Raw genomic sequence first — 57,288 nt, 5'->3', positions numbered from 1 at the left:
CGACGCGCCATAGAAAACCTCTTACTGAGTGAAACGTTAACGGGGTGAGATAACCAGTTCTTCATAACCGGAAACAGCGCAGGGCTGGCGGCTAAACGCCAGCGCGTTAAGCTCTCCGATGACTAGCTCAAGCGTGGTGCGAACGGTACAGCCTGCCATCATATGGCCGCCCAGCATTGCGCCTTTTGGGTCGGAAACAGAGAGATGAAGGTGTTCGCCAGTGAGTTCCAGCGTGCCGTTCAGGGAGATGACCTCATACGTTCCGGTGAGCAGGGTGGTTTCCTCTTGCCCGGCGAATCGCAGCGCGACGTCAGTCAGGCTGCCGGTACACCCGGCTATCCACGCGGCGCGCAGTTGGTGCTGTTGGACGAACGCGTGTAGTTGTGAAAAAACTTCCTGGCCGGGAAGCAGGCGCAGCGCATAAAAGCGTGCGGCAGATGAGGGAACTGGCGGCATTGTCATGGTTTGGGGACTCCGAGACTCGGACGTAGCGCTGATAATATAGACGCTGGCTCACGTACTTCCTGATATAAATCAGGATTTGTGATGCGGCAACGAAAAGATATTGCTACGCTTATTCGCCATTCTGGAATATGGAATAAATCGGGCGCTGAAGGGGGCGAAAGTGTGATGCAGGTCAGATAACTGGCTTCTTTGACTGGACAATCATTCCTTTTATTCCTCGTTTCGCTTATTCTAGCTGAAGCGTTTCAGTCGATTAAATGTTCGACAAATAATCAATCAGTCGCAGTTTGCGACAGGTAAGGTTTTCCTCGACGATTTGCTGGATTACTCTGTCAGCCTCATCTGAATCGGGATAGCCTTGCAGGAGACCTATGACCGTACGCGTAGCGATTAATGGCTTTGGTCGCATCGGGCGTAACGTGGTTCGTGCTTTGTATGAATCAGGACGCCGGGCGGAAATCAGCGTGGTGGCAATCAACGAACTTGCGGATGCCGCGGGCATGGCGCATTTGTTGAAATATGACACCAGCCATGGACGTTTTGCATGGGATGTTCGCCAGGAGCGCGAGCAGCTCATCGTCGGCGACGACACGATTCGCATTTTGCACGAGCGAACGCTGGATGCGCTGCCCTGGCGCGAACTGAGTATTGATGTCGTGCTGGATTGCACGGGCGTGTACGGTAATCGTGAACACGGCGAGGCGCATCTTGCCGCTGGCGCGAAAAAAGTGCTCTTTTCACATCCCGGCAGCCACGATCTTGACGCCACCGTCGTGTTTGGCGTGAACCAGGAGCAATTGCGTGCGGAACACCGCATCGTATCGAATGCGTCCTGTACCACGAATTGCATCATCCCCGTCATTAAATTGTTAGATGATGCATACGGCATTGAGTCGGGAACCGTCACGACGATCCACTCCGCCATGCACGATCAGCAGGTGATCGACGCGTACCATTCCGATCTGCGACGCACCCGCGCCGCCAGCCAGTCGATTATTCCGGTTGATACCAAACTGGCGGCGGGCATTACGCGAATTTTCCCGCAGTTCAACGACCGTTTTGAGGCGATTGCGGTACGCGTACCGACCATAAATGTGACGGCGATCGACTTAAGCGTGACGGTGAAAAAGCCGGTAAAAGCCAATGAAGTCAACCAGTTGCTGCAAAAAGCAGCACATGGGGCATTTCATGGTATAGTTGACTATACGGAATTGCCGTTGGTCTCGATAGATTTCAACCACGACCCGCATAGCGCCATCGTTGATGGCACCCAGACACGGGTCAGTGGCGCCCACCTGATCAAGACATTGGTCTGGTGCGATAATGAATGGGGCTTTGCTAACCGAATGCTCGACACGACGTTAGCGATGGCCGCAGTTGGTTTCAAGTAGGACATTCCATGCGCAAAATCATTCAAAAGGATGAAGCGCATGACGTCTGCAAAACTTTATGAATCAATGAGAGGATTCACCATGTCTGTAATTAAGATGACCGATCTGGATCTTGCTGGTAAACGTGTTTTTATCCGTGCGGATCTGAACGTTCCAGTTAAAGAAGGGAAAGTAACCAGCGACGCGCGTATTCGCGCTTCTCTGCCGACCATCGAACTGGCCCTGAAACAGGGTGCGAAAGTGATGGTTACTTCCCACCTGGGTCGTCCTACCGAAGGCGAGTACAACGAAGAATTCTCTCTGCTGCCGGTTGTTAACTACCTGAAAGACAAACTGTCCAATCCGGTTCGCCTGGTAAAAGATTACCTGGACGGCGTTGAAGTGGCTGCCGGTGAACTGGTGGTTCTGGAAAACGTTCGCTTTAACAAAGGCGAGAAGAAAGACGACGAAGCCCTGTCTAAGAAATACGCTGCGCTGTGCGACGTATTCGTGATGGACGCTTTCGGTACCGCGCACCGCGCTCAGGCTTCTACCCACGGTATCGGTAAATTTGCCGACGTCGCTTGCGCAGGTCCGCTGCTGGCGGCAGAACTGGATGCGCTGGGTAAAGCGCTGAAAGAACCGGCTCGCCCGATGGTGGCTATCGTTGGCGGTTCTAAAGTGTCTACCAAACTGACCGTTCTGGACTCCCTGTCCAAAATCGCTGACCAGCTGATCGTTGGCGGCGGCATCGCAAACACCTTCGTTGCCGCTCAGGGCCACAATGTGGGCAAATCCCTGTACGAAGCTGACCTGGTTGACGAAGCGAAACGTCTGCTGACCACCTGTGATATCCCGGTTCCAACTGACGTACGCGTAGCAACCGAGTTCTCCGAAACCGCTACCGCGACCCTGAAATCTGTTAACGATATCAAAGACGACGAGCAGATTCTGGACCTGGGCGATACCTCCGCTGAGAAACTGGCTGACATCCTGAAGAATGCGAAAACTATTCTGTGGAACGGCCCGGTTGGCGTGTTCGAATTCCCGAACTTCCGTAAAGGCACCGAAATTGTTGCCAACGCGATCGCAGACAGCGAAGCGTTCTCTATCGCAGGCGGCGGCGACACTCTGGCGGCAATCGACCTGTTCGGCATTGCTGACAAAATCTCCTACATCTCCACTGGCGGTGGCGCATTCCTCGAATTCGTGGAAGGCAAAGTGCTGCCAGCAGTAGCAATGCTCGAAGAGCGCGCTAAGAAGTAATCGTTACGGGCAGGGATTCCTGCCCGTTGATTTATTGCCGTGCTGACATTCAGGGCGGCTCGTGTTTTTTCTAAGGCCCGACGATACAGGACAACGAAACATGTCTAAAATTTTTGATTTCGTAAAACCAGGCGTAATTACTGGTGATGACGTACAGAAAGTGTTCCAGGTAGCAAAAGAAAACAACTTTGCTCTGCCAGCAGTTAACTGCGTGGGCACCGATTCCATCAACGCCGTTCTGGAAACCGCTGCGAAAGTTAAAGCGCCGGTCATCGTCCAGTTCTCCAACGGTGGCGCTTCCTTTATCGCGGGTAAAGGCGTGAAAACCGACGTTCCTCAGGGCTCGGCAATCCTGGGCGCTATCTCTGGCGCGCATCACGTTCACCAGATGGCTGAACACTACGGTGTTCCGGTAATTCTGCACACCGACCACTGCGCGAAGAAACTGCTGCCGTGGATCGACGGTCTGCTGGACGCGGGTGAAAAACATTTCGCTGCGACCGGTAAGCCGCTGTTCTCTTCTCACATGATCGACCTGTCTGAAGAGTCTCTGGAAGAGAACATCGAAATCTGCTCCAAATACCTGGCGCGCATGGCCAAAATGGGCATGACTCTGGAAATCGAACTGGGTTGCACCGGTGGTGAAGAAGACGGCGTGGACAACAGCCACATGGACGCTTCTGCACTGTACACCCAGCCGGAAGACGTTGATTACGCGTACACTGAGCTGAGCAAAATCAGCCCGCGTTTCACCATCGCGGCTTCCTTCGGTAACGTACACGGTGTTTACAAACCGGGTAACGTGGTTCTGACCCCGACCATCCTGCGCGACTCTCAGGAATATGTTTCTAAGAAACACAACCTGCCGCACAACAGCCTGAACTTCGTATTCCACGGTGGTTCCGGTTCTACTGCTCAGGAAATCAAAGACTCCGTAAGCTACGGCGTAATCAAAATGAACATCGATACCGATACCCAATGGGCGACCTGGGAAGGTGTTCTGAAGTATTACAAAGATAACGAAGCGTATCTTCAGGGTCAGCTGGGCAACCCGAAAGGCGAAGATCAGCCGAACAAGAAATACTACGATCCGCGCGTATGGCTGCGTGCTGGCCAGACTTCCATGATCGCGCGTCTGGAACAGGCTTTCAAAGAACTGAACGCGATTGACGTTCTGTAATTCAGCCTGCTGATTGTAAAAATGGCTTCCTTCGGGAAGCCATTTTTTTTGCCGGATGGCGACTACGATTGGCAACCGTGCTTCCCGTAGGCCGGATAAGACGCTTTCGCGTCGCCATCCGGCAAAAAGAGGTTTACCGCGTCACACAGGTGCCTTTTTCCCCCGCCAGAATCTGTGGCGCATCTTTTAGCGCGCCGATAAACGCAGTGTTCCCGGTCTGTTTAACAAACTGCATCACCGCTGCGGCTTTGGGGCCCATCGCACCATCGGGGGCGGCGAACGGCGCCAGTTCTTCCTCCGTTGCATGGCGCAGCGCGCGCGCCTGTGGCGTTCCCCAGTTCTCATACACAGCGTCCGCATCCGTCAGGATCAACAGATGATCGGCGTGGAGAGACTGCGCCAGCACCGAGGCCGTTAAATCTTTATCAATGACCGCTTCGACTCCCTGGTATCCCTCGTCTTGTGCGATAACCGGAATGCCGCCGCCACCGCAGCAAATTACCGTATGTCCGGCATCTATCAACGTTTGTATTGCGTCACTGTCGAGAATTTTTAATGGCGTTGGAGAGGGAACAACCCGACGAATATAGTTGCCATCGGCTTTCATCTGCCAGCCGTAGCGCGCTTCCAGCTCCGCCTGCTGCGCCGGTTGATATACCGGGCCGATATACTTGCCGGGCGTTGCAAAGGCGTCATCCCGCGGATCGACCGCCACGCGGGTCATCAGCGTTGTGACGGGCGCGCCGCCGGTACATGACGCCAGTTCCTGAGCGATAGCAAAACCGATCATTCCCTGGCTTTCGGCGACCAGAATATCCAGCGGCCAGGCGGGGGAGTCTGTACAGGCCGCATTCTGTAACGCCAGCAGACCCACCTGCGGGCCGTTGCCGTGAACAATCACCAGTTGATAATCCCGGGCCAGTACGGATGCCATTCTGGCGAATATCTGAATGCTACGCTGCTGATTTTCCGCGCTAAGAATTTCTCCGCGCTGTAATAACGCATTGCCGCCAAGGGCAATGACGATTTTCTTTTTCATGATGACCTCATTGTGCGAAATATCTCGCGGTAAAAATATCGTCTTGTTATTTTCATAATGTGATGTAACCGACAGCTCATTTACCCACAAAAATATCTCGCTAATCCTTAGCGTTTTTATCTCTTTTATTTAAATTGTTTTAAAAATGATTATTAGACTTTTTTTAATAATGCAGCGGTCAGTTCCCAGGAATTTATAACAATGGATTTTGTGTGATTTTGTTCAAATGAAATGGATTTTTCCCCCGATAAGGTAGCCTCAGTTAAAACATCAAACCTCACGTATCATGTCAGATAGCATGAGGTGTTCAGCGGTAAATATTACCGGGAGATTGCTTATGTCTGGATCATATGAAGTGACTGAGGTCACGAATAAAAGAGGAATACCGGCCTGGTGGGTCACCGTTTTCCTGTTCTGGTTAGGGTGGATTTTTATGTACGCTGACCGCACGATACTCAATCCGGTAATGGGAGAACTGGAAAAAGAATTTGGCTTAAGTGGTACGCAATTAGGTATTCTTAATTCAGTTTTCTATTTTTCTTATGCTTTGCTTCAGGTTCCGGCAGGAATTCTGGGCGATAAGATTGGCAAAAAGAAAGTGCTGGTGCCGGGGTTTATTCTTTTTGGCGTATTCACCGCCGTCACCGGTTGGGCGAAAAGCTGGTATACGCTGCTGTTTGCCCGCGTGGTAACGGGAGCGGGAGAAGGGACTTACTATGGCCCGCAGTATGGCTTGTCTTCCGAGCAAATCCCCAAAAAATACCGCTCGCTGGGCAGCGCAATCATCAATAGCGGGATGGCCTTCGGTATTGCGCTGGGCCTGATGACCTCCAGTTGGCTGGTGTACGACCAGGGGTATTCGTGGCGTATGCCATTTTACGCGATGGCGATCCCCTCCGTGCTGGTTGGGATTGCGATCTGGTTGTTTGTGAAAGAGAAGAAGCGCACGGCTGAAGCCGATGGCAAACCGGTAAAAAAAGGGAATTTCAGCGACCTTCTGAAAAACCGTAATTTAATTATCACCTATATTATGGTGTTCTGTAGCCTGTTTGGTTTCTTCGTTATTCTGACCTGGCTTCCCTATTATCTGCAAAGTGAACGTGGCATCGCGGGCAGTGAAACCGGATTTATTTCTTCGCTGGTGGCGTGGATTTCAATTCCTGGCGCACTGTTATTCTCCAGCCTGTCTGACAAACTGGGTAAGCGTAAACCATTAATTATGTTCCTGGTGCCCGTTGCCATTCTCAGCATGCTGTCAATTATCTGGATGCCAAATATGACCGGCGTCATTATCGCTCTGTGCGTTTATGGCCTTGTCGGAAAACTGGCGCTGGACCCGGTGCTGGTCGCTCTGGTGGCGGATAGCGTCGATGAAAATAATTACAGCACGGCATTTGGCTTATTTAATTTCATCGGCATGAGTTCATCCATTCTGGCACCCATTATTGCAGGCGCGGCGCGTGATATCACCGGAAGTCTGGCTTCCAGTTTCTATGTTTCAGCCGCGCTGCTGGCTGTCGGTTTATTCGCCATGTTGTTTTTAAAAGAAAAACGCACATAAAGAGGTAGCGGTAATGATTTACGCCTTTATTAAAAAGGGAAGTTTTCAGGACTCCGTCAGCCTGATGATTATTTCCCGAAAACTCAGTGAACGCCCGGAAGTTGATCAGGTCTCGGTGATGATGGGCACGCCCGCGAATAAGTCAATGCTGGATTCAACCGGGTTCTGGCATGACGATTTTGCCGATGCCACGCCAAACGATATTTGCGTGGCGGTGCGAACCGAAGGCGAACAGCCCGGCATCCTGGATTTGATTCGTGAGCAACTGGAGAAAGAACTGAATGCGATGACGAATGCCTCGGGCAGCTCGCACCAGTTGATTAAAGCGCGCCGCTGGGAGAGCACATGTCAAAAATTACCCCAGGCCAATCTGCTGTTAGTTTCCGTTGCCGGGGAATATGCCGCATCGGTTGCCAGAGAGGGGCTGTTGGCGAATAAAAACGTGATGCTGTTTTCCGATAACGTGCCGCTGGAACAGGAAGTCGAGCTGAAAACAATGGCGCGCGAGCGGGGGCTGATTGTGATGGGGCCTGACTGCGGCACGGCGATGATTGCCGGAAGTCCGCTGGCGTTTGCCAACGTACTGCCTGAAGGCGGGATTGGCGTAATTGGCGCATCGGGGACGGGGATTCAGGAAGTGACGTCGCAGATTGCGCTGCATCAGCAGGGAATCAGCCATGCGATAGGTCTGGGCGGGCGCGACCTGAGCGCGGAAGTGGGCGGCATCAGCGCACTAACCGCGCTCGACATGCTGGCTGCGGATGACGCCACGCGGGTGATTGCTTTTGTCTCCAAACCGCCGTCGCCGCAGGTGCGAACCCGCATCATTGCGGCCATGCAAAACGTGGGGAAACCGGTGGTTGCGTTGTTCCTCGGGCGTCAACCGGAACAGCGCCGTGAAGGTAACGTCTGGCTGGCGAACTCCTTGTCAGATGCCGCCCAGTTGGCGGTGCTGCTGATGTGCGTGGCGCAACAGCGACGGATTCAGCCGGAAGTGGCAGGGAAAGGTATTTATGGCCTGTACGCCGGGGGCACGCTGGCAGCCGAAGCCGCCATGCTGCTCTCCGCCGGGCTGGGCGTCCCCGTCAGCGAAAGCCACGACCAGGGCGTGATGCTGGAGGCTGGCGGCCATCGCATTGTCGACCTTGGTGATGACAGTTACACCCTGGGCAGACCTCATCCGATGATTGATCCAACTACCCGCAGTATTGAAATTGAAAAACTGACCGCAATGCCGGCAGTGGGCGTGCTGCTGCTGGATGTGGTGCTGGGCTATGGCGCTTGTGCCGACCCGGCGGGAGCGGTCGTCGAGGCGATAGAGCAAGTGCGCGCCAAACGCGCCGCGCCGCTGGTGGTGATTGCCACCCTGACCGGTACTGATGCCGACCCGCAGGGGCGCAGCGGGCAGGCGGAAAAACTTCGCGAGGCCGGGATTGCGGTGGTGGAAACGCTGGAAGAAGCCGTCCTGCTCGCCATCAGTCTTACATGCCATCAGGAGTGCGGCATACCGCAAGCACATAGCGCGCTTCTTGATGGCGTGCAGGTCATCAACGCCGGGTTGCGCAGCTTCGCGCTGGATCTGCAAAGCAGCGGTACGCCGGTTGTGCATTATCAGTGGGCGCCCGTTGCCGGTGGCAACGCCCGTCTCGCCAGTCTACTCAAACAGTTACATTAAGTTCAGAGGTACGGATATGTATTCATCTATTGCACAGGCCAACGAAGCCATTATTGAACGAATCAAAACCGCGCGCCCATATTGGGTTGCGGTACGCCCGGCGAAAGACGCGGTGGACGAATTAGCGTCTGGACGTAAATTACTGCACGCCGGCCCGCCGATCGCCTGGGAAGAGATGACCGGCCCGATGCGCGGCGCCTGTATCGGCGCGTCGCTGTTTGAAGGCTGGGCGGCCAGCGAGGAAGAGGCCGTACGCATGCTGGAACAAGGTGAGGTGGCGTTTATTCCTTGTCATCATGTGGGCGCGGTGGGGCCGATGGGCGGTATCACCTCCGCCAGTATGCCGGTGCTGGTGGTGCGTGACGTGGTGCATGGCAACTTGTCCTGCTGCAACCTTAATGAAGGGATCGGCAAAGTGATGCGTTTCGGCGCTTACGGCGATGACGTCCAGAAACGCCTGCGCTGGATGCGTGATGTGCTGGCACCGGTGTTGCAGGAAGCGCTCTCGCGGATGGAAAACGGCGTCGATCTGACGGCGCTGATGGCGCAGGCGATCACTATGGGGGATGAGTTCCACCAGCGTAATATTGCCGCCTCTTCTTTGCTGCTGCGCACGTTGTCGCCGGTGATCGCCGGACTGGATCGTCCGAAGGCTGAAATCATTGACGTGCTGCAATTCCTCAGTGTCACCGACCAGTTCTTCCTCAACCTGGCGATGGCCTACAGTAAAGCGGTGATGGATGCGGCGGCGGAAATTAAAGCCGGATCGGTCGTTACGGCCATGACGCGTAACGGTCGCGACTTTGGTATTCGCGTAAGCGGCACCGGCGACCGTTGGTTTACCGCGCCGGTGAACACGCCGCAGGGGCTGTTTTTTACCGGTTACAGTCAGGCCGATGCGAACCCGGATATTGGCGACAGCGCCATCACGGAAACGCTGGGGATCGGCGGCGCGGCAATGATTGCCGCGCCTGGCGTAACGCGTTTTGTCGGCGCAGGCGGTATGGGGGCGGCGCTGGAAACGTCGGAAGAGATGGCCGAAATCTATCTGTCCAGCAATCCGCTGTTCCAGATTCCGTCCTGGGATTTTAGGGGTGCCTGCCTGGGGCTGGATATTCGCCGCGTTGTTGAAACGGGGATCACGCCGCTGATTAATACCGGTATTGCCCATCGTGAAGCGGGAATTGGGCAGGTGGGGGCGGGAACCGTACGCGCTCCGCTGCTTTGCTTTGAAAAAGCGCTGGAAGCGCTGGCGGAGTTGCATCACATCACGGCGTAATCGCTTTGCCCGGTGGCGCTACGCTTACCGGGCTTACGGTCTGGCAATGCTGTAAAGGCGTTTACGCCGCCATCCGGCATACTGGAGTGTACCGATGAGCATTATCAATCCCCTGGCCTGTGCCGGACTTTATCGACTTCCCGATGGTGAGTGGTCGTTACACAGCCGCTTCTCGCAGGCGATTAACTTTTGCCATTCCGGTGGCGAGCTGTTGACGCTGTTTCGCTATGGGAAAGGAATGGGGCCGACGGGCGTGTTACTGAGCACCGTGCAGTTTTCCCGCGTGGCCCATGTTGAACGACTCATCAAACTGGGGAACACCCTGTGGGGGCAGGGCACAATGCTTGACCCTCGTCGCATACTTCGTGTGTCGCTGAGTTCTGCTGCTGTCGCTCCTGTCGATCTCTCATTCTGTACGCAACGCAGCGGCTTCTCCGGGGCGCTAAATCAACCGCTGACGGCTCTGCCGCACTATCCTGAAATAATTAAGCAGCTTGCATGCTGGCATCATGGCATGATGCCGGACTGGCGCTGGCTTATCGGGTGCGGGCCAGGGCTGACGCCCAGCGGCGATGATATGCTGACGGGTATGCTTGCCGTGCTGCATGCCGCCGGGTTTTCTGCGCGGCTGGGGCATTTCTTACCTCCGGCGGATCAGCTTGCGCAACTTACAACGTCGGTAAGTTGCAGCTATCTGAACAGCGCCAGAATGGGTGAGTTTTCAATACCGGTGCTGAAGGTGATGCGCCGTTTACAGTCAGGGCGCGACCCGCAGTCCGCGATTCAGCGTTTGCTCGCGGTTGGACACACTTCAGGCGCCGATACATTACTGGGGATAGCAATAGCGCAACGGTGGTTACAGATGGTCGACTCAAGGGGAAGGCATGCTCGATCAGGAAACAATACGCACATTTATTCGGGTTGCGGAGACGGAGAGCTTTTCCCGCGCGGCCAGCTCGCTACATAAAACGCCAGCGGCGATCAGCTATCGCATAAAAACGCTGGAGGAGCAGGTGGGAACGCAGCTCTTTTTACGCACGACCCGATCGGTCAGCCTGACCCTTGCCGGGCAGCACCTGCTTGAGCATTGCCGCCAGTGGCTTAACTGGCTGGATGCAATGCCGGACGAGCTTCAGCAGATCAACGCAGGCGTTGAGCGGCAGGTAAATATTGTTATCAATAACCTGCTGTATCAGCCGCAGACCACGGCGGACTTACTGACGTGGTTACATCAACAGTTTCCGTTTACCCGTTTTCAAATTTCCCGTCAGGTCTACATGGGCGTGTGGGATTCGCTTTTGTATGACGACTTCCAGTTAGCGATTGGCGTAACGGGCTCGGAGTCGCTCTCCAATAACATCTCTCTGCTGCCGCTGGGGGATATCAGCTGGCAGTTTGTGGTGGCGCAGAGTCATCCTTTGGCGATCCATCCTGCACCGGTATTGTCTGACGATATGCTGCGCCGTTACCCCGCCATTAATATTGAAGATACTTCGCGAACGCTGACGCGCCGTGTTGCCTGGTTGCTGAGCGGACAAAAAGAGATCAAGGTTCCAGATCTCAGCACCAAGCTGGCCTGCCATTTAAGCGGCCTCGGCGTCGGTTTTTTACCGGAGCGATTGTGCCGTCCGTATGTCGAGTCCGGGGCGCTGGTTGCCCGCTCAGTGGTCAATCCACGCCAGCCTTCGCCGCTTTCTATCGCCTGGAAGAATGCGGGCAGCGGAAAAGTGGTGAGTGAAATCGCCGACGTATTTAAGCAGAAGAGTGCATTAGTGAGCGGATTTATCAGAATGGTCGATCGACCTGCGGAGTATTAACGCTGCGCGTTTCCTTGATGGGATCATGTTGAAAAATGGCATATTCGACTGTTTTTGTTTACCTTTAAAAGGTCGTTTTCGTGAGAATGATCTCATTTGCGTTTTTTTGATATGACCAAGGAATATTGAATGGAAGATTTGAATGTTGTCGACAGCATAAATGGTGCGGGCACCTGGCTGGTGCGCAACCAGGAGCTGCTGCTGAGTTATGCGGTTAACATCGTTGCGGCTATCGCTATCATCATCATCGGGATGATCGTGGCGCGTATTGTTTCCAATACCGTTAATCGCCTGATGCTGGCGCGCCATATTGATGCGACCGTGGCTGACTTCCTGTCTGCGCTGGTGCGTTACGGCATTATTGCCTTCACGCTGATTGCCGCGCTGGGGCGCGTTGGCGTACAAACGGCTTCCGTTATCGCTGTGTTGGGTGCCGCCGGTTTAGCGGTCGGTCTGGCCTTACAAGGCTCTTTGTCTAACCTCGCGGCAGGCGTACTGCTGGTGATGTTCCGTCCTTTCCGCGCGGGAGAATATGTCGATCTCGGCGGCGTCGCGGGTACGGTACTGAACGTACAAATTTTTTCGACCACCATGCGTACCGTGGACGGCAAAATTGTGGTGATCCCGAATGGCAAGATTATTGCCGGAAATATCATTAACTTTTCCCGTGAGCCGGTGCGTCGTAACGAATTTATCATTGGCGTGGCGTATGACTCTGATATCGACCAGGTGAAAAAAATCCTGACCGATATTATCCAGTCCGACGAGCGTATTCTGAAAGACCGTGAAATGACGGTGCGCCTGAATGAGCTGGGCGCCTCCTCCATTAATTTCGTGGTGCGTGCATGGAGTAAAAGCGGCGATCTGCAAAATGTTTATTGGGATGTGCTGGAACGCATTAAACGTGAGTTTGATGCCGCAGGCATTAGCTTCCCGTATCCGCAGATGGACGTGAATTTCAAACGAGTGAAAGAAAACGCGGAATAAGCCGTTTGCCGTTTCGCCCGGTGGCGCTGTCGCTTACCGGGCCTACAGGTTGTTTTGTAGGCCGGATAAGGCGTTAGCCGCCATCCGGCATTTCCTTCCCCCTTTATTAATTCCCCTAATCTGCGATTAAAATTATCAATTTCCGCTAATGATTCTCTCGCGCTATAGTCTGCGCTTAAGAGAAACAGTTCGGAATAATTATCGTGATATCTTATTATTTTCAAGGTCTTGCGCTTGGCGCGGCCATGATCCTGCCGCTTGGCCCGCAGAATGCGTTTGTGATGAATCAGGGGATTCGTCGGCAGTATCACATCATGATTGCGCTGCTTTGCGCGATCAGCGATTTAGTGCTTATCTGCGCAGGCATCTTTGGCGGCAGCGCATTGCTCATGCAGTCTCCCTGGCTGATGGCGTTAGTGACCTGGGGCGGTGTGGCGTTTTTATTGTGGTACGGCTTTGGCGCGTTAAAAACGGCAATGAGCAGCAACCTGGAACTGGCCAGCGCCGAGGTGATGAAGCAGGGGCGCTGGAAAATCATCGCCACGATGCTGGCGGTGACGTGGCTGAATCCGCACGTTTATCTGGACACTTTCGTGGTACTGGGTAGCCTGGGCGGTCAACTGGATATGGAGCCGAAGCGTTGGTTCGCTTTGGGAACCGTCAGCGCTTCTTTCCTGTGGTTCTTCGGTCTGGCGCTGCTGGCCGCCTGGCTGGCGCCGCGACTGCGTACCGCCAAAGCCCAGCGTATCATCAATACTCTGGTAGGGCTGGTGATGTGGTTTATCGCTTTTCAACTGGCAAAAGAAGGGGTTGCACACGTTCACGCATTGTTCAACTAAGCGTTGTCTGATGGACAACGCGCAGATACCCGCTAAGCTTGCCTGCATGCGCCCTGAGTTTCAGGGCGATTAACGTAACATGGAGGAGCGACAGTGAAGTTCAAAGTGATGGCCCTTGCGGCATTAGTCGGATTTAGCGCAATCCCGGTACAGGCAAATGAGTTGCCGAATGGACCGCACATCGTGACTTCCGGGACGGCAAGCGTGGATGCGACGCCTGACATCGCCACCCTGGCGATTGAAGTCAACGTGTCGGCAAAGGATGCCGCTTCCGCCAAGAAACAGGCCGATGAGCGTGTTGCGCAATACCTTTCTTTTCTTGAACAAAATCAGATTGCCAAGAAAGACATCAGCTCTGCAAACCTGCGCACTCAGCCGGACTATGACTACCAGAATGGTAAAAGTGTGCTGAAAGGCTACCGCGCGGTGCGAACCGTTGAAGTTACGCTGCGCCAGCTGGACAAACTCAACTCTCTGCTGGATGGCGCGCTGAAAGCGGGTCTGAATGAGATCCGGTCGGTGTCATTAGGCGTTGCGCAACCGGATGCCTATAAAGATAAAGCGCGTAAAGCGGCGATTGACGACGCGGTTCACCAGGCTGAGCAACTGGCAGCGGGCTTTAACAGCAAGCTGGGGCCGGTTTATAGCGTGCGTTACCACGTTTCTAATTATCAGCCGAGCCCGGTGGTGCGAATGATGAAAGCGGACGCGGCGCCTGCGGTGTCGGCCCAGGAAACCTATGAGCAGCCGACAATTCAGTTTGCTGATCAGGTCGATGTGGTGTTCCAGTTAGAACCAGCAGCAGAGACGAAAGCACAGTAAACGTTGTTGAAACGCCTTATCCGGCCTACGATGGTTTGTAGGCCCGGCAAGCGCAGCGCCTCGGGCAAATTGCCGGATGGCGGCGTAAACGCCTTATCCGGCCTACAAAATAACCTGTAGGCCTGATAAGCGTAGCGCCATCAGGCACGGCGCGTTAATCCTGCCTTAAAACCTTATGCCCATACTCCAGCAGCGCGTCAGTCACGTTGCGCATCATACGGCTTTCCGGCGCGAAACGGTGCCAGTAGAGCATCCGACGCTGGAACAGGCCAGGCGTTAAATCGATCAGCTCACCGCTCTCCAGCTCTTTCTCGATCTGCAAATGCGGGATCATACAGCAGGTGGTGCCCTGACGCGCGAGCTGTACGAAGGCTTCGGAAGAGTTAACGATATGGCATGGCACGCTGCCCGGCGGTAAATCGAAGTTCTGCTGTAAAAAGGCCTGGTGCATGTCGTCCAGATGGTCAAACGCCACTGCGGGCGCTTTCAGTAGCGCGGAACGGGTGACGCCGTTGGGGAAGTAGCGCTCGGCGAAGGGTTTTGATCCCACGAACAGATAGTCGAGCGCGCCAAGTTTGTCTACCAGGCAGCTTGGCAGCGCCTGGTGCTGAATACTCACCGCGCCAACCACTTCGCCGCGACGCAGACGTTCCTGGGTGCGGGTTTCATCTTCCACCTGCAAATTGAGGCGAATAGGCGAGTCGGCCAGAACCGGCGCCAGCGCCGGAAGCAGCCAGGTCGCCAGACTGTCGGCGTTGACCGCCAGCGACAGCAGCAGCGGCGTGGAGCCGGTTTGCTCATCGCCAAGCCACTCATCTTCCAGTAGCTCTACCTGACGCAGCAGCGCCAGCAATTTTTGTCCTTGTTCGGTAGGACGCGGCGGAACGGTACGTACCAGCAGCGGTTGCCCAAACATATTCTCAAGCTGTTTTATGCGTTGTGAGACAGCGGATTGTGTGATGCACAACTTCTGTGCGGCGCGTTCAAATCCCCGTTCACGAATCACCGCATCCAGCGCTTGTAGTGTTCTGTAGTCTGGACGTTTCATTGCTCTGAGGTACTCCTGAAATTTTTCTTATCCCGCACTATGACATAAATTTCACTCAGGTACAGACGAAATCCGCCGCTTGCGAGCGGGGCCGGAGGGATTTTTTCGTACAATGATCTATAATGCGCCTGAATTTTCACACCACAGGCGAAACGATCATGACGCAGGATGAACTGAAAAAAGCAGTAGGATGGGCGGCACTTCAGTATGTACAGCCCGGCACCATTGTGGGCGTAGGTACCGGTTCAACAGCCGCGCACTTTATTGATGCGCTGGGCACAATGAAAGGTCAGATTGAAGGGGCGGTGTCCAGCTCGGATGCATCTACTGAAAAACTCAAGAGCCTCGGCATTACCGTTTTCGATCTGAACGAAGTGGACAGCCTGGGCGTCTATGTTGATGGCGCGGATGAGATCAATGGCCACATGCAGATGATTAAAGGCGGCGGCGCGGCGCTGACGCGTGAGAAAATCATTGCTTCGGTGGCGAAGAAATTCATCTGCATCGCGGATGCCTCCAAAGAGGTCGATATTCTGGGTAAATTCCCGCTGCCGGTGGAAGTGATCCCGATGGCGCGCAGCGCTGTCGCACGCCAGTTAGTGAAGCTGGGCGGTCGTCCTGAGTACCGTCAGGGCGTAGTCACTGATAACGGCAATGTGATCCTCGACGTATACGGCATGGAAATTCTTGATCCGATCGCGATGGAAAACGCGATTAACGCCATTCCGGGCGTCGTGACCGTCGGCCTGTTCGCCAACCGTGGCGCGGATGTGGCGCTGATTGGTACGGCAGACGGCGTAAAAACTATCGTAAAATGATCTGGCGAGGGTGATTCATCCCGCGTTAAAAAAATTTGGCAGGGCAAATTTGGTGACTTGTGTCACGTTTTGGATGTTGCCCTGCCGATCTCTCCAAAGAAAATCTTATCCCCAGCATTTTCCTCTGCCATTTCACGCTGAATGATATTTCTTCAGAGTGGCGACGCAAACGTTCATATTGCCGCAATAGTTTTTTTTGATATGTTGAAAGGCGGATACAAATCCACATACAACACATCAGTTTCGATAAAAAGACAGGGTCGGGGAAATGGCAAAGGTATCACTGGAGAAAGACAAGATTAAATTTCTGCTGGTTGAAGGTGTGCACCAAAAGGCACTCGAAAACCTTCGCGCGGCAGGTTATACCAACATCGAATTTCACAAAGGCGCTCTGGATACTGAGCAGTTGAAAGAGTCCATCCGTGATGCCCATTTCATTGGCCTGCGATCCCGAACCCATCTGACCGAAGATGTGATTGACGCCGCAGAGAAACTGGTGGCGATTGGATGTTTCTGCATCGGCACCAACCAAGTTGATCTGAGCGCAGCGGCAAAACGCGGAATCCCCGTGTTTAACGCGCCGTTCTCCAACACGCGTTCTGTTGCGGAGCTGGTGATTGGCGAGCTGCTGCTACTGCTTCGTGGCGTGCCGGAAGCGAACGCGAAAGCGCACCGTGGCGTGTGGAACAAACTGGCGGCCGGTTCGTTTGAAGCGCGCGGCAAAAAGCTGGGGATCATTGGTTACGGCCACATTGGCACGCAGTTGGGCATTCTGGCGGAATCGCTGGGCATGCACGTCTTCTTCTACGATATTGAAAACAAACTGCCGCTGGGCAACGCGACCCAGGTACAGCATCTTTCCGATCTGCTGAACATGAGCGACGTTGTGAGCCTGCATGTGCCGGAAAACGCCTCCACCAAAAACATGATGGGCGCGACGGAAATCGCACTGATGAAACCGGGCGCGCTGCTGATCAACGCGTCTCGCGGTACGGTGGTGGACATCCCGGCGCTGTGCGATGCGCTGGCGAGCAAACACCTGGCGGGCGCAGCTATCGACGTGTTCCCGACGGAACCTGCGACCAACAGCGATCCGTTTACTTCTCCGCTATGTGAATTCGACAATGTGCTTCTGACGCCGCATATCGGCGGCTCTACCCAGGAAGCGCAGGAGAACATCGGCCTTGAAGTGGCGGGCAAACTGACGAAGTATTCTGATAACGGCTCTACGCTATCTGCGGTGAACTTCCCGGAAGTCTCCCTGCCGCTGCACGGCGGTCGTCGTCTGATGCATATCCATGAAAATCGTCCGGGCGTGCTGACCGCGCTTAACCAGATTTTTGCCGAGCAGGGCGTTAACATCGCCGCGCAGTATCTGCAAACGTCTGCCCAGGTCGGTTACGTGGTGATTGATATCGAAGCGGATGAAGATGTGGCGGAGAAAGCCCTGCTGGCGATGAAAGCACTACCGGGTACGATTCGCGCTCGTCTGCTGTACTAATTTGTATACTGTGCCGGGTGGCGGCTATGCCTCACCCGGCCTGTGCGATCGGCTCGTAGGCCGGGTAAGCGTAGCGCCATCAGGCAATTCACTGCGGCCACTCCCACACTTTTGACGGCGTCACCACCGCAGGCAGCGGGATATCCCACTCTTCGACAGGCAACTTTTCCACTAACTGACAATCGTGCGCATAACCCACCGGTTGGATCTTATGCTGTCGCCAGTTCTGCAACGTTCTGTCGTAGAACCCGCCGCCCATTCCCAGACGCTGGCCGTCTTCGTCGAAAGCGACTAACGGTGTAACCAGCACATCTAACTGAGAGAGCGGCAGCACGTCACGCACGTCCAGCTTCGGTTCCTGAATTTTCAGACGATTCATCACCAGCGAGCTTTGCGGATGATAATGCAGAAACAGTAAATTGCCGGGGCTGAACGGATGGAGAACCGGTAAATACACGCGTTTTCCCGCGCGCCAGAGCTGCTCAATCAAGGATTGCGTGTCCAGCTCGCCATCGAATGAAAGAAACACCGCGACGGTGTGGGCAAGAACCACGGGAGGATAAGCAAGCATTCTGGTGGCGGCCTGTTGACCGAACGCGGTTTGCTGTTGAGACGTCAGCGTACGGCGACGTTGCCGAATCATCTGGCGGATTTCTTGTCGGGATAAAAGAAGTTCAGGAAGTTGCGTCATGGCTGTCGCCAGGTAGAAGGGGAATCTCCGAGATGCCGCCGCAGGCTGTAACCCTTGAACCCTTGGTTCAAGGTGAATGCGTCGTCACGGTTTTAAGGCTTCTCGGACTAGCCGAGCATGCTCACCAACCATGGAGCGCCACATTCTTGTGGTATGAAATATCGGCTCAGGGGACTGGCCCGCTTGCAAACATCTCAGAGAAATTTTGTCTTCACGGTCACTCTACCATAGTAAACCGAAAAGTGTTATTCAAAGTTTTGGCCCGTTTTTTCGGTTATGCGACCCTGATCAAGCAACGCCTGTTCAATGGTCTGTTGAAGCATCCGAATTCGTTGTTCCATGCTCGCCGCGTAGTCGCGGGTCTTCGCTTTTTCCTGAGTTAATTCATAGCTGATGTTCAATGCGGCAATGAAAACCAGCTGCTCAGTATTTGTGACTCTAGTGCGAACTTTTAGATCTTGCAACCGCTGATTCAGATCGTCCGCAGCCTGATTCAACGCATCCCTTTGTTCAGGCGGGCAATTCACGCGGAGTGAACGGCCAAAAATTTGGATATCGACGGGTTGTGCAGACATGCCACCTTCCTGCTGATTGACTGCGCTGCCTTCGCCTCCAGACCCTGGGTCGGCGAAGGGGCGACACTATAGCTACCCCGGTGTGAAGATACAAGCCCTTTTCTGGTTCACCAGGGTCCAAAGTGGTAGCATATCATGAATATCCTCCCTTTGATGACGAATGCTTATGTCTATACAGAACGAAATGCCTGGTTACAACGAAATGAACCAGTTTTTGAACCAACAGGGGACGGGGTTAACCCCGGCCGAAATGCACGGTTTGATCAGTGGGATGATTTGCGGCGGCAACAACGACAGCTCATGGCAGCCGCTGTTGCACGACCTGACGAACGAGGGGCTGGCCTTTGGTCACGAACTGGCGCAGGCGCTGCGTAAAATGCACGCGGCAACCAGCGACGCGCTGGAAGACGACGGCTTCCTTTTTCAGCTTTTTCTGCCTGAAGGCGACGACGTGAGCGTGTTCGATCGCGCTGATGCGCTGGCCGGCTGGGTTAATCACTTTTTACTGGGGCTTGGCGTCACGCAGCCTAAGCTGGATAAAGTGACCGGCGAAACCGGTGAAGCCATTGACGATCTGCGCAACATCGCCCAGCTCGGTTATGACGAAGACGAAGATCAGGAAGAGCTGGAGATGTCGCTCGAAGAGATCATCGAATATGTGCGGGTTGCGGCGCTGCTGTGCCACGACACCTTTACGCGTCAGCAGCCGACGGCGCCGGAAGTCCAGAAACCGACTCTGCACTAAGAACGTAAACGCAATGGAGAGTGTTATGAGCGATATATCTCAGCAGGAGTATCAGCGTCGCCGCCAGGCATTACTGGCGCAAATGCAGCCGGGCAGCGCCGCGTTGATTTTTGCAGCTCAGGAAGCCACGCGCAGCGCGGACAGTGAATATCCGTATCGCCAGAGCAGTGATTTCTGGTATTTCACCGGTTTTAACGAGCCGGAAGCGGTGCTGGTGCTGATTAAAAGTGATGACACTCATAACCACAGCGTTTTGTTTAACCGCGTTCGCGATCTGACGGCGGAGATCTGGTTTGGTCGCCGCCTGGGGCAGGACGCCGCGCCGGAAAAACTGGGCGTGGATCGCGCGCTGGCGTTCAGCGAAATCAACCAGCAGCTTTATCAGCTACTCAATGGCCTTGACGTGGTTTACCACGCGCAGGGCGAATATGCGTATGCCGACGAGATTGTTTTCGCCGCGCTGGATAAACTGCGTAAAGGTTCCCGACAGAACCTGACTGCACCGGCGACGATGACCGACTGGCGGCCAATGGTGCACGAGATGCGCCTGTTTAAATCGCCGGAAGAGATTGCCGTCATGCGTCGCGCGGGCGAGATCAGCGCGCTGGCGCATACCCGCGCAATGAAAAAATGCCGTCCGGGGATGTTCGAATATCAACTGGAAGGTGAAATTCACCACGAATTTAACCGTCACGGCGCGCGCTATCCGTCCTATAACACCATTGTCGGCAGCGGTGAGAACGGCTGCATCCTCCACTACACCGAAAATGAAAGCGAAATGCGCGACGGCGATCTGGTGTTGATCGACGCCGGATGCGAATACAAAGGTTATGCTGGCGACATTACGCGTACTTTCCCGGTGAACGGCAAATTTACGCCCGCCCAGCGCGAAATCTACGATATCGTGCTGGCGTCGCTGGAAACCAGCTTACGCCTGTTTCGTCCGGGAACGTCTATCCAGGAGGTCACGGGAGAAGTGGTGCGCATCATGATCGCGGGGCTGGTGAATCTGGGCATTTTGCAGGGTGACGTGGAGCAGTTGATCGCGGAAAACGCCCATCGTCCATTCTTTATGCATGGTCTTAGCCACTGGCTGGGGCTGGACGTACACGATGTCGGCGTTTACGGGCAGGATCGCTCCCGCGTGCTGGAGCCGGGTATGGTGCTCACCGTTGAACCGGGTCTGTACATTGCGCCGGACGCCGACGTGCCGGAAGCGTATCGCGGCATCGGCATCCGTATTGAAGATGACATTGTCATTACGGAAACGGGCAACGAAAACCTGACCGCCAGCGTAGTGAAAAAAGCGGACGATATTGAAGCCTTAATGGCGGCGGCGCGTCAGCTATGAGCGTGATTATTGTTGGCGGCGGTATGGTGGGCGCGACGCTGGCGCTGGCCCTTTCTCAGCTTAGCCACGGCAAACTGGCCGTGCACCTGATTGAAGCGAGCGCGCCTGAAGCCGCCGCGCATCCCGGGTTCGACGCCCGGGCGATCGCGCTGGCGGCAGGCACCTGTCAGCAACTGGCGCGGATTGGCGTCTGGCAGGCGATTGCTGATTGCGCAACGGCGATCAACACGGTACATGTCAGCGATCGCGGCCATGCCGGTTTTGTCACTCTGGACGCGCAGGATTACAGCATCGCTGCGTTGGGGCAGGTTGTGGAGCTGCATGATGTCGGTCAGCGACTGTTTGCGCTGTTGCGCAAAGCGCCGGGCGTGACGCTGCATTGCCCGGATCGCGTTGCCAGCGTGGCGCGAACGCAAGAAAAGGTGAATGTCACTCTGGAAAACGGTGACGTGATTTCTGGTCATGTCGTGGTGGCGGCCGACGGTACGCACTCCGCTCTGGCGACCGCCTGCGGCGTGGACTGGCAGCAGCAGCCTTATGAACAACTGGCGGTGATCGCCAACGTTGCGACCGCTATCGCGCATGACGGACGTGCGTTTGAACGCTTTACCCAACACGGCCCGCTGGCGATGTTGCCGATGTCCGAAGGTCGCTGTTCGCTGGTGTGGTGCCATCCGCTTGAACAGCGCGATGAGATCATGCGCTGGTCGGATGAACGTTTTTGCCATGAGCTACAGTCGGCGTTTGGCTGGCGGCTGGGACGAATCACCCATGCGGGTAAGCGCAGCGCTTATCCGTTAGCGCTCACCACGGCGGCCAAAGCGATAACCCATCGCACCGTGCTGGTCGGCAATGCGGCGCAGACGCTGCATCCTATCGCCGGGCAAGGGTTTAACCTGGGGCTGCGCGATGTGATGAGCCTTGCCGAAACGCTGGTGCAGGCGCATGAGTCTGGGGCGGACGTCGGCGAGTACGGCGTGCTTTCTGAGTACCAGTCGCGCCGTCAGGCTGACAGAGAGGCGACGGTTGGCATAACGGATAGCCTGGTGCATCTGTTTGCTAACCGCTGGGCGCCGCTGGTTGCCGGGCGCAACGTCGGCTTAATGGCGATGGAGTTATTGCCTCCCCTTCGCGACACGTTGGCAAAACGGACGTTGGGCTGGGTCGCACGATAATTCACCGGTAGGTCGGAATAAAGAAGTAGGCCTGATTAGCGCAGCGCCATCAGGCAATGCCGTGGAAGTAATGTAATGCCGGATAGTGGCTTTGCCTTATCCGGCCTACGGTTTTTGATTGTCCTATTTTCAGGAGTACACAGTGCAAAGTGTTGATGTAGCCATTGTTGGCGGAGGCATGGTAGGCCTGGCTGTCGCCTGCGGTTTGCAGGGCAGCGGTTTACGCGTTGCCGTTCTGGAACAGCGCGTTCCACAGCCGCTGGCGAGCGACGCTCCCCCGGCATTACGCGTGTCGGCTATCAATGCCGCCAGTGAAAAACTGCTTACGCGTCTTGGGGTCTGGTCAGACATTCTTGCTCGCCGCGCAAGCTGCTACCACGGTATGGAAGTCTGGGATAAAGACAGCTTTGGCCGCATCGAGTTTGATGACAAAAGCATGGGATACAGCCACTTGGGGCACATCATTGAAAATTCGGTGATCCACTACGCGCTATGGCAAAAGGCGCAGCAGTCAGCGGATATTACCCTGATGGCGCCGGCTGAATTGCAGCAGGTCGCCTGGGGAGAAAATGAAACCTTCCTGACCCTGAAAGATGGCGCGATGCTGACGGCAAGGCTGGTGATTGGCGCAGACGGCGCGAACTCCTGGCTGCGCAACAAAGCGGATATTCCGCTGACCTTCTGGGATTACCGTCATCATGCGCTGGTGGCGACCATCCGCACCGAAGAGGCGCACGGCGCCGTTGCGCGTCAGGCGTTTCATGGCGAAGGCATCTTGGCATTCCTGCCATTAAGCGATCCGCATCTGTGTTCCATTGTCTGGTCGCTGTCTCCGCAGGACGCTGAGCATATGCAGCAGGCGAGTGAGGATGCGTTCAACCGGGCGCTGAACGTCGCGTTTGATAACCGCCTCGGCTTATGCCGCGTTGAGAGCGAACGCCAGGTGTTCCCGCTGACGGGACGCTATGCGCGTCAGTTTGCCGCACACCGGCTGGCGCTGGTGGGCGACGCCGCACATACCATCCATCCGCTGGCGGGGCAGGGGGTGAACCTCGGCTTTATGGACGCCGCAGAGTTGATCGATGAACTCAAACGTCTGCAACGCCAGGGCAAAGACATTGGTCAATACCTCTATTTGCGTCGCTACGAGCGCAGCCGTAAGCACAGCGCCGCGATGATGCTGGCAGGTATGCAAGGTTTTCGCGAACTGTTTGCCGGAGAGAACCCGGCGAAGAAATTGCTGCGCGATATTGGTCTGAAACTGGCCGATACTCTTCCGGGCGTAAAACCGCAACTGATTCGTCAGGCGATGGGATTGAACGATCTGCCTGAGTGGCTCCGCTAAGCATTTCCCTCCTGCTTCTGAGAGTTTGAAACCCGTCACATTTTCCTCTCCCGGCCTTCGCGCCGGGACGCTTTCCTCATTTGAAATAATCTAATTTTACCTCTCTTTTCGCATTAGTTTTTTTAATATTACGATTTTCAACTATCGTCATTTTTGACATTTTTTCCACATTTAATATGGATATGTGCGGGATGGTTGCGTATTTTATTATCGTTTATGGAGGTTTTTTGTTTATTTCATGGTTTTTTATGCTGAGGCGGGTTTGGCGTTTTTTGGTCATAAGCTAATGTGATGGTTAATTTTGCCTTATGGTTTAGCGTCTGCTTCGGTGGTAAGTTCAGGTAAAAGAGAACGTTTGCGTCGAAGCCCTGGAGTGGCTGCGACGCCGGGTTTCGTGGCGAAGATTTCACCATGAAATGGTTGTAAGCCCCGCTTATTCAATGAGGACAAGATGGCTCAACAGACTCCTTTATACGAACAACACACGCTTTGTGGCGCGCGCATGGTGGATTTCCATGGCTGGATGATGCCGCTGCACTATGGTTCTCAACTTGATGAGCACCATGCAGTTCGCACTGATGCCGGTATGTTTGATGTGTCGCATATGACCATCGTCGATCTACGCGGCAGCCGCACCCGGGAGTTTTTGCGTTATCTGCTGGCGAATGACGTGGCGAAACTCACAAAGACCGGTAAAGCCCTCTACTCTGGTATGCTCAATGCCTCGGGCGGCGTGATAGATGACCTGATTGTCTATTACTTCACTGAAGATTTCTTCCGCCTCGTTGTAAACTCCGCCACCCGCGAAAAAGACCTCTCCTGGATTACCCAACACGCCGAACCTTACGCCATCGACATCACCGTTCGTGACGACCTGTCGCTGATTGCGGTACAGGGGCCGAATGCGCAGGCGAAAGCGGCCACGCTGTTTACTGAAGAACAGCGCAAGGCGGTGGAAGGCATGAAACCGTTCTTTGGCGTGCAGGCGGGCGATCTGTTTATTGCAACAACCGGTTATACCGGCGAAGCAGGCTATGAAATTGCGATGCCAAACGAAAAGGCGGCGGATTTCTGGCGTGCGCTGGTGGAATCCGGCGTGAAGCCGTGTGGCCTGGGCGCGCGCGATACGCTGCGTCTGGAAGCGGGTATGAACCTGTATGGTCAGGAGATGGATGAAGGTGTCTCTCCGCTGGCGGCGAACATGGGCTGGACCATCGCCTGGGAACCGGCCGATCGCGATTTTATTGGTCGCGAGGCGCTGGAAGTCCAGCGTGAAAAAGGCACCGAACAACTGGTGGGTCTGGTTATGACCGAGAAAGGCGTACTGCGTAATGAACTGCCGGTACGCTTTACCGATGCCCAGGGGAATCAGTTGGAAGGCATTATTACCAGCGGCACTTTCTCTCCGACGCTGGGCTACAGCATTGCGCTGGCGCGCGTTCCGGCGGGTATTGGCGAGACGGCGATCGTGCAGATCCGCAACCGCGAAATGCCAGTAAAAGTCACTAAACCTGTTTTTGTGCGTAACGGCAAAGCCGTCGCGTGATTCATCCTTTTTTGGAGATTTATTGATGAGCAACGTACCTGTAGAACTGAAATACAGCAAAGAACACGAATGGCTGCGCAAAGAAGCAGACGGTACTTACACGGTTGGCATCACGGAACACGCTCAGGAATTGCTGGGCGATATGGTTTTTGTCGATCTGCCAGACGTCGGCGCCACCGTTGCGGCGGGCGATGACTGCGCGGTAGCAGAATCGGTAAAAGCCGCTTCTGACATTTATGCGCCGGTGAGCGGTGAGATTGTGGCGGTAAACGACGCGCTCAGCGACTCCCCTGAACTGGTCAACAGCGAGCCGTATGCGGGTGGCTGGATCTTCAAAATCAAAGCCAGCGACGAAAGCGAAATCGACTCGCTGCTGGATGCAACCGCATACGAAGCATTGTTAGAAGACGAATAAATACGCTTCATCCTTCACGCAGCAGGTGTGTTGGCTTCCTCGCTCACCCCAGTCACTTACTTATGTAAGCTCCTGGGGGTTCTCTGCGTCGCCGCCGTCCTGCAACGTGAATGATTTTGCGTATTCGTTTTCGCACGCGTAGGCCCGGTAAGCGTTAGCGCCACCGGGCAATTGAGCCAGAGACAATCACGATTCACTGCACGTTTCAGGAACCATCGCCCATGACACAGACGCTAAGCCAGCTTGAAAACAGCGGCGCTTTCATTGAACGCCACATTGGACCGGACGCCGCACAGCAGCAAGAGATGCTGAATACCGTTGGCGCCGAGTCGTTAAACGCGCTGATCGGCCAGATTGTGCCGAAAGACATTCAGCTTGCCATGCCGCCGCAGGTAGGTGAAGCGGCGACGGAATACGCCGCGCTGGCCGAATTAAAAGCGATTGCCGGTCGCAACAAGCGCTTCACGTCTTACATTGGCATGGGTTATACCGCGGTGCAGCTGCCGCCGGTTATCCTGCGCAATATGCTGGAAAATCCGGGCTGGTACACTGCGTATACGCCTTATCAGCCGGAAGTTTCGCAGGGGCGTCTGGAAGCGCTGCTGAATTTCCAGCAGGTGACGCTGGATCTGACCGGGCTGGATATGGCCTCCGCTTCGTTGCTGGATGAAGCAACCGCTGCCGCAGAAGCGATGGCGATGGCAAAACGCATCAGCAAACTGAAAAACGCCAACCGTTTCTTTGTCGCCTCTGACGTTCACCCGCAAACGCTGGACGTCGTGCGCACCCGCGCGGAGACCTTCGGTTTTGATGTGATCGTCGATGACGCGGAAAAAGTGCTGGATCACCAGGATGTGTTCGGCGTGCTGTTGCAGCAGGTTGGCACCACCGGTGAAGTCCACGACTACAGCGCGCTGATTAGCGAACTGAAGTCACGTAAAGTTATCGTCAGCGTGGCCGCCGATTTTATGGCGCTGGTGCTGCTGACGGCGCCGGGTAAACAGGGCGCGGACATTGTGTTCGGCTCTGCGCAACGCTTCGGCGTACCGATGGGCTACGGCGGCCCACACGCGGCGTTCTTTGCCGCCAAAGATGAATTCAAACGTTCCATGCCGGGCCGTATTATCGGCGTATCGAAAGATGCGGCGGGCAATACCGCACTGCGCATGGCGATGCAGACTCGCGAACAGCATATCCGTCGCGAGAAAGCGAACTCCAATATTTGTACTTCGCAGGTGCTGCTGGCCAACATTGCCAGCCTGTATGCCGTTTATCACGGCCCGGTTGGGCTGAAGCGCATTGCTAATCGCATTCACCGCCTGACCGACATTCTGGCGGCGGGCCTGCAACAAAAAGGGCTGAAACTGCGCCATGCGCATTACTTCGACACCCTGTGCGTAGAGGTGGCCGATAAAGCCGCCGTCCTGGCGCGCGCGGAAGCCGCAGAGATCAACCTGCGCAGCGACATCCACAACGCTGTCGGCATCACGCTGGATGAAACGACAACCCGCGAAAACGTGCTGCAACTGTTCTCTGTACTGCTGGGTGACGACCACGGTCTGAACATTGATACGCTGGATAAAGACGTGGCGCACGATAGCCGCTCTATCCAGGAGAGTATGCTGCGTGATGACGCGATCCTGACGCATCCGGTGTTCAACCGTTACCACAGCGAAACGGAGATGATGCGCTACATGCACTCGCTGGAGTGTAAAGATCTGGCGCTGAACCAGGCAATGATCCCGCTGGGTTCCTGTACCATGAAGCTGAACGCGGCGGCGGAGATGATCCCCATCACCTGGCCGGAATTTGCGGAACTGCATCCGTTCTGCCCGGCAGATCAGGCGGAAGGGTATCATCAGATGATCAACCAGCTTTCTGACTGGCTGGTGAAACTGACGGGCTATGATGCCGTGTGTATGCAGCCGAACTCCGGCGCGCAGGGCGAATACGCGGGCCTGTTGGCGATTCGTCATTATCACGAAAGTCGCAACGACGGTCATCGCGATATCTGTCTGATCCCGGCCTCCGCTCACGGCACCAACCCGGCTTCCGCACAGATGGCGGGTATGCAGGTGGTGGTGGTCGCATGCGATAAGAACGGCAACATCGATCTGGCGGATCTGCGCGCTAAAGCCGAGCAGGCGGGTGACAATCTCTCCTGCATCATGGTGACTTACCCATCCACCCACGGCGTGTACGAAGAAACCATTCGTGAAGTGTGCGAGATCGTGCATCAGTTCGGCGGCCAGGTATACCTCGATGGCGCAAACATGAACGCGCAGGTTGGCATTACCTCTCCGGGCTTCATCGGCGCGGATGTTTCACACCTCAACCTGCATAAAACCTTCTGCATTCCGCACGGCGGCGGCGGCCCGGGTATGGGGCCGATTGGCGTGAAATCACATCTGGCACCGTTTGTTCCGGGTCACAGCGTGGTGCAGATCGAAGGGATGCTGACCCGTCAGGGCGCGGTGTCCGCCGCACCGTTCGGCAGCGCATCCATTCTGCCGATCAGCTGGATGTACATCCGCATGATGGGCGCGGAAGGGCTGAAGCAGGCGAGCCAGGTGGCGATTCTGAACGCCAACTATATCGCCAGCCGCCTGAAAGACGCGTATCCGGTGCTGTATACCGGTCGCGATGGCCGCGTGGCGCACGAGTGTATTCTCGACATCCGCCCGCTGAAAGAAGAAACCGGCATCAGCGAACTGGATATTGCCAAGCGTTTGATCGACTACGGTTTCCACGCGCCGACCATGTCGTTCCCGGTGGCGGGAACGTTGATGGTTGAACCGACGGAATCTGAAAGCAAGATGGAGCTGGATCGCTTTATCAATGCGATGCTGGCGATTCGTGCGGAAATCGATCGCGTGAAAGCCGGTGAGTGGCCGCTGGAGGATAACCCGCTGGTTAACGCGCCGCACACGCAGAATGAGCTGGTCGCGGAGTGGAACCACGGATACAGCCGTGAAGTCGCGGTGTTCCCGGCGGGGGTAGCGAACAAGTACTGGCCGACCGTGAAACGCCTTGATGACGTTTACGGCGACCGTAACCTGTTCTGCTCCTGCGTACCGATGAGCGAATATCAGTAATCTCTCTGCCATGCTGTAGGCCGGGTAAGCGCAAGCGCTACCCGGCTTTTTTTTATTCGGAGACAGAACTTGTAGGCCGGATAAGGTATTAGCCGCCATCCGGCAAAAAATTACAGCTTCTCGCCGTTGCTGGCGATAACCTCTTTATACCAGGTAAAACTTTTCTTCCGCGAGCGCGACATATCGCCGCTGCCGTCGTCATGCTTGTTCACGTAAATAAAACCGTAACGTTTGCTGTATTGTCCGGTCGTGAATGACACGCAGTCGATGCAGCCCCACGGCGTATAGCCCATCAGATCCACGCCATCATACGTCACCGCTTTCATCATCTCTTCTACGTGAGCACGCAGATAGTCGATACGGTAATCGTCGTTGATGCTGCCGTCTTCTTCCACTTTGTCGTAGGCGCCAAACCCATTTTCCACAATAAACAGCGGTTTCTGATAGCGTTCATACAGCTCGCACAGGGAATAACGCAGGCCGACCGGGTCAATCTGCCAGCCCCAGTCGGAAGCTTTGACGTGCGGATTCGGCACGCTGCCCTCGAAGCCGGAAATGGCATCGCCGCTACCGCCTTCTGCTTTTACTGCGTTAGTCATGTAATAGCTGAAGCCAAGGTAATCGCAGGTGCCTTCGCGCAGAATCTCCGCGTCGCCAGCGTCCATGTTGATGTTAAAGCCGCGACGTTCCCATTCGTTCAGTACGTAAGACGGGTAGTAGCCGCGTAGCTGAACGTCGGTAAACACATAGCGCTCACGCATGGATTCCTGCGCGAACATGACATCTTCCGGCTTACAGGAAAACGGATAGAGCGCGACCATCGCCAGCATACAGCCGACCTTCATCTCCGGGTTGATGCGGCGTGCCGCCTTTACCGCCAGCGCGCTGGCGACGAACTGGTGATGCAGCACCTGATACATGGTTTCTTCCGGGTTTTCATGCTCGGTATACACCACGCCGGAACAGCAGTAGCCAAACAGCGGCGCGCGCCAGTTGCGCTGGTTGTTGATCTCGTTGAAGGTCATCCAGTATTTGACTTTGTGCTTGTAGCGCTCAAATACCACCTCCGCGAAGCGGACGAAGAAATCCACCACTTTACGGTTGGTCCAGCCGCCGTATTGCTGTACCAGATGCAGCGGCATTTCAAAGTGGGAGAGGGTGATGACCGGTTCGATGTTGTATCTGAGCAACTCATCGAACATATCATCGTAGAATTTCAGCCCTTCTTCGTTCGGCTGTGTCTCGTCACCCTGCGGGAAAATGCGGGTCCAGGCGATGGAGGTGCGAAAGCATTTAAAACCCATCTCGGCGAACAGCTTAATGTCTTCTTTATAGTGACCGTAAAAATCGACCGCTTCATGGTTCGGATAATATTTACCCGCTACGACTTGTCGGGTGATTTCACGCGGTACGCCATGCGCTCCGCCGGTCAGCACATCACAGATGCTCGGCCCTTTGCCGCCTTTGTTCCAGCCGCCTTCAACCTGATGAGCGGCAACTGCGCCGCCCCATAAGAAATCTTTTGGTAAGGTGAGTTTTTTCATTGTTGCTCAATCTCAAATTAATACAATCTGGTTTTGAGTCTAACAAAGGAAGGCAAAAAGTCACGATATAACAAAATAGCGCTGGTGTAATTTGTTACGTCCAAAAAACAACTTGTTTTTTTACGCTAATTTTTTCGCCAGCTTACGGCCTAATGATTCAAGAATATAGATAACGGGGATCTGCGTTGTAATATCATAAACGCCAGCAATACGGGTTTGTGGTACATGCCAGGAGAGATTAAAGTCAGCCAGCTTTGCCAGCGCCGAGTGTTCATGGCTGGTAATCGACAGCACTTTGCAGTTGTGCAGGCTGAACTGGCTGGCAAAACGCAGGATCTCCGCAGTCTCTCCCGATACTGAAAGCACAATCGCCAGCGCGTTTTTTGCCATATCGTTGGTGACCGGAAAATAAGGATCGTCAATATGATTACTGAATTTCCCGACGTTAGAGAAAAAACGTGCGCCATATTTTGCCAGCGCGCCGGAGGTTCCTGTGCCGACAAATATAATACGTTCGGAAGATAAAATGATATCGACAGCCTGATCGAGTAATTTATCAAACTCATCGTTATTGACGCTTTTAAAGAAACTGATAATTTCGCTGGCGCCAAAATTAGCCTGTTGCGGCTCATCCTGCTCTAAATATAATTTAAAGCGCACGCGGAATTCAGAGTAGCCGTCACAGTGAAGTTTGCGACAAAAGCGCAGTACGGTGGTGGTGGAAACGCCCACGGCATCAGCCAGTTCGCGAATGGTCATGTACATGACTTTGTCACGGTTTTTGATGACATAGTTGTAGACCAGCATCTCAAGATTGTTGAGACTGGCGATGGCAGCGTGGGAGAACATACTCACAATGGCAAAACTCACTCATCAGACTTCATCTACAGGGAATAATAACATGCAGCCAAATGACATCACTTTTTTTCAGCGTTTCCAGGATGACATTCTGGCCGGACGCAAAACTATCACCATTCGTGACGAGTCCGAATCACACTTCAAAGCCGGGGATATTCTACGGGTTGGACGCTTCGAAGATGAGGGTTACTTCTGCACAATTGAGGTTGTTGGCACCTCAACCGTCACGCTGGAGACGCTGACGGAAAAACATGCCCGGCAGGAAAACATGACGCTTGAAGAACTTAAACATGTGATTGCCGGGATTTACCCGGATCAGACGCAATTTTATGTGATTGATTTTAAATGCCTTTGATTTTAATGAACAACTGTTAGTTGAAAAGTAAGTTTCAACATCATGATTTAAAAAGATTAATCTTAAGTTGATATTTATTTTAGCTAACAGGTGTTCACTGGAACCATTCTCAGTTACGCTAGGAACGCTATCACGATTGTGAACGTTCTTTGGAGTAAGCTATGGTGCAGAAACCATTAATCGCACAGGGATATTCGCTGGCAGAGGAAATTGCCAATAGCATCAGCCACGGTATTGGGTTGATGTTTGGTATTGTCGGTCTGGTGCTGTTACTGGTTCAGGCGGTAGACGCGAATGCCAGTGCAACGGCCATTACCAGCTACAGCCTGTACGGCGGCAGCATGATCCTGCTGTTTCTTGCTTCAACCCTCTACCACGCGATTCCGCATCAGCGGGCGAAGATCTGGCTGAAAAAATTCGACCACTGCGCTATCTATCTGCTGATTGCCGGAACCTATACGCCGTTTTTGCTGGTGGGGCTGGATTCGCCGCTGGCGCGTGGGCTGATGATTGTCATCTGGAGCCTGGCGCTGCTCGGTATTTTATTCAAGCTGACTATTGCCCACCGGTTTAAGGTTCTCTCGCTGGTAACGTATTTAACGATGGGGTGGCTGTCGCTGATTGTGGTTTATCAACTGGCGATCAAACTGGCGGCGGGAGGCGTGACGCTGCTGGCGGTCGGCGGCGTGGTCTATTCGCTAGGCGTGATTTTCTACGTCTGCAAACGCATTCCCTATAACCATGCAATCTGGCACGGGTTCGTGCTGGGCGGCAGCGTGTGCCACTTTCTGGCGATCTATCTGTACGTAGGGCAGGTCTGACACACTGTTGCCGGATGGCGGCTACGCCTTATCCGGCCTACGAGGGATGGGGCCTGAAACCCAACTGCCGGATGGCGGCTAATACCTTATCCGGCCTACATGGCGCACTGAACCGTAGGCCTGATAAGCGCAGCGCCATCAGGCGTTATTCTTTTCACTCTTCCAGCGAATAGGGCAGCGGTACGATGTGCAGGGTATTCGCATCATCGCGTACGCGAAATACGCTGTCAGCTTCCATATCGTTGTTCATGACCACCTGCACCAGAACCTGGCCGTCATCCAGTTGCACTGCCGCAAGAACGGTGCCGGTACGACGCCAGTTCTCACCCATCTGCAACTCCAGATCTTCTCCGGCTTCCGGTACGCGGCTGGCTTTACCCGCCAGAGACCAGAGCGCGCGTTTGTTCGCACCGCGGAATTTTGCCCGGGCGACCATCTCCTGCCCGCTGTAGCAGCCTTTCTTAAAGCTGATACCGCCCAGCGCCTGTAGGTTGGTTGCCTGCGGTATAAATTGCCCGCTGTTCGCGGAGTCAATGACCGGAATGCCCGCTTCAATATCCAGCGCCAGCCACTGCTGGCTGTTGTTCAGCGCCGCTTCGCCACGCAGTTTTTCAGTCAGGGATTCAGCCGTGGCGACATCCGTAATCAACAGAAAACGTTCCGCCGGATGTTCAAACCAAAGCAGGGTAGACGCCCCTTCGCTCACGACCTGTTTTTCGCTGTTCGGTAACTCGCTAAAGATATTCGCCAGCGCTGCGCGAGCCTGAAAACCAGCGATACCGAGCAGAACACGCTCATCGTCAGGCGTGATCGCGACTTTAGAGAACACGGCGTATTTTTTCAGCTCGGTCAGTTGGGCCTCGCGCAGAGTACGGCGTTCAATCCAGGCAAAACCGTCGCCGTCGCGGAACAGACGCAGGTTGCTCCACATCTTCCCTTTTGCATCGCAATGGGCGACCAGTAAGTGTTGCTGTTCGGTAAGCTGGTTGACGTCCGCTGTGACCTGACCTTGCATATACTTCTCGCTGTCGGCGCCGGTGATCGAGGCCAGCGCCCAGTCATCGAGAGTGATCAGCGTCAGAGGCAAACGGGCTGACGCGGACGGTTGACGAGGAGGAAAAGGTGTAAAAGCCATAATAATGTCCTGATTTGCTTAACGCAGTAATAGTGACTAATGGTAAAAGAGCTATAGCCCATTGCAAGCGGTTTAAACATCCCATTTGTGCCTTATCGCCCGCTTTGCGAGGCGCGATGCAAAATCGATGAACCCTTTGACTTAATGTGGTTTTATTTGCCGATCATGCTTCCGTTTATGGAGATTCCCGTAAAAGAACATGAAAAACACGTTACAATAGCCGGGTACTTCATTTTCGCGAGACAGGAAGAAGAACATGGATATTAATAACAAAGCACGTATTCATTGGGCATGCCGTCGCGGTATGCGTGAGCTCGACATTTCCATCATGCCGTTTTTCGAACATGAGTACGATAACTTAAGCGATGAAGAAAAATGCATCTTTGTTCGTTTGCTGGAATGCGACGATCCTGATTTATTTAACTGGTTGATGAACCACGGTAAACCGGGTGATGCAGAGCTGGAACAAATGGTGAAACTCATCCAGACACGGAATCGGGAACGTGGTCCTGTGGCAATCTGATTTACGCGTCTCCTGGCGCGCACAATGGCTCTCTTTGCTCATTCATGGGCTTGTCGCCGCATTGGTTTTATTGATGCCCTGGCCATTGAGCTACACGCCGCTCTGGCTGATATTGCTTTCGCTGGTGGTGTTCGACTGTGTGCGCAGTCAGCGGCGGATTAATACCCGGCAGGGCGAAATTAAACTGCTGATGGATGGGCGTTTACGTTGGCAAGGGCAAGACTGGACGATTCAGGGCCCGCCCTGGATGCTTAAAACTGGCATGATGCTGCGTTTGCGCGCCGACAGCGGGAAGCGTCAGCACTTGTGGCTGGCGGCAGACAGCATGGATGACGCCGAGTGGCGGGATTTACGGCGGTTAATGTTGCAACAGGCGACGCAGGGGTAACGCTGACGAAGGCCTGATGGCGCGCAGCTTTAAGGCCTACGGTTCGGTGCGCCATGCAGGCCGGACAGGGCGTTCACGCCGCTATCCGGCAAAACGGTCAGCAGGAATAGTGCTCTGCCATCTCACCGAGAATTTGCTCGCACCAGGCCTGGATGCGCTCATCGCTGAGATCGTACTGGTTGGTTTCATCCAGCGCCAGGCCGACAAAAAGTTGCCCATCGGCAATGACCGGTTTCGGGCTGGTGAACTCATAGCCTTCGGTAGGCCAGTAGCCGACAAATTTAACGCCTTTGGTGACAAGTTTGTCATGCAGCATACCCAGCGCATCCAGGAACCACTCGCCGTAGCCCAACTGGTCACCCATGCCGTAGAGCGCGACAATTTTGCCTTCCAGCTTGAGATCGTCCAGTTGATTCCAGACGGCTTCCCAGTCTTCCTGTATTTCACCAAAATCCCAGGTCGGAATGCCTAAAATGAGCACATCGTACTGCTCCATTAAGGTCGGAGAGTCATCCTTGAGGTTGTGTAATGTGACCAGTTCCGGGCCAATAATGTCGCGAATTTTTTCCGCTGCCATTTCGGTATAGCAGGTGCTGGAACCATAAAAAAGGCCGATATTCATGACGTACTGCTCTCGATTCTTGCGATGACGATGCGGCTAGTGTACCAGAAAGGCGTCGGCTTCAGGCATAATGGCGTTGATTTAACACGCAGAGGGGCCCGAGATGGATAAGGATCTGGCGCGTATCGAGCAGTTTCTCGATGCCCTGTGGCTGGAGCGTAATCTGGCGGAAAATACGCTGAGCGCGTATCGGCGCGACTTGTCGATGGTGGTCGAATGGTTGCATCATCGTGGAAAAACGCTGGCGACGGTGCAGAGCGATGATTTACAAACGCTGCTGGCGGAACGTATGGATGGCGGGTATAAAGCCACCAGTTCCGCACGGTTGTTGAGCGCCACGCGGCGCTTCTTTCAGCATCTGTACCGTGAAAAATTTCGTGAGGACGATCCGAGCGCGCAGCTCGCGTCGCCCAAACTTCCGCAGCGTTTGCCAAAAGATCTCAGCGAAGCACAAGTTGAGAGATTATTACAGTCGCCAGTTGTTGACCAACCGCTGGAATTACGCGACAAAGCAATGCTGGAAGTGCTGTATGCGACGGGCCTGCGCGTTTCTGAGCTGATCGGGCTGACCATGAGCGATATCAGCCTGCGCCAGGGCGTCGTGCGGGTTATCGGTAAAGGCAATAAAGAACGTCTGGTGCCGTTGGGCGAAGAGGCGGTGTACTGGCTGGAGACGTATCTGGAGCACGGGCGCCCGTGGCTGTTGAACGGCGTGTCGATTGACGTTTTATTTCCCAGCCAGCGGGCGCAACAAATGACGCGTCAGACCTTCTGGCACCGCATTAAACACTATGCCGTGCTGGCGGGAATCGACAGCGAAAAGCTGTCGCCGCACGTTTTGCGTCACGCTTTCGCCACCCATTTGCTGAATCATGGCGCTGACTTACGCGTTGTACAGATGCTGCTTGGGCATAGCGATCTCTCGACCACACAAATTTATACTCATGTCGCAACGGAGCGCTTGCGTCAACTTCATCAACAGCATCACCCGCGAGCGTGAGTGCTGACAGGAAAGGATAGGTTATGAAAAAACGTTTTATGATGTTCACCCTGCTGGCGGCGGCATTTTCGGGAATGGTCCATGCGGACGATGCAGCCATTCGCCAGTCGCTGACTAAGCTGGGCGTGCAGAGCACGGAAATTCAGCCCGCGCCGGTTGCAGGCATGAAAACCGTGCTGACCAACAGCGGTGTGCTGTACGTCACCGACGATGGTAAGCATATTATTCAGGGGCCGATGTATGACGTCAGCGGCGCGTCGCCGGTAAATGTCACCAATCAGTTGCTGATGAAACACCTGAATGCGCTGGAAAAAGAGATGATTGTTTACAAAGCGCCGCAGGAAAAACATGTCATCACCATCTTTACCGATATCACCTGCGGCTACTGTCACAAGCTGCATGAAGAGATGAAAGACTATAACGCGCTGGGGATTACCGTGCGTTATCTGGCCTTCCCGCGCCAGGGGCTGGAAAGCCAGGCCGAGCAGGATATGAAGTCCATCTGGTGCGCGAAAGACCGAAACAAAGCCTTTGATGAGGCGATGGCGGGCAAAGGCGTGAAAGCCGCCACCTGCGATATCGATATCGCCAATCATTATGCGCTGGGCGTGCAGTTCGGCGTGAGCGGCACGCCAGCGATTGTGCTGAGCAACGGCTATGTGGTGCCTGGCTATCAGGGGCCGAAAGAGATGAAGGCGTTCCTTGACGCGCACCAGAAACAGACCAGCGGTAAATAATTCGCGTGAAACAACAGATACAACTTCGTCGGCGTGAGGCCGACGAGACAGCTGAGCTGCCAGCCGACCTGCCGCCGCTGCTGCGCCGTTTATACGCCAGCCGGGGCGTACGCAGCGCGCAGGAGCTGGAGCGCAGCGTAAAAGGGATGCTGCCGTGGCAGCAGCTTAGCGGCGTCGAAAAGGCGGTTGAGATCCTCTATAACGCGTTTCGCGAGGGGACTCGCATCGTCGTCGTGGGCGATTTTGACGCGGATGGAGCCACCAGTACGGCGCTTAGCGTCCTCGGTATGCGTTCGCTGGGCTGTAACAATATCAGCTACCTGGTGCCAAACCGTTTTGAAGACGGCTACGGATTAAGCCCGGAAGTGGTCGTTCAGGCGCATGCCCACGGCGCGCAGCTGATTGTGACGGTGGATAACGGTATCTCTTCTCATGCCGGTGTGGAACATGCCAGAGCGTTGGGGATTCCGGTGGTGGTGACCGATCACCACCTGCCGGGCGATACGCTACCTGACGCAGAAGCCATCATTAACCCGAATTTGCGAGATTGCGATTTCCCGTCGAAGTCGCTGGCAGGCGTTGGCGTGGCGTTCTATCTGATGCTGGCGCTGCGCACTTTCCTGCGTGATAAAGGCTGGTTTGATGAGCGTGGCATTACGCCGCCGAATCTGGCGGAATTGCTCGACCTGGTCGCGTTAGGCACGGTGGCGGACGTGGTGCCGCTGGACGCCAATAACCGCATCCTGACGTGGCAGGGGTTGAGCCGTATCCGCGCCGGAAAATGTCGCCCAGGCATTAAGGCGCTGCTTGAGGTGTCGAACCGCGATCCGCAGAAGCTGGCAGCCAGCGATTTAGGCTTTGCGCTGGGGCCGCGTCTGAATGCCGCAGGGCGGCTGGATGATATGTCCGTCGGGGTGGCGTTGCTGCTGTGCGATAACATCGGCGAAGCGCGGGTGCTGGCGAATGAACTGGATGCGCTGAACCAGACGCGTAAAGAGATCGAACAGGGGATGCAGGCGGAAGCGCTGACCCTGTGCGAGAAACTGGAACGCAGCCGTGAAACGCTGCCTGGCGGCCTGGCGATGTACCATCCAGAATGGCATCAGGGCGTGGTCGGCATTCTGGCTTCGCGCATTAAAGAGCGCTTCCATCGCCCGGTGATTGCCTTTGCGCCCGCCGGTGACGGTACGCTGAAAGGTTCCGGTCGTTCCATTCAGGGGCTGCATATGCGCGATGCGCTGGAGCGTCTGGATACGCTGTATCCGGGGATGATGCTCAAATTCGGCGGCCATGCGATGGCGGCAGGATTGTCGCTGGAAGAGGCGCAGTTTGAACATTTCCAGCAGCGTTTTGGCGAGCTGGTGACCGAATGGCTCGACCCATCTCTGCTACAGGGCGAAGTGGTTTCTGATGGCCCGCTGAGCGTGGCTGAGATGACGATGGAAGTGGCGCAACTGCTGCGTGACGCAGGGCCGTGGGGGCAGATGTTCCCGGAACCGCTGTTTGACGGACGTTTTCGCCTGTTGCAGCAGCGGCTGGTCGGCGAACGCCACCTGAAAGTGATGGTCGAACCGGTTGGCGGCGGCCCGCTGCTGGACGGCATTGCGTTTAACGTTGATACCGCCTGCTGGCCGGATAACGGCGTACGCGAAGTTCAGCTTGCCTATAAGCTGGATATCAACGAGTTTCGCGGCAACCGTAGCCTACAGCTGATCATTGATCACCTCTGGCCAAATTGACAACAGTATATTGTATATTAATGAGAGCGCGAATCCGGTAGAATTCCGCTCTTATCACTGCATTTTGACTAGTCCAATAAAAGAAATCAGACCATGTTTGAAATTAACCCGGTAAATAACCGCATTCAGGACCTCACGGAACGCTCTGACGTTCTTAGGGGGTATCTTTGACTACGATGCCAAGAAAGAGCGTCTGGAAGAAGTAAACGCCGAGCTGGAACAGCCGGATGTCTGGAACGACCCCGAACGCGCGCAGGCGCTGGGCAAAGAGCGTTCCTCCCTTGAAGCGATTGTCGACACCCTCGACCAAATGACTCAGGGTCTGGAAGATGTTTCCGGGCTGCTGGAGCTGGCTGTAGAAGCCGACGACGAAGAAACCTTTAACGAAGCCGTAGCTGAACTCGATACGCTGGAAGAAAAGCTGGCGCAGCTGGAATTCCGTCGTATGTTCTCCGGTGAGTATGACAGCGCGGATTGCTACCTCGATATTCAGGCAGGTTCCGGCGGTACTGAAGCGCAGGACTGGGCAAGCATGCTGGAGCGTATGTATCTGCGCTGGGCAGAAGCGCGCGGCTTTAAAACCGAAATTATTGAAGAGTCTGAAGGTGAAGTCGCGGGGATCAAATCCGTCACCATCAAGATTTCCGGCGAATACGCCTATGGCTGGCTGCGTACCGAAACCGGCGTTCATCGCCTGGTGCGTAAGAGCCCGTTCGATTCCGGCGGCCGTCGTCATACCTCGTTCAGCTCCGCGTTCGTCTACCCGGAAGTTGACGATGATATTGATATCGAGATCAACCCGGCAGACCTGCGTATCGACGTTTATCGCGCATCCGGCGCGGGCGGTCAGCACGTTAACCGTACAGAATCTGCGGTACGTATTACGCACATCCCGACCGGGATTGTGACGCAGTGCCAGAACGACCGTTCCCAGCACAAAAACAAAGACCAGGCCATGAAGCAGATGAAAGCGAAGCTTTATGAACTGGAGATGCAGAAGAAAAATGCCGAGAAACAGGCGATGGAAGATAACAAATCCGACATCGGCTGGGGCAGCCAGATTCGTTCTTATGTCCTTGATGACTCCCGCATTAAAGACTTGCGTACCGGGGTTGAGACCCGCAACACGCAGGCGGTGCTGGATGGCAGCCTGGATCAATTTATTGAAGCAAGTTTGAAAGCAGGGTTATGAGGAACCAACATGTCTGAACAACACGCACAGGGCGCTGACGCGGTAACCGATCTTAACAACGAACTGAAAACGCGCCGCGAGAAGCTGGCTAGCCTGCGCGAGCAGGGTATCCCGTTCCCGAATGATTTCCGTCGCGATCACACCTCAGACCAACTGCACGCTGACTTCGACGCGAAAGAGAACGAAGAACTGGAAGCGCTGAACATCGAAGTGTCCGTTGCGGGCCGTATGATGACCCGTCGTATTATGGGTAAAGCGTCTTTCGTTACGTTGCAGGATGTCGGCGGCCGTATTCAGCTGTACGTTGCCCGTGACGATCTGCCGGAAGGCGTTTACAACGAGCAGTTCAAAAAATGGGATCTGGGCGATATCCTCGGCGCGAAAGGGAAGCTGTTCAAGACCAAAACCGGTGAGCTGTCCATCCACTGCACCGAACTGCGTCTGCTGACCAAAGCGCTGCGTCCGCTGCCGGATAAATTCCACGGCTTGCAGGATCAGGAAGCGCGCTATCGCCAGCGTTACCTGGATCTCATCTCTAACGATGAATCCCGTAACACCTTTAAAGTCCGTTCACAGATTATGGCGGGTATTCGTCAATTCATGGTGGGCCGCGGCTTTATGGAAGTGGAAACTCCGATGATGCAGGTGATTCCTGGCGGTGCGGCAGCTCGTCCGTTTATCACCCATCACAACGCGCTGGATCTGGACATGTACCTGCGTATCGCGCCGGAACTGTACCTGAAGCGTCTGGTGGTTGGCGGCTTCGAGCGTGTGTTCGAAATCAACCGTAACTTCCGTAACGAAGGGATCTCCGTTCGTCATAACCCAGAGTTCACCATGATGGAACTCTATATGGCGTATGCGGACTATAAAGACCTGATCGAACTGACCGAATCGCTGTTCCGTACGCTGGCGCAGGATATCCTGGGCAAAACTGAAGTGCCTTACGGCGATGAAGTGTTCGACTTCGGCAAGCCGTTCGAAAAACTGACCATGCGCGAGGCTATCAAGAAATACCGTCCTGAAACGGATATGGCCGATCTGGATAACTTCGACTCCGCCAAAGCGATCGCTGAATCTATCGGCATCAAGGTTGAGAAAAGCTGGGGTCTGGGCCGCATCGTAACTGAGATCTTCGAAGAAGTGGCGGAAGCGCACCTGATTCAGCCGACCTTCATCACCGAATATCCGGCAGAGGTTTCTCCGCTGGCGCGCCGTAACGACGTGAACCCGGAAATCACCGACCGCTTTGAATTCTTCATCGGCGGCCGTGAAATCGGTAACGGCTTTAGCGAGCTGAACGATGCAGAAGATCAGGCGCAGCGTTTCCAGGATCAGGTTAACGCGAAAGAAGCCGGTGACGACGAAGCGATGTTCTACGACGAAGACTACGTTACCGCTCTGGAGCACGGCCTGCCGCCGACAGCGGGTCTGGGAATTGGTATCGACCGTATGGTAATGCTGTTCACCAACAGCCACACCATCCGCGACGTGATTCTGTTCCCGGCGATGCGTCCGGTAAAATAAGACGTGAGATGCCGGATGGCGGCTTCGCCTTATCCGGCCTACGATTTGCACCTCTGTAGGCCCGGTAAGCGTAGCGCCATCGGGCATAAAGCCGGATGGTGGCTTCGCCTTATCCGGCCTACGTTTTGCACCTCTGTAGGCCCGGTAAGCGTAGCGCCACCGGGCACAAAGCCGGATGGCGGCTTTGCCTTATCCGGCCTACGTTTTGCACCTCTGTAGGCCCGGTAAGCGCAGCGCCACCGGGCACAAAGCCAGTAAATTAACCCTGGCTGTACTCCCGCAACAACTCACGCGCCTTGTCGTCAGACGTCTGCAACACCATCCACGGACTGAACGCCCACGGCGCCGCGCTCAATGCTTGCAGTACGGTTTCCAGGCCGCTCCACTGGTAATCCATCACTTCATCCGGGTTTACCTGTAGCGCACTGGTCACCTGCGCGGCGTATACCGGACAGACCTCATTTTCCACGATGCCATTCGGGTCAGTTGCCCGATAGCGAAAATCTGGATAGACGGGCGTCAGGTTGGTAATTTCGACGCCAAGCTCAAAACGGCTGCGTCGGATAATTGCTGCTTCAGTGCTTTCTCCCTGCTGTGGGTGTCCGCATACTGAGTTGGTCCAGACTCCCGGCCACGCTTTTTTACTGAGCGAGCGGCGAGTGACCAGCAATTGCCCCTGCGTGTTAAACAACCAGCATGAGAAGGCGAGATGTAAAAGGGTATCAGAGGTATGAGCCGCATATTTCTCCAGTATGCCGTCAGGATTACCCTGCTCATCCAGCAATATGACATGTTCCCCGGTCATAAAAACTCCTGAATATGAAAATAGCCGCATACTGCTGCAAGCCATATACTCTGGCAACTAGCGTAGTCTATATAGGGTGGAAAGGCATTACCAAAAGTAGCGGTGGCAAGAAGGAGATATCGTGACACCGATGGCAATACATTGGGCATCTGGCTTTTGGCTGCTATGATAAGGCGTTTGAAATGTTGCGAGGAATAGTTTTGAGTGCAGGACGCCTGAACAACAAGAGCCTGAGTATTGTGATGCTGCTTTGTGCAGGCTTGCTTTTAGCGGGCTGCTCCAGCAATCAATCTTCTGATTCGGGTTCCGTCTATACCGTTAAGCGGGGAGATACGCTCTACCGCATTTCGCGCACGACGGGAACCAGCGTGAAAGAACTTGCCCGCCTGAACGGTATTTCCCCGCCTTACACCATTGAGGTAGGGCAAAAACTGAAACTGGGCGGCGGGGCGAAGCGTTCTGGTTCATCGCGTGCGACCACGGCGAAATCCTCTACGAAAACGGCGGCAGTCAGACCGTCCTCTTCTGTGCCGCAATCTTCCTGGCCTCCGGTAGGGCAACGTTGCTGGCGCTGGCCTGCCAGCGGCAAAGTCATTTTGCCTTATTCAACGGCGGAAGGCGGCAACAAAGGCATTGATATTTCCGCCGCGCGCGGTACGCCGATTTATGCGGCAGGGGCAGGGAAGGTGGTCTATGTCGGCAACCAGTTACGCGGTTACGGGAACCTCATCATGATTAAACATAATGAGGATTACATCACCGCTTATGCCCACAACGACACGCTGTTAGTTAACAACGGGCAGAGCGTGAAAGCCGGGCAGAAAATCGCCACAATGGGGAGCACTGATGCGGATTCCGTTCGCTTGCACTTCCAGATTCGCTACCGCGCAACAGCGATTGATCCTCTGCGTTATTTACCGCCGCAGGGGAGCAAACCAAAATGCTGACGGTGAATTAATCGCCAGTCAGTGAGCAAGTACCTTGTCAATAAGAGCGTAAGGTTTATAATGCCTTACGCATCTCGAAGCGGGCGTAGTTCAATGGTAGAACGAGAGCTTCCCAAGCTCTATACGAGGGTTCGATTCCCTTCGCCCGCTCCAGCTTCAAGTTTCCTGAACTCCGCATTCAACTCCCAACAGGATTAACTGCCCGCTATTATGGCGTCCGTGCCAGTAGTGCGGTCATTAACAGTCGTATCAACAATCTTCAATAATCAGATATACCGCCTTAACCGGGCCATGCACGCCGACCACCTTGATCAGTTCGATATCCGCCGTTGAGCTGGGTCCACTGATGATGTTAATACACGATGGCATGCGTTCACCGGCCTGCGATTTCTGATGCAGTTTTTCCGCCAGTTGTGCCACGCGCGGCAGAATGGTGCTCTTGCGTAGCACGAAAATCGAGGACTCCGGCAGCAGGCTTAATGAACGCCCGCGCTCAGGCGCGGAAAACAGCACCACACCGCCCGATTCCGTTAAGCCATATTCGGCATACACTACGCCGACTTTCGCTTGTTCGGCTTGGGTAACATTTTCTGCTCCCCGGGCCGGGGCCCAGACCACGGCGTTGCATTCCTGTTGCAAGCGTTCGGTGATGCCCAGTTCAACCAGTCGGCTATCGCCGCTGAGCACCACCGATTTATGCCCCAGTTCTTCACACAGGCGTAACGCCGCTTCCGGCGCCTGCGCTTCGCTGGTCAGTTCGCAGCGTACCAGCATGACATCGCTCGCAAACTGGATAAACGCGTCGCAGCGCTGCTGCTGGCTAAGTTCGGTCAGTCGCTCGTTCGCATAGTTGTTAACCGGCAGCGTATCTGCCTGCGGTTCGAATCGCAGCGGGCGGCCCAGCGCCTGGGCGATAGTGTTTAAAAACGCGCTACGGTTATCCATTCTTTTTCTCCTCTGCCTGATGTTTCTTAAACCAGCTACGGAAACTCTCTCCGTCAGCATCAGGGAGATCTCGCGCCTCCATCCAGTCACCAATAGCGCCGACTTTAAGCGGCGTTTTACCGCCATTAATAAACCAGCTTGCCGCATGGGCGCCCGCCATCATCCCGACTTTCCACAGCCCAGGATGGCTATTGGCATAAGCGAACATTTTGATCGCCCGTCGCTCGGCTTTCGGGGTAATGCCCTCTTCGGCCATCACTCGGCGATGGCGCAGGATCAGTTTTGACAGCGGAATGCGCACCGGGCAGACGCTGTCGCAGGCCGTGCATAATGAACAGGCATACGGCAGATCTTTAAAATCCTTATAACCGCCGAGCAGCGGGGAAATCACCGCGCCGATAGGGCCGGGATAGATAGAGCCATAGCCGTGTCCACCAATGTGGCGGTATGCCGGGCAGGTGTTCATACAGGCTCCGCAGCGAATGCAGCGCAGCACGTCGCGAAATTCAGAACCGAGTACCTGGGAGCGCCCGTTATCCACGATAACCAGATGGAACTCTTCCGGCCCGTCAACGTGGCCCGCCTCGCGTGGGCCGGTCAGCCAGGTGTTGTAACCCGTCAAACGTGCGCCAACGGCGCTGCGCGCCAGCATAGTGATCAGTACGTCCACGTCGGCAAAGGTGGGGGCGATACGCTCCATCCCCATCACCGCAATGTGCGTTTTCGGCAGCGTGGTACACATCCGCGCATTGCCTTCGTTGGTCACCAGGCACACCGAACCGGTTTCCGCCACGGCGAAATTGCAGCCGGTAATACCGATTTCAGCGCTGAGGAAATCCTCGCGGATCTTCTGGCGGATGAATAAGGTCATTGCTTCTGGCGTTTCCGGGCCGTTATAGCCCAGACGTTCATGCAACACGCGGCGGATCTGATAGCGATCCTTATGGATTGCCGGAACCACAACGTGTGAAGGCGGGTCCTGATCCAACTGGAGAATATACTCGCCCAGATCGGTTTCGATCACCTGAATTCCGGCATCCTGCAACACATGATTGACGCCAATCTCTTCGGTCACCATCGACTTGGACTTCACTACCTTGCGCGCGTTTTTACTTTGGGCGACCTGTAAAATGTAGCGGGTGGCTTCTTCTTTGGTTTTGGCGAAATAGACGTGCCCGCCGTTTTCCGTCACTTTCTCGGTGAGTTGATACAGGTAAGCGTCGAGATTGCTCAGAACGTGATCGCGGATCTGGCTGGCACGGTCACGCCATTCGTCCCAGTGCCCTAACTCATCGACCATTTTTTGCCGATTCGCGCCGATACGCTCCTGCGCATTGGCCACGGCTTTGCGCATGATCGGATCTTCAATTTGCTGACGAATGCGCAGTTTAAATTCTACATCGCTGGTTTTTATCGACATCTCTTTCCCCTCAGCGGCTCATCAGCACTTCAGCAATATGCATCACTTTGACCGGCTGGCCTTCCCGTTGCAGTCGACCGCCAATGTTCAGCAGGCAACTGACGTCTGCGCCAATCAAATATTCAGGCCGGGCATCCATCAGGTGTAAGACTTTCTCTTTCACCATCTCGCCGGATATTTCGGCCATTTTGACCGAGAACGTCCCGCCAAATCCGCAGCAGGTATCCTGATCGGCAAACGTCAACAGCTCCAGCCCGCGCACATTTTTCAGTAGCGTGAGCGGTTCTTCCTTCACTCCCAGCTTGCGGGTCAGGCTACAGGATGGGTGATAGACGGCTCTGCCCTGAAGGCTGGCTCCCACATCCACCACACCCAGTTTATTAACGATAAAGGAGGTGAGATCCTGCATGCGCGCGGCGACCTTTTCCGCACGTAACGCCCATTCAGGCTCATCGACCAGATATGTTGGGTAGCTTTTTACCGCGTAGGTACAGGAGCCAGCAGGAGAGATAATCGGGTCGTCGTTGTCTTCCAGCGCTGCGATCAGGTTTTTCATCCCAGGGATCGCTTCTTTGATGTAGCCGCTGTTGATGGCTGGCTGGCCGCAACACCCTTGCTTCTCGGGGAAATTAACGCGGCAGCCCAGTTTTTCCAGCAGCAATACGGAGTCTCGTGCCATCCGTGATTTCAGCGCGTCACCAATACAGGTAACAAAGAAATTTACATTCACAATCAATGCTCCATTGCTTCACTTCTATTTAGCCCCGATGACAACCGGCCACCGGGTCATAAATCAATAATAAAAACGACCATTGTTTTTCGGTTTATCCTACTCTATGTTCATTTGTATGACAAAATAGAATAATCCACCAATCAATACCCATATGCAATGCCCGGGTTTATTTATTTCGGCATTGCTCACATTTTTATAATGAAAACCACAGCGATGTGAACGTCCTAAAAATAGTTTCAAGTGATTACTAATTTCGTCAATATCATTATTAAACAGGTTGTTAAATAACTATTTATAGGTATCTGCCTTGCTCTTAAGTATATTTTTCTGGCATTGAATTTTAATTAAAAGATTACAATAGTTACAAAACTACGAATCATAATTACTTTATTCACTGAAGCGATTCAGTTTACATATTTCATTTGACCAGCAATGTAGCCTCCCCACCATAAATATAAATCAGGTTTAATGAACCAATCAGGAATAGTAATGAACGAATATTTTATGTTTGCCCTGGCACTCTCTCCTTTGCTGCTTATGGTATTTTTAATTCTGAAATTGAAAATGCCCATCCATTATTCAGTTTTGATTTCGTTGGCATTCACTGCCGCGCTGTCTGCAATATTCTGGGACATGCCAGTACAAAATCTTAAAGCCTCGATGGGTTATGGCGCACTGAAAGGATTATGGCCGATCGTGATTGTGATCCTCGGCGCTATATTCAGTTATAACGTCATGCAGGCGACCAAAGCGCTGGATATTCTCCGCGATATTCTCGCCAGTATTAGCGAAGATAAGCGTATTCAGGTACTGCTGATTTCGTGGTGTTTCGGTGGATTCCTTGAAGCGGCTGCCGGGTACGGTACGGCGGTCGCGATACCTATCGGTATTCTCATCGCGCTGGGATTCAACCCACTGAAGGCAGCAATTGCTTCACTTGTGGCCAACACCGTACCCACGGCGTTCGGGGCGGTTGGTATTCCGGTCTCTATCCTGGCTGAACAGGTTAATCTGCCGGTTTACACCTTAGGCGGAACGATTATTCTGCAATTAGCCCTTTTTAATATCCTGCTGCCGTTTGTCATAATTTGCATTATTGGCGGTGGCCTGAAAGCCATTCGCGGCGTGTTCCTTATTACGCTGCTTTGCGGTATCACAACGCTTGTTCCGCAGTATTTTGTCGCCATACATCTCGGGGCAGAATTACCTGCCTTTGCCGGTAGCCTGGTCAGTCTTTTTGCCGTCGCAATTGCCAGCCGCCTGCGCAAAGGGAAAACAGATCCCGAGTGGCGCATTGAAGTCAGCCACACCCGTGAAACGACGCCGCGCTCGGCGAAAGTGCTGTTCCGGGTCGGTTCTATCTATCTGTTTATTTTTGTCTTTATTCTGCTGTGCTCGCCGTTATTCCCAACGATAAAAGCGGCGGCTTCTCAGTTGGCTTCGGTGCTGCATTTTACGCTGGCCGATGGCAAAACGCTGGCGCTGAAAGTTGAATGGGTCACCACGCCCGGAATGTTGATTATCTTTGCGACCATTATTGGCGGTTTTATTCAGGGGGCATCAGCACGCGGTATGCTGGAAGTGTTTGTCAAAACCGTATTCCAGCTTAAAAATTCCATTGTTGCGATTATGGCGATCGTCGCTCTGGCAACGGTAATGGATCTCAGCGGTATTATCTCCACGCTGGCCCAGTCGATTGTCGATCTGACCGGAAGCTCGTACGTTTTTCTCGCTCCGGTGATTGGTGCGCTGGGAACGTTTGTTACCGGCAGCGACACCAACTCGAATATTCTGTTTGGCAAACTACAAACCATTGCCGCCAGTAAATTAAATATTGATCCAAACTGGCTGGCTGCGGCAAATACCTCCGGCGCAACAGGCGGGAAAATGATTTCACCGCAAAGTATCGCCATTGCGGTTTCGGCAACTAAAATGGAGGGACAGGCGAATCAGATAATGTCCGGCACTATGAAGTACTGCTGTGCCTATATTGTGATCCTTGGATTAAAAGTTGGTCTCTTTTATTACTGGTTTATGACTTAACGTTATTTTGCGCAACGACGACTGCTCATCAACTGGCAAATGCCTCTGTTTTCCTGTAGCCACGCCACTTTGACGGGGCTATGCTTACTAGCGAAAACATAACAATTACAGAGGCAATGTCATGGATCAGGAACTACTGGATGCGGGTTACCGGGCCTATACCGGCGAGAAAATCGATGTCTATTTCAATACGGCCATTTGTCAGCATTCGGGTAATTGCGTGCGCGGTAGCGCGAAGCTCTTTAATCTGAAACGTAAGCCGTGGATCATCCCGGATGAAGTGGATGTGGCAACGGTTGTGCGTGTTATTGATACCTGTCCGAGCGGCGCGCTGAAATATCGCCAGAAATAAGTGAGGAAATGATGGAGATACTCGAAGGCCACAACAAATTTTATGTGAATGATGCTGCGGGTAATCAGGTCGCCGAAATCGTATTTGTACCGACGGGCGAGCATCTGAGCATTATTGAGCATACGGATGTCGATCCCAGCCTGAAGGGGCAGGGCGTCGGTAAACAGCTTGTCGCGAAGGTAGTTGAAAAGATGCGCCAGGAGAACCGCAAGGTTATTCCACTTTGTCCTTTCGCCAAACATGAGTTTGATAAAACGCGCGAGTATGACGATATCCGCGCCTGATGCGTTTTACCGGTCATCGCCGTGGGTTTCTGCCCACGGTATTTTCCGGCGCTCCGCTGTTTATTATCGGTTTCTCATAAACCCAGCGATTACCGTGGTCGTTGATAAGCTCGTACCTGACGGTACGACAATGTCCTGCCTTCCCGGATAATGCTAGCGGTTGTGAAGACAGCGGAGCGATCATCAGCGGCGTTGCGCTGGTGTTGTCGCACGCCAGCGCTGCCAGCGTGATGTACCACGGCGTCGGGTTATTAACATAAAGCTGCGTCTCCTGCGGCTGGAATGTGAAGGTCAGCCGTTCGCCATCCTGCTCTCTCAATGGCCCAACGCCCTGTGGACGAATAAACACTTTCATGCGGATGCGCAGCGGCAGCACGAGTTTTTGCCGCGTTTTCGCATCCTGAACGGTCATCGGCGGGATCTGGTAGATATTCAGCCAGTAAAGCGACTCCCGCTCGCGCGCTAACTCAGGCTTCTCTGCGAGCTGTAACTTTACCGTCCGAATTTCCGTCGGCTGCATTTTGAATACGGGCGGTATCGCGACGATGGGCGTGATGGTCTCAGCAGGCTGACTCAGCGGATCGCCTTCATCCGTCCAGATTTGAACCAGGGCAGGGTGCTGCGCTGAATTTGCCAGCGCCAGCGAATAATGGCTCTCTCCGGCGTTAAAAATAACGCGGGTCACTTCCGTATTGACCACGGCCCGTGCGGGGGGCGCCGTCCATCCTGTCCAGACGATAAGAAGCGTGTATGTGGGCCAGTTACTGAAAACTGACCACCACCTGGAGCTGTGCATAGACCGTTCCTGCTGTTACGTTTTCCCCCGGAATCGCTTCCAGAGAGGCGGTAAAGTCGCCGCTGTAGAGGCTGGTTGAGCCGCTGGCGGTTTGCGTGGTCAGATCCTGATAGCCGTACCAGCCGCCCGCGTTGCCCGTGGCTGTGGCTATTTGGTTGGGTAGAAGATTCAGCGCATTGCCATTTTGCTTGTCGCTGTAGAGGCGAATGCCGACGCCTGATGCAACGCCGTTTACGCCATAATGATTGTCGAGTAGCCATGTATAAGCGCCGGAGCCGGTCTTGAGGCCCAACTGAGAGGCCGCATTGGCTGCGGTGGGATTGCTGACCAGGAATCCCATCGCTACATATGCTCTTAAGCTGGTGGACGCCGTCGTGCCGGACAACGCCCCGGTTTCGCATTCAACGCTAATGCTAAAAGGAGCCTGACTGCTGCTGCCGCTGATGAGTTCGCCAACGCTGGCTGGCGGTAACCTGACAATGGCGGGGTAGTCGTTGACCCGGCAGGCGGCGCCGCGCACGAACACGGTCTGGCTGGTTAACGTCCAGCCGCCGGGCCACTGCGCTGCGCCCCAGCCGCTATAGTTGGTTCGGCTGTCAGCGCCCTCGAAAAGCCCTGAACTCATGCCGCCGCCGTGGAAAGCGATATAGCCTGCCGGTCCCGCGTAGGGATAGGTATAACGGTTGGAACCATCAACGCCTCTGGCGCTGTCATCAACCCGAAACAGTTCAACAAATACGTCGCTAAAGGCGCTGGCTGGGATGTAGATATAGGTGCCGTCATTGAACATTTCACTTTCCGGGATTGCGCGCGCTTTCCAGTAACGGGAGTAATATTCTCCGGTTTTTAGATTGGTCAGCCTGACCGCCACGTTTTTAACGTAGGTGTAGTAAGCGCCGTCGATTCCCGGTACGTCGACCATGCCTCCCCAGTAATCGTCGCCGTTGGTGGCGTAGTATTCATATACCTGGCCGATTTCGGAAACGGTACAGCGAAACATAATCTGATTGGTCGTGACGCCCTGCGTTCGTCCATTGGGGACGAAACTGGCAGCGGCGCTGCCCAGCAACGTGCCTTCGCTCTGAAATCCCGTCCCGTTGCTTAAGGTAATGACGCCGGGCAAGCCCAGTTTCCCTTTTACATCGCCATCCCCCACGCCGCCCCAACTGGCGCCCACATAGCCTGCGTCTTTCGCCGCCTGAGAAAGGGGGCTGGCTGACGTAACCTTGATGCAGGCGGACAAGGCGGGATGCGCAACCATGCCGCTGAATAACAGGCCGTAAAAGAGCTGTCTGATTTTCATACGTTATTCCTGACGACAAGGTAGTGTGAGCTGATACAGCGGCGCATGCGTTTTAGCCGGTAGTTGATACCAGACCTGGCACCGCTGCGTGGATTTTTGCCCCCACTGTACGAACAGCACGCCGGACTGTTCCGCCAGTCGAGCGTAAATTTGCCCGCCCTGGCCGACCATTCCCACGGATTCGCCGTGGCCGTCCGTCACGTCAGCGCCCATTGGCGGCTGGTTGCCATCGGGAAGCGTTGTGTTGATGAGCGCCGCTTTACCGCTGGTGGTCGTGAATTTCACGCGGGAAATCGCGCCGGCGTAGGGCACGATGCGCTTGCTGCCGCTCTGTAGCTCAACTTCGGCATTCATGTTTCCGCTGTCCAGGCTTACGGTGTTATAGCGATAGGGGGTCATGGAAGGGAGCAGGGCATAGCCGAAATAATCGACCGTTGCACCTTGCCCGTTACGTACAGCCGCGCCGTGCGCGCCTGGCGCTTCGATAAGCGCGAACGTATCGCTGGTGTAGGGGCCAGCGGTGATCCCGCCGCGGTGCGCAACCAGCGTGCCGGACATCCCCAGACCATATTGCTGGTAATCGCTGCCGCGGGAGGCGAAGCCGCGAAACACGCCGACGGCGGTTCGTTGCTCCACGTTGCCGCCCCAGGTTGCGCTGCTGCCGTCGTGCTTATCTCGCTCCAGACCGCTATAAACGGCCCAGGATGTGGCGCTGTTCTCGCCCGCGGCGCCGCTTATCCCCACCGTGGCGGTGCGAACGTCGCGGCTGCGATTCATATCCAGATTTAGCTGCGTGCGGCTGGCGCCAACATCGAAGGGGATGGAGATCCCCAGTGAAAGCGTGTTTTCGGTGTATTTACGCTGGTTTTCGCGGTCAAAATCCTGGTCGTTTACGCTGGTGTCGTAGCGGCTGGCATAACTGCTGCGCTGTCTGGCGGCGCTAAGATTAAAGGTGATGTTGCGCCAGCTGTTGCTGTAGCCAAACTGGAGTTGGGTGATGCGCGACGCGTCGCTGTAGTAATCTGACGTACTGCCGGTGAAGCTAACCATGCCCCAGTCGCCCATCGGCTGGCTGAGCGTAGCGGAAAAGTTATTACGCTGGTGCAGCGTATCCGAATAATACGCCACGCTGTTTTTCTGCTGACGGCGCACGCCCAGCACATCCTGTAAATCACGATAACCGCTGGTGGAGTAACGGTAGGCCGCCAGCACCAGATTTGTGCCGGTGGTAAACGTTTTGCTGTAGCTGGCCTCAATGCGCCAGCCCTGCTCGTTATCGTCGTTTTCGACTCTGGCGTTTGAGTAAACGGTATTGAGGCCGAATGCCCCGACGGATGTTGCCATTACCCCTCCCAGCAGAAACGCCTGATAATCATCGGCCAGCCGTGAACCCAAATTGGCGGTTAGCGTGTTGCTCATCCCGCGCTGCAAAACGCCTTCGACAAATTTATTCTCCACGCTGTAGTAGTGGCGAACGTAGCCCATTGCCAGCTCATAGTTCCAGTTTCCCGGCCGAACGGAATCAGGAACCGCCGAGTAGGGAACGGTAAAACTTGAGATTTGCCCGTTCGCTTCGATGACATCGACGGCCAGATCGCCCTGGCCACGGGTATTGTAGAGATCGTTAATAACAAAAGCGCCGGGCGCGACGGTGGTTTCGTAAATCACTTTACCCTGCTGGCGTACCACCACGCGGGCGGTTGTGGTCGCCACGCCGCGCACTTCCGGCGCATAACCGCGTTTGCCCTGCGGCCACATCCGTTGATCGGTGTTCAGTTTTATGCCGTTGAATGAGAGGCTGCCGAACAGGCTGCTGTTGGTGTAATTGTCCCCAAACGCTATCACGCTCTCAAACTGAGGAAGAGGGCGCTGAATCGCAGTCGCTACCGCATTGTATTTGTAGTGGCTACCCGTCTGGTTGTCATCGGCATAGCGGAGGTTCCCCTGATGGCGAAATTGCCACAGCCCGATGTTGAAACCGCCATTGATATTGCTCCACAGGTAGTCGTAGCGCAGGTGTGAGTCTGTATTTTCCGTATGATAAAAATTGGTATTGTGGCGCAAAAACAGCGCGGTCTCTCCGGCGTTCCATTCGGAAACGGGAATATACCCCCGGGGAGCGTGGTAAAGCCCGGCCTGAGGAATCATCATATTCAGGCGCAGCTTCGCTATATCCACTTGCCAACTGATTTTTTGCCCGGTCTCGCTGATGCGCAGACAGTGCGGCGTTGAAGATGCCGCAGAGGAGCGCGTGCGAATCGCGCTGGCGCGAACCACCTCAAACGGCAGACAGGGTTCGACGGCGTTATCCGGCGTGGCGGATGCGATAAGTTCGATCTTTTCCTGCTGGCGAATCAACTGGTTATTAAGATAAATATCCAGCACGTATTCACCCGCAGGCACGCTGTCTTGGGTATGATTAAAGCGCTGGAGATCCAGACCATGACCGTATGCGGACCCCTGGAGCAGCGCGGGATCAAAATAGTAATCAGCCCTGGCCGCAGCGGAAAATGCCGTAACGCATACCATCAGGCCGAAACCCGCCGGGCGATTAAAGAGGAAAATCTTCACTGATTCTGGCTCCCTGATCGTTAATCAACGTGATGCGAACACGCTGATTTGCAGCCGATCGGGCGTCGGTAAAGACATAACGCTCACTGCTGAAAGGGGCAATCATGCCTGCTTTTTGGGCGCGGGTTTCTGAGGCATTGATCAACTGTAGCCCGGCAATGGTGATGTAATAAGGCTGATTATTTTTAATGGTGATGCCGGTTTGACCTGTCCGCGTGACCTGAAGGTTCGCCAGCATTTTTTGTGGATTACCGTTTAATTCAGCCGGACGATAAAATAACTTCACCCGGTTGCGTAGCATGATCAGCAGGCTGTTTTGATTGCCCTGATCCGGGCTACGTTGGCCCACATTCGCGGGCGGAACTTGCATAAAATTAAAATAGAACAGAGATTCCCTGTCTTGTGGCAGGGACTGGGCCGCCGTAAAAACAATCCGAATAATTTGCCCTTCGCCGGGTTGAATACGAAATACCGGCGGCGTGGCGATAAAGGGAAGTTGAGCTGATTTCTCCGGCCCGTCTGCCATATTGCCGTTATCGAACCAGGTTGAGACCACGTAAGGGAAGGAATCTTTATTCTTTAAATGAACATCGACAGAGTTGGCTGAACCATTATAAATAATTCGCGTCCCGGTCATGGTAATACTGGCGGCGATGTGTTCACTCCAGAGTGTAAAAAAGATAAACAGAAACCCCGCGAGAGAATACAGGGCGTCGCGAATGGGGTTCATTTATTACTCCCTGGTCGAAAGAGGGCGGGACGAAATTCCCGCCTGGGTTAAATTACTGGTAAGAAACCGCGTATTGCATGGAGGCCTGCACCGTACCGGTGGTTGCTGCGCCCCCTGAGTAATATTGGGCCTTGTAGGTTGCCGTGGCTGATGTTTCATTTGCCGCCAGCGCTAAATCTCCGCCGCCATTAAACGCGTTGCGAAAATCGATCTCTGTATCACTGGTGTCGAGGATCTGAATTTCAACATCGCTCGCCGAGCCATTGCTGGCCAGGTTTCCGGTCGTGGCGCTGATGTTATTTCCGACGAAGACGGTTGAAATATTGATCCCGGAGGCTGAGCCGGTGCATCCGCTGACGCCGATGTCGAAGGTCGTTTGTCCTGCAACCTGATTGGTGTTCAAGGTGTTTACCGTGACGGTAGGCAGTAAGACGACAGGTGAGGCCTCAGAACCATTTACCGATACGGAACAGGTTTCATCAGAAACTTCTCCCATAAATGTAATGGTATTATCAGAAGCCAGTGCGCCCGCAGAATAGATCGCGGAGATCACCAGCGCCGGAATTAGGGCACGATTCAGTTTCATAACTAAACTCCATTTTCATTCAGTCGTGTTGATTTACCCTGAGAATTCAGGGTGTTCCCAATGCTCAGGGACATTCATAAAAATGGCACTGTGCTGGAATGTTGCTGTATTAAGTCAGTGTTGGCGAAAATATTGGTATTAATCCTGGTGTTGAGGCGTTGAAATAGAAAAATGTGCTGCTGAACGCGCCTTCTCCGTTTTTATTCAACAATGCGTCCCAGGCGACAAATAGCCCATCTGAAAATATATCTTTTTTCTTATGCCGGAATTTTAACGACAGTAATCTTAAATATGAAAATCGTTTAAAACATCCGAATAAATCTTTTGTAATAGGTGGTAGCTATTAAAAACTGGAAATAGATCGGTTGCGTCGATATTAAGATAATTAGATATTCGCTTTATTGGTATTAATGATTTAGCCGTAAAGTCGTTCCATGTCGGTGTGTTAATTAATTGAATCTGTGATGTAAATAGATACCGGTTTTATAGTAATCATCAGCATCACTATATTGTTTCTGTTGCTGACTATTAGGTGCGTACTCTTTACTTTAGGAATTTTATTTTATTTTGTTGGATCTTTTGGAGCTTAAAAGGCTTAGTTTCCAATAAACCCCATTTGATTAAGATCAACAATTGATGCAATCGTATTTAAGTTGCCAGTTGATATAGTGCGTTTTGTTCGCATGAAGCGTGTTTTCTGCGCGGAATTATGCTGATGTTGAGCGTGGGAGAGAACAATTTTTCCGCAATAAATCCGCAATGCCTGCGCGCTTGTCGCAAAAGCGCGGAACTGCAATACGCGCCGGGTAATAGCATCGAATTATACGGCCAGGCGACTTTCTGGAAAGATTTGTTAATGCGCCTCACTCATCAGAGCGGCTTACCGCTCGTCTACGGTCTGCTCATGGCTTGCGAAAAATTGATATGAACGGACGTGCAGCGCCCGGGTCGCTGCACGTTTGTGGAAACAGGCGGGGAACAATTAGTGGATAATGCCCAGATAACCATGCATTCCCATATAAAGCCCCACCAGACCGATCAGTATGCTGGAGAAATAGGGGGCTTTTCTCGCCAGGGTATTAAATCCGTTCCAGCGTTTTGCGGCCTGTTGCACGCTGATGGCTGCGCCTACGCCAACGGCTACCAGCGTTAACGCCAGACCAATGCTGAAGCACAGTACCATCGTGGCTCCCAGCGTGAAGGCTTTAAGCTGGATGCAGATCAGCAATACGGTGATGGCTGCCGGGCAAGGAATCAGGCCGCCCGTCAGGCCAAACAGTAAAATCTGTCCGTTTGTCACTTCCTGGTCGTGAAAGCGGCGCTGAATATCGGTCGCATGTGCCCGTTCATGGGCATCCTGCCAGGCGTGCGATCCGTCCGTTAGCCCCTTCAGGGAAATATGAACATGCTGGTGGTCGTGGTGATGGTCGTGGTCGTGATGGTGGTGCTCATGGTCGTGATGGTGGTGAGTGTGGGCAGGAAGCCTGTTAGCCAACCCGTCCCGCTCCCCTTTCCAGGTACGCCAGAACATCCAGAACGCCGTGCTCAGAATAATGATGGCGGAGACCAGTTGTAGCCAGGGTTCCACGGATTCTGCGGTAAACGCTCTGCTGATGTACATGCCGCCCAGGGCGATAAGCCACACAACGGCGGTATGTGAAAGCGTGGCTGCCAGCCCCAGCATCACAGCCTGCTTAATCGTCCCTTTGATGGCGATGATAAACGCCGCCATCATCGTTTTGGAGTGCCCGGGTTCCAGCCCATGTAATACGCCCAACAGAATGGCGCTGGGAATGAAAAACCAGGCGTTTCCTTGCTGAAGTAATGTTGAAAATTCGCCCATGAGAATGATTCTTAGTTGTCTTATTTCCCCGCATTCTACTCCCCCCCAGTACCAAATACTACCCCCCAGTAGCGTCACAATGCTATAATCCATAATGATTTATGTTAATAAGGCGTTGTTATGTCACATACGATCCGGGATAAACAAAAACTTAAAGCTCGCGCCAGTAAAATCCAGGGGCAGGTTGTCGCACTGAAAAAAATGCTGGATGAACCTCACGAATGTGCCGCGGTATTGCAGCAAATCGCGGCGATACGCGGCGCGGTGAACGGATTAATGCGTGAGGTGATCAAAGGGCATCTGACCGAACACATTGTTCACCAGAGCGATGAAGTGAAGCGCGAAGACGATCTGGAAGTGATCCTGAAGGTGCTGGATTCCTATATAAAATAGCCGGGACCGGTGCCCGACTGTTGTCTTCAATGCTAACGCCGTCTTTGCAGATGAATAAGCGAGCCTTTGCATTCCTTTGTGATCATTGGGAATGCGGCTTTTTCATTGGAGAGTGGATGCGAATGAATAAACAGCGTGTTTATCTTCCCGCCCATTCTTTTCTCGATCCTCTGTTTATAAGCATAGACGCTGCGGATATCCATACTCAGTAACTCGGCGATTTGATGCGGATTTTTCCCTGCAACCATGTTACCCATAATGATGAACTCCGTCTGGGTCAGGGTATTCCCTTTTGTAAAAGACAGATGTCGCCCAATAAATACTTGTCTGATTTTTTCATTTGCAACCGCCAGTCCATCATCGTGATAAATGACGACAGAAACCGCCGGATGATGTTTACGCCAGTAGTTGGCTAAGGAAGGTGCGAACAAGTTCCTGATATGAGATCATCATATTCATCCGGAGCGCATCCCAGAGGGACATCATGAGCC

At 54.1% G+C, this 57,288-nt stretch carries 54 protein-coding genes, 1 tRNA gene, 1 other RNA gene and 1 pseudogene (1 of these 57 only partly in view); 35 read left to right on the top strand and 22 right to left on the bottom strand.

Annotation, left to right across the window (positions count from 1 at the left end; genetic code table 11):
- A protein-coding gene (locus OGV50_RS00290; RefSeq protein ID WP_012135039.1) for an ECF transporter S component crosses the window boundary here: on the bottom strand, positions 1–11 show its start. 568 nt of this gene lie to the left of the window's left edge; only the first 11 of its 579 coding nucleotides appear in the window; the start codon lies at positions 9–11; its stop codon lies off the left edge, out of view.
- A gap of 25 nt (positions 12–36) precedes the next feature.
- Positions 37–462, bottom strand: a complete 426-nt coding sequence (locus OGV50_RS00285) for a PPC domain-containing DNA-binding protein (protein WP_012135038.1) — start codon at positions 460–462, stop codon at positions 37–39.
- Between the two features lie 374 nt (positions 463–836).
- Between OGV50_RS00285 and epd the strand changes: the two genes are divergently transcribed.
- The 3 genes from epd (at position 837) to fbaA (ending at position 4,281) form a co-directional block, all read left to right on the top strand.
- Positions 837–1,856, top strand: a complete 1,020-nt coding sequence (epd, locus tag OGV50_RS00280; protein WP_012135037.1) for an erythrose-4-phosphate dehydrogenase — start codon at positions 837–839, stop codon at positions 1,854–1,856.
- Positions 1,857–1,937: 81 nt separating this feature from the next.
- Entirely contained in the window at positions 1,938–3,101 is a 1,164-nt protein-coding gene (pgk, locus tag OGV50_RS00275) for a phosphoglycerate kinase (protein ID WP_024130932.1), read from the top strand.
- Between the two features lie 100 nt (positions 3,102–3,201).
- Positions 3,202–4,281, top strand: a complete 1,080-nt coding sequence (gene fbaA / locus OGV50_RS00270) for a class II fructose-bisphosphate aldolase (protein ID WP_012135034.1) — start codon at positions 3,202–3,204, stop codon at positions 4,279–4,281.
- Between the two features lie 133 nt (positions 4,282–4,414).
- On the opposite strand, the gene OGV50_RS00265 is transcribed toward fbaA, so the two are convergent.
- Positions 4,415–5,320 (bottom strand): carbamate kinase, encoded by a 906-nt coding sequence (locus tag OGV50_RS00265; RefSeq protein WP_286488210.1) that lies wholly within the window; start codon positions 5,318–5,320, stop codon positions 4,415–4,417.
- A 337-nt stretch (positions 5,321–5,657) separates the two neighbouring features.
- Between OGV50_RS00265 and OGV50_RS00260 the strand changes: the two genes are divergently transcribed.
- The 8 genes from OGV50_RS00260 (at position 5,658) to OGV50_RS00225 (ending at position 14,300) form a co-directional block, all read left to right on the top strand.
- Complete coding sequence (locus tag OGV50_RS00260) at positions 5,658–6,881, top strand: MFS transporter (RefSeq protein ID WP_012135031.1); 1,224 nt, start codon at positions 5,658–5,660, stop codon at positions 6,879–6,881.
- A gap of 13 nt (positions 6,882–6,894) precedes the next feature.
- On the top strand, positions 6,895–8,556 hold the full coding sequence (locus OGV50_RS00255; protein WP_200092696.1) for an acyl-CoA synthetase FdrA: 1,662 nt from the start codon (positions 6,895–6,897) through the stop codon (positions 8,554–8,556).
- Between the two features lie 16 nt (positions 8,557–8,572).
- Complete coding sequence (locus OGV50_RS00250) at positions 8,573–9,835, top strand: YlbE family protein (protein ID WP_200092698.1); 1,263 nt, start codon at positions 8,573–8,575, stop codon at positions 9,833–9,835.
- A gap of 94 nt (positions 9,836–9,929) precedes the next feature.
- Positions 9,930–10,802 (top strand): oxamate carbamoyltransferase subunit AllH family protein, encoded by an 873-nt coding sequence (locus OGV50_RS00245; RefSeq protein ID WP_200092699.1) that lies wholly within the window; start codon positions 9,930–9,932, stop codon positions 10,800–10,802.
- Positions 10,720–11,652, top strand: a complete 933-nt coding sequence (gene allS / locus OGV50_RS00240; protein ID WP_199976966.1) for an HTH-type transcriptional activator AllS — start codon at positions 10,720–10,722, stop codon at positions 11,650–11,652. Before OGV50_RS00245 ends, allS begins: the two co-directional genes overlap by 83 nt.
- A 129-nt stretch (positions 11,653–11,781) precedes the next feature.
- Positions 11,782–12,639 (top strand): small-conductance mechanosensitive channel MscS, encoded by an 858-nt coding sequence (locus OGV50_RS00235; RefSeq protein WP_012135025.1) that lies wholly within the window; start codon positions 11,782–11,784, stop codon positions 12,637–12,639.
- 203 nt (positions 12,640–12,842) lie between these two features.
- Positions 12,843–13,478, top strand: coding sequence for an arginine exporter ArgO (gene argO / locus OGV50_RS00230; protein WP_058668062.1), 636 nt, complete (start codon positions 12,843–12,845; stop codon positions 13,476–13,478).
- Between the two features lie 93 nt (positions 13,479–13,571).
- The gene (locus OGV50_RS00225; protein WP_012135022.1) at positions 13,572–14,300 is read left to right on the top strand and encodes an oxidative stress defense protein; all 729 of its coding nucleotides are present in this window, start codon (positions 13,572–13,574) and stop codon (positions 14,298–14,300) included.
- Between the two features lie 154 nt (positions 14,301–14,454).
- Here OGV50_RS00225 and argP read toward each other — a convergent pair whose 3' ends face one another.
- Complete coding sequence (argP, locus tag OGV50_RS00220; protein ID WP_012135021.1) at positions 14,455–15,348, bottom strand: DNA-binding transcriptional regulator ArgP; 894 nt, start codon at positions 15,346–15,348, stop codon at positions 14,455–14,457.
- Positions 15,349–15,506: 158 nt separating this feature from the next.
- Here argP and rpiA point away from each other — a divergent pair, with 158 nt between their 5' ends.
- Together rpiA and serA are read left to right on the top strand one after the other, a co-directional pair.
- Positions 15,507–16,166, top strand: a complete 660-nt coding sequence (gene rpiA, locus OGV50_RS00215; RefSeq protein WP_024130929.1) for a ribose-5-phosphate isomerase RpiA — start codon at positions 15,507–15,509, stop codon at positions 16,164–16,166.
- Between the two features lie 268 nt (positions 16,167–16,434).
- On the top strand, positions 16,435–17,667 hold the full coding sequence (gene serA / locus OGV50_RS00210) for a phosphoglycerate dehydrogenase (protein WP_047461397.1): 1,233 nt from the start codon (positions 16,435–16,437) through the stop codon (positions 17,665–17,667).
- 88 nt (positions 17,668–17,755) lie between these two features.
- Here serA and OGV50_RS00205 read toward each other — a convergent pair whose 3' ends face one another.
- From OGV50_RS00205 to zapA, 3 genes are all read right to left on the bottom strand, one after another.
- A complete protein-coding gene (locus OGV50_RS00205; protein ID WP_200092700.1) occupies positions 17,756–18,358 on the bottom strand; it encodes a 5-formyltetrahydrofolate cyclo-ligase in 603 nt (200 codons plus the stop codon).
- Between the two features lie 20 nt (positions 18,359–18,378).
- Positions 18,379–18,562, bottom strand: a non-coding RNA gene (ssrS, locus tag OGV50_RS00200) — 6S RNA.
- A 41-nt stretch (positions 18,563–18,603) separates the two neighbouring features.
- Positions 18,604–18,933 carry a cell division protein ZapA gene (gene zapA / locus OGV50_RS00195; RefSeq protein ID WP_006686880.1) on the bottom strand — a complete coding sequence of 110 codons (330 nt, stop codon included), beginning with the start codon at positions 18,931–18,933 and terminating at the stop codon, positions 18,604–18,606.
- Positions 18,934–19,099: 166 nt separating this feature from the next.
- Here zapA and ygfB point away from each other — a divergent pair, with 166 nt between their 5' ends.
- From ygfB to gcvP, 7 genes are all read left to right on the top strand, one after another.
- Complete coding sequence (gene ygfB / locus OGV50_RS00190) at positions 19,100–19,678, top strand: UPF0149 family protein YgfB (RefSeq protein WP_123907426.1); 579 nt, start codon at positions 19,100–19,102, stop codon at positions 19,676–19,678.
- A 25-nt stretch (positions 19,679–19,703) separates the two neighbouring features.
- The gene (pepP, locus tag OGV50_RS00185; protein WP_049008277.1) at positions 19,704–21,029 is read left to right on the top strand and encodes a Xaa-Pro aminopeptidase; all 1,326 of its coding nucleotides are present in this window, start codon (positions 19,704–19,706) and stop codon (positions 21,027–21,029) included.
- Positions 21,026–22,204, top strand: coding sequence for a 2-octaprenyl-6-methoxyphenyl hydroxylase (ubiH, locus tag OGV50_RS00180; RefSeq protein WP_049008276.1), 1,179 nt, complete (start codon positions 21,026–21,028; stop codon positions 22,202–22,204). The genes pepP and ubiH overlap by 4 nt, the downstream gene beginning before the upstream one ends.
- Before the next feature lie 142 nt (positions 22,205–22,346).
- Positions 22,347–23,549, top strand: a complete 1,203-nt coding sequence (gene ubiI / locus OGV50_RS00175) for an FAD-dependent 2-octaprenylphenol hydroxylase (protein WP_047461414.1) — start codon at positions 22,347–22,349, stop codon at positions 23,547–23,549.
- A gap of 451 nt (positions 23,550–24,000) precedes the next feature.
- Positions 24,001–25,095: a glycine cleavage system aminomethyltransferase GcvT gene (gene gcvT, locus OGV50_RS00170; protein ID WP_110493846.1), complete on the top strand. Its 1,095-nt coding sequence runs from the start codon at positions 24,001–24,003 to the stop codon at positions 25,093–25,095.
- A gap of 25 nt (positions 25,096–25,120) precedes the next feature.
- Positions 25,121–25,510: a glycine cleavage system protein GcvH gene (gene gcvH / locus OGV50_RS00165; RefSeq protein WP_012135010.1), complete on the top strand. Its 390-nt coding sequence runs from the start codon at positions 25,121–25,123 to the stop codon at positions 25,508–25,510.
- 221 nt (positions 25,511–25,731) lie between these two features.
- A complete protein-coding gene (gene gcvP / locus OGV50_RS00160) occupies positions 25,732–28,605 on the top strand; it encodes an aminomethyl-transferring glycine dehydrogenase (protein ID WP_286488209.1) in 2,874 nt (957 codons plus the stop codon).
- A 110-nt stretch (positions 28,606–28,715) separates the two neighbouring features.
- Here the strand turns inward: gcvP and bglA are convergent, their stop codons facing one another.
- On the bottom strand, positions 28,716–30,149 hold the full coding sequence (gene bglA, locus OGV50_RS00155) for a 6-phospho-beta-glucosidase BglA (protein WP_012135007.1): 1,434 nt from the start codon (positions 30,147–30,149) through the stop codon (positions 28,716–28,718).
- Positions 30,150–30,269: 120 nt separating this feature from the next.
- Entirely contained in the window at positions 30,270–30,998 is a 729-nt protein-coding gene (locus OGV50_RS00150; RefSeq protein ID WP_286488215.1) for a MurR/RpiR family transcriptional regulator, read from the bottom strand.
- 52 nt (positions 30,999–31,050) lie between these two features.
- Here OGV50_RS00150 and yqfB point away from each other — a divergent pair, with 52 nt between their 5' ends.
- On the top strand, positions 31,051–31,362 hold the full coding sequence (gene yqfB, locus OGV50_RS00145; protein ID WP_114848307.1) for a N(4)-acetylcytidine aminohydrolase: 312 nt from the start codon (positions 31,051–31,053) through the stop codon (positions 31,360–31,362).
- Between the two features lie 161 nt (positions 31,363–31,523).
- The gene (gene trhA / locus OGV50_RS00140; protein WP_200092702.1) at positions 31,524–32,183 is read left to right on the top strand and encodes a PAQR family membrane homeostasis protein TrhA; all 660 of its coding nucleotides are present in this window, start codon (positions 31,524–31,526) and stop codon (positions 32,181–32,183) included.
- Positions 32,184–32,337: 154 nt separating this feature from the next.
- On the opposite strand, the gene ygfZ is transcribed toward trhA, so the two are convergent.
- On the bottom strand, positions 32,338–33,318 hold the full coding sequence (gene ygfZ, locus OGV50_RS00135) for a tRNA-modifying protein YgfZ (protein WP_200092703.1): 981 nt from the start codon (positions 33,316–33,318) through the stop codon (positions 32,338–32,340).
- A 256-nt stretch (positions 33,319–33,574) separates the two neighbouring features.
- Between ygfZ and sdhE the strand changes: the two genes are divergently transcribed.
- Entirely contained in the window at positions 33,575–33,841 is a 267-nt protein-coding gene (gene sdhE / locus OGV50_RS00130) for an FAD assembly factor SdhE (protein ID WP_024130922.1), read from the top strand.
- Positions 33,822–34,229, top strand: a complete 408-nt coding sequence (locus OGV50_RS00125) for a protein YgfX (protein ID WP_024130921.1) — start codon at positions 33,822–33,824, stop codon at positions 34,227–34,229. The genes sdhE and OGV50_RS00125 overlap by 20 nt, the downstream gene beginning before the upstream one ends.
- A gap of 97 nt (positions 34,230–34,326) precedes the next feature.
- Here the strand turns inward: OGV50_RS00125 and fldB are convergent, their stop codons facing one another.
- Positions 34,327–34,851, bottom strand: coding sequence for a flavodoxin FldB (gene fldB, locus OGV50_RS00120; protein WP_012134999.1), 525 nt, complete (start codon positions 34,849–34,851; stop codon positions 34,327–34,329).
- Positions 34,852–34,954: 103 nt separating this feature from the next.
- Here fldB and xerD point away from each other — a divergent pair, with 103 nt between their 5' ends.
- The 5 genes from xerD (at position 34,955) to lysS (ending at position 41,046) form a co-directional block, all read left to right on the top strand.
- Positions 34,955–35,851 (top strand): site-specific tyrosine recombinase XerD, encoded by an 897-nt coding sequence (gene xerD, locus OGV50_RS00115; protein WP_200092704.1) that lies wholly within the window; start codon positions 34,955–34,957, stop codon positions 35,849–35,851.
- A gap of 23 nt (positions 35,852–35,874) precedes the next feature.
- Positions 35,875–36,588, top strand: a complete 714-nt coding sequence (gene dsbC, locus OGV50_RS00110; RefSeq protein WP_012134997.1) for a bifunctional protein-disulfide isomerase/oxidoreductase DsbC — start codon at positions 35,875–35,877, stop codon at positions 36,586–36,588.
- A gap of 5 nt (positions 36,589–36,593) precedes the next feature.
- The gene (gene recJ / locus OGV50_RS00105; protein ID WP_200092705.1) at positions 36,594–38,327 is read left to right on the top strand and encodes a single-stranded-DNA-specific exonuclease RecJ; all 1,734 of its coding nucleotides are present in this window, start codon (positions 36,594–36,596) and stop codon (positions 38,325–38,327) included.
- 93 nt (positions 38,328–38,420) lie between these two features.
- Positions 38,421–39,519 (top strand): peptide chain release factor 2 gene (gene prfB, locus OGV50_RS00100; RefSeq protein ID WP_114647219.1). Its coding sequence is split into 2 segments (ribosomal slippage): positions 38,421–38,495 and positions 38,497–39,519, totalling 1,098 coding nucleotides; the frame shifts between segments, so codons are not numbered across the junction.
- Positions 39,520–39,528: 9 nt separating this feature from the next.
- Complete coding sequence (lysS, locus tag OGV50_RS00095) at positions 39,529–41,046, top strand: lysine--tRNA ligase (RefSeq protein ID WP_012134993.1); 1,518 nt, start codon at positions 39,529–39,531, stop codon at positions 41,044–41,046.
- Between the two features lie 259 nt (positions 41,047–41,305).
- On the opposite strand, the gene idi is transcribed toward lysS, so the two are convergent.
- Positions 41,306–41,851 carry an isopentenyl-diphosphate Delta-isomerase gene (gene idi, locus OGV50_RS00090; RefSeq protein WP_112001578.1) on the bottom strand — a complete coding sequence of 182 codons (546 nt, stop codon included), beginning with the start codon at positions 41,849–41,851 and terminating at the stop codon, positions 41,306–41,308.
- A 200-nt stretch (positions 41,852–42,051) separates the two neighbouring features.
- Between idi and actS the strand changes: the two genes are divergently transcribed.
- Both actS and OGV50_RS00080 read left to right on the top strand, forming a co-directional pair.
- Positions 42,052–42,798 carry an amidase activator ActS gene (gene actS / locus OGV50_RS00085; RefSeq protein ID WP_058668057.1) on the top strand — a complete coding sequence of 249 codons (747 nt, stop codon included), beginning with the start codon at positions 42,052–42,054 and terminating at the stop codon, positions 42,796–42,798.
- Positions 42,799–42,877: 79 nt separating this feature from the next.
- A tRNA-Gly gene (locus OGV50_RS00080) sits at positions 42,878–42,951 on the top strand.
- 96 nt (positions 42,952–43,047) lie between these two features.
- Here OGV50_RS00080 and OGV50_RS00075 read toward each other — a convergent pair.
- The 3 genes from OGV50_RS00075 to OGV50_RS00065 are packed head-to-tail and all read right to left on the bottom strand — an operon-like array spanning position 43,048 to position 45,893.
- The gene (locus OGV50_RS00075; RefSeq protein WP_012134990.1) at positions 43,048–43,743 is read right to left on the bottom strand and encodes a LutC/YkgG family protein; all 696 of its coding nucleotides are present in this window, start codon (positions 43,741–43,743) and stop codon (positions 43,048–43,050) included.
- A complete protein-coding gene (locus OGV50_RS00070; RefSeq protein ID WP_112001579.1) occupies positions 43,736–45,163 on the bottom strand; it encodes a LutB/LldF family L-lactate oxidation iron-sulfur protein in 1,428 nt (475 codons plus the stop codon). The genes OGV50_RS00075 and OGV50_RS00070 overlap by 8 nt, the downstream gene beginning before the upstream one ends.
- Positions 45,164–45,173: 10 nt before the next feature.
- Positions 45,174–45,893 (bottom strand): (Fe-S)-binding protein, encoded by a 720-nt coding sequence (locus tag OGV50_RS00065; protein WP_024130919.1) that lies wholly within the window; start codon positions 45,891–45,893, stop codon positions 45,174–45,176.
- A 492-nt stretch (positions 45,894–46,385) separates the two neighbouring features.
- Between OGV50_RS00065 and OGV50_RS00060 the strand changes: the two genes are divergently transcribed.
- The 3 genes from OGV50_RS00060 to OGV50_RS00050 all read left to right on the top strand — a co-directional run bounded on the left by OGV50_RS00060 (position 46,386) and on the right by OGV50_RS00050 (position 48,575).
- The gene (locus OGV50_RS00060) at positions 46,386–47,939 is read left to right on the top strand and encodes an L-lactate permease (protein WP_058668056.1); all 1,554 of its coding nucleotides are present in this window, start codon (positions 46,386–46,388) and stop codon (positions 47,937–47,939) included.
- A 121-nt stretch (positions 47,940–48,060) separates the two neighbouring features.
- Positions 48,061–48,291, top strand: a complete 231-nt coding sequence (gene yjdI, locus OGV50_RS00055) for a 4Fe-4S mono-cluster protein YjdI (protein WP_047461459.1) — start codon at positions 48,061–48,063, stop codon at positions 48,289–48,291.
- An 11-nt stretch (positions 48,292–48,302) separates the two neighbouring features.
- Complete coding sequence (locus OGV50_RS00050) at positions 48,303–48,575, top strand: GNAT family N-acetyltransferase (protein ID WP_047463941.1); 273 nt, start codon at positions 48,303–48,305, stop codon at positions 48,573–48,575.
- 13 nt (positions 48,576–48,588) lie between these two features.
- Here the strand turns inward: OGV50_RS00050 and OGV50_RS00045 are convergent, their stop codons facing one another.
- From OGV50_RS00045 to OGV50_RS00020, 6 genes are all read right to left on the bottom strand, one after another.
- A complete protein-coding gene (locus OGV50_RS00045) occupies positions 48,589–49,371 on the bottom strand; it encodes a fimbria/pilus periplasmic chaperone (protein ID WP_200092707.1) in 783 nt (260 codons plus the stop codon).
- Positions 49,337–50,674, bottom strand: a complete 1,338-nt coding sequence (stbD, locus tag OGV50_RS00040; protein ID WP_047461462.1) for a fimbrial usher protein StbD — start codon at positions 50,672–50,674, stop codon at positions 49,337–49,339. Before stbD ends, OGV50_RS00045 begins: the two co-directional genes overlap by 35 nt.
- Positions 50,675–50,677: 3 nt before the next feature.
- Positions 50,678–53,245: a fimbrial outer membrane usher protein gene (locus OGV50_RS00035; RefSeq protein ID WP_286488208.1), complete on the bottom strand. Its 2,568-nt coding sequence runs from the start codon at positions 53,243–53,245 to the stop codon at positions 50,678–50,680.
- Positions 53,226–53,975 (bottom strand): fimbria/pilus periplasmic chaperone, encoded by a 750-nt coding sequence (locus OGV50_RS00030; protein WP_153257828.1) that lies wholly within the window; start codon positions 53,973–53,975, stop codon positions 53,226–53,228. Before OGV50_RS00030 ends, OGV50_RS00035 begins: the two co-directional genes overlap by 20 nt.
- A gap of 52 nt (positions 53,976–54,027) precedes the next feature.
- Complete coding sequence (locus OGV50_RS00025; RefSeq protein ID WP_012134978.1) at positions 54,028–54,561, bottom strand: fimbrial protein; 534 nt, start codon at positions 54,559–54,561, stop codon at positions 54,028–54,030.
- Positions 54,562–55,543: 982 nt separating this feature from the next.
- Positions 55,544–56,404 carry a nickel/cobalt efflux protein RcnA gene (locus OGV50_RS00020; RefSeq protein ID WP_115181196.1) on the bottom strand — a complete coding sequence of 287 codons (861 nt, stop codon included), beginning with the start codon at positions 56,402–56,404 and terminating at the stop codon, positions 55,544–55,546.
- Between the two features lie 120 nt (positions 56,405–56,524).
- Between OGV50_RS00020 and rcnR the strand changes: the two genes are divergently transcribed.
- The gene (gene rcnR, locus OGV50_RS00015; protein WP_012134972.1) at positions 56,525–56,797 is read left to right on the top strand and encodes a Ni(II)/Co(II)-binding transcriptional repressor RcnR; all 273 of its coding nucleotides are present in this window, start codon (positions 56,525–56,527) and stop codon (positions 56,795–56,797) included.
- 32 nt (positions 56,798–56,829) lie between these two features.
- Here rcnR and OGV50_RS00010 read toward each other — a convergent pair.
- Positions 56,830–57,216, bottom strand: a pseudogene (locus OGV50_RS00010) (helix-turn-helix transcriptional regulator); the annotation flags it as partial.
- Positions 57,217–57,288 lie beyond the last annotated feature (72 nt).

The sequence above is a fragment of the Citrobacter sp. CK180 genome (genome assembly GCF_030333655.1).
GTDB lineage: Bacteria > Pseudomonadota > Gammaproteobacteria > Enterobacterales > Enterobacteriaceae > Citrobacter_B > Citrobacter_B koseri.
The sequence above is the reverse complement of the archived record's forward strand: the minus strand, read 5'-3'. Positions and strand labels throughout refer to the sequence as shown.

Excerpts from the sequence above, each read along its gene's own strand:
- OGV50_RS00285 (WP_012135038.1), bottom strand. The coding sequence starts at position 462 with ATGACAATGCCGCCAGTTCCCTCATCTGCCGCACGCTTTTATGCGCTG.
- epd (WP_012135037.1), top strand. The coding sequence starts at position 837 with ATGACCGTACGCGTAGCGATTAATGGCTTTGGTCGCATCGGGCGTAAC.
- pgk (WP_024130932.1), top strand. The coding sequence starts at position 1,938 with ATGTCTGTAATTAAGATGACCGATCTGGATCTTGCTGGTAAACGTGTT.
- fbaA (WP_012135034.1), top strand. The coding sequence starts at position 3,202 with ATGTCTAAAATTTTTGATTTCGTAAAACCAGGCGTAATTACTGGTGAT.
- OGV50_RS00265 (WP_286488210.1), bottom strand. The coding sequence starts at position 5,320 with ATGAAAAAGAAAATCGTCATTGCCCTTGGCGGCAATGCGTTATTACAG.
- OGV50_RS00260 (WP_012135031.1), top strand. The coding sequence starts at position 5,658 with ATGTCTGGATCATATGAAGTGACTGAGGTCACGAATAAAAGAGGAATA.
- OGV50_RS00255 (WP_200092696.1), top strand. The coding sequence starts at position 6,895 with ATGATTTACGCCTTTATTAAAAAGGGAAGTTTTCAGGACTCCGTCAGC.
- OGV50_RS00250 (WP_200092698.1), top strand. The coding sequence starts at position 8,573 with ATGTATTCATCTATTGCACAGGCCAACGAAGCCATTATTGAACGAATC.
- OGV50_RS00245 (WP_200092699.1), top strand. The coding sequence starts at position 9,930 with ATGAGCATTATCAATCCCCTGGCCTGTGCCGGACTTTATCGACTTCCC.
- allS (WP_199976966.1), top strand. The coding sequence starts at position 10,720 with ATGCTCGATCAGGAAACAATACGCACATTTATTCGGGTTGCGGAGACG.
- OGV50_RS00235 (WP_012135025.1), top strand. The coding sequence starts at position 11,782 with ATGGAAGATTTGAATGTTGTCGACAGCATAAATGGTGCGGGCACCTGG.
- argP (WP_012135021.1), bottom strand. The coding sequence starts at position 15,348 with ATGAAACGTCCAGACTACAGAACACTACAAGCGCTGGATGCGGTGATT.
- rpiA (WP_024130929.1), top strand. The coding sequence starts at position 15,507 with ATGACGCAGGATGAACTGAAAAAAGCAGTAGGATGGGCGGCACTTCAG.
- serA (WP_047461397.1), top strand. The coding sequence starts at position 16,435 with ATGGCAAAGGTATCACTGGAGAAAGACAAGATTAAATTTCTGCTGGTT.
- OGV50_RS00205 (WP_200092700.1), bottom strand. The coding sequence starts at position 18,358 with ATGACGCAACTTCCTGAACTTCTTTTATCCCGACAAGAAATCCGCCAG.
- zapA (WP_006686880.1), bottom strand. The coding sequence starts at position 18,933 with ATGTCTGCACAACCCGTCGATATCCAAATTTTTGGCCGTTCACTCCGC.
- ygfB (WP_123907426.1), top strand. The coding sequence starts at position 19,100 with ATGTCTATACAGAACGAAATGCCTGGTTACAACGAAATGAACCAGTTT.
- pepP (WP_049008277.1), top strand. The coding sequence starts at position 19,704 with ATGAGCGATATATCTCAGCAGGAGTATCAGCGTCGCCGCCAGGCATTA.
- ubiH (WP_049008276.1), top strand. The coding sequence starts at position 21,026 with ATGAGCGTGATTATTGTTGGCGGCGGTATGGTGGGCGCGACGCTGGCG.
- gcvT (WP_110493846.1), top strand. The coding sequence starts at position 24,001 with ATGGCTCAACAGACTCCTTTATACGAACAACACACGCTTTGTGGCGCG.
- gcvH (WP_012135010.1), top strand. The coding sequence starts at position 25,121 with ATGAGCAACGTACCTGTAGAACTGAAATACAGCAAAGAACACGAATGG.
- gcvP (WP_286488209.1), top strand. The coding sequence starts at position 25,732 with ATGACACAGACGCTAAGCCAGCTTGAAAACAGCGGCGCTTTCATTGAA.
- bglA (WP_012135007.1), bottom strand. The coding sequence starts at position 30,149 with ATGAAAAAACTCACCTTACCAAAAGATTTCTTATGGGGCGGCGCAGTT.
- OGV50_RS00150 (WP_286488215.1), bottom strand. The coding sequence starts at position 30,998 with ATGTTCTCCCACGCTGCCATCGCCAGTCTCAACAATCTTGAGATGCTG.
- yqfB (WP_114848307.1), top strand. The coding sequence starts at position 31,051 with ATGCAGCCAAATGACATCACTTTTTTTCAGCGTTTCCAGGATGACATT.
- trhA (WP_200092702.1), top strand. The coding sequence starts at position 31,524 with ATGGTGCAGAAACCATTAATCGCACAGGGATATTCGCTGGCAGAGGAA.
- ygfZ (WP_200092703.1), bottom strand. The coding sequence starts at position 33,318 with ATGGCTTTTACACCTTTTCCTCCTCGTCAACCGTCCGCGTCAGCCCGT.
- sdhE (WP_024130922.1), top strand. The coding sequence starts at position 33,575 with ATGGATATTAATAACAAAGCACGTATTCATTGGGCATGCCGTCGCGGT.
- fldB (WP_012134999.1), bottom strand. The coding sequence starts at position 34,851 with ATGAATATCGGCCTTTTTTATGGTTCCAGCACCTGCTATACCGAAATG.
- xerD (WP_200092704.1), top strand. The coding sequence starts at position 34,955 with ATGGATAAGGATCTGGCGCGTATCGAGCAGTTTCTCGATGCCCTGTGG.
- dsbC (WP_012134997.1), top strand. The coding sequence starts at position 35,875 with ATGAAAAAACGTTTTATGATGTTCACCCTGCTGGCGGCGGCATTTTCG.
- lysS (WP_012134993.1), top strand. The coding sequence starts at position 39,529 with ATGTCTGAACAACACGCACAGGGCGCTGACGCGGTAACCGATCTTAAC.
- idi (WP_112001578.1), bottom strand. The coding sequence starts at position 41,851 with ATGACCGGGGAACATGTCATATTGCTGGATGAGCAGGGTAATCCTGAC.
- OGV50_RS00075 (WP_012134990.1), bottom strand. The coding sequence starts at position 43,743 with ATGGATAACCGTAGCGCGTTTTTAAACACTATCGCCCAGGCGCTGGGC.
- OGV50_RS00070 (WP_112001579.1), bottom strand. The coding sequence starts at position 45,163 with ATGTCGATAAAAACCAGCGATGTAGAATTTAAACTGCGCATTCGTCAG.
- OGV50_RS00060 (WP_058668056.1), top strand. The coding sequence starts at position 46,386 with ATGAACGAATATTTTATGTTTGCCCTGGCACTCTCTCCTTTGCTGCTT.
- yjdI (WP_047461459.1), top strand. The coding sequence starts at position 48,061 with ATGGATCAGGAACTACTGGATGCGGGTTACCGGGCCTATACCGGCGAG.
- OGV50_RS00050 (WP_047463941.1), top strand. The coding sequence starts at position 48,303 with ATGGAGATACTCGAAGGCCACAACAAATTTTATGTGAATGATGCTGCG.
- OGV50_RS00045 (WP_200092707.1), bottom strand. The coding sequence starts at position 49,371 with ATGCACAGCTCCAGGTGGTGGTCAGTTTTCAGTAACTGGCCCACATAC.
- stbD (WP_047461462.1), bottom strand. The coding sequence starts at position 50,674 with ATGAAAATCAGACAGCTCTTTTACGGCCTGTTATTCAGCGGCATGGTT.
- OGV50_RS00030 (WP_153257828.1), bottom strand. The coding sequence starts at position 53,975 with ATGAACCCCATTCGCGACGCCCTGTATTCTCTCGCGGGGTTTCTGTTT.
- OGV50_RS00025 (WP_012134978.1), bottom strand. The coding sequence starts at position 54,561 with ATGAAACTGAATCGTGCCCTAATTCCGGCGCTGGTGATCTCCGCGATC.
- OGV50_RS00020 (WP_115181196.1), bottom strand. The coding sequence starts at position 56,404 with ATGGGCGAATTTTCAACATTACTTCAGCAAGGAAACGCCTGGTTTTTC.
- rcnR (WP_012134972.1), top strand. The coding sequence starts at position 56,525 with ATGTCACATACGATCCGGGATAAACAAAAACTTAAAGCTCGCGCCAGT.